The organism is Rhizobium sp. P38BS-XIX (assembly GCF_012641435.1).
Classification (GTDB): Bacteria; Pseudomonadota; Alphaproteobacteria; order Rhizobiales; family Rhizobiaceae; genus Rhizobium.
The window spans coordinates 57,529-110,754 of sequence record NZ_JABAIJ010000009.1; the positions used below are offsets into that span (position 1 = coordinate 57,529).

Sequence of the window (53,226 nt, forward strand, 5' to 3'; positions counted from 1 at the left end):
TCTTCAGTCTGCAGCTCGGTTGGCAGGGGATCGCTTGCTGGAGGATCGCTCGGCGGCGGCTCCTCGGCGGGCGGTTCCGCTTCCACAAGGTCGAGATCGCGAAGGCGGCGACGCACGAACAGGGTGTCCGGCGCATCCATGCCTTCGGCCGGCCACGGCTGGCCGTCCTGTTGGAACATCGTCCGGCCTTCGCCGGGTTTGAGAAACGGCATGGTCTACTCCTCGGCCGTGGGGATGTTTTGGGGAAGTTCGGGGCTGCCTTCGACGCCATCGGCAACAGCCCAGGTGATGTTGAGGCCCTTGAAATCCTCGATCGTCTTCAGCTTGTAGGGTGCTGGCGAGGTCTGGAAGTCGATCTCGAAATCCACCTGGGCAAGCACAACGCCTTCGTCGAGGATGCCTTCAGCCGTAATGGCGTGGGCCGCTGTCACGCTCGACAAGCCGATGCCATCGAACGGGATACCGTGAAGAAGCGCGGCGCTGACATCGATCATCGCGTCCAGGCCGAGGCCGTGCGCATCACCTTTGAAGCGGGTTTCAAGGCTGCCTGATGCTTTGAAGATCAGATAAACACGCCACAGCATCTTCCCTTTGAGCTGCCGTCCGCTGTTCGGGTCGGGTTTCATGCCCATCCAAGCGAGGCCGACGAAGGGCGAGATGCGGATCACACGTTCAAACTCGCGCAGCGTCATGGTCGGCGGCACGCGCTCGATGCCGAAAATCTTCTCCGGAAAGGCGATGCGGAGGCGCTCGACGATCGCCGGCTCCATCATGCGGACAGGCTGAAACTGAAGGTCCATCGCGATCACCAGAGATTTTCGCGGGTCATGAGACGCTCGCGATCGGAGATGCGCGGACCAGTGCCGACAGCATCGGTGCCGGTCGGCTCGGCAAGCGGAAGATCCAGATGAATGGTTTCGGTCGCCACGCCCTTCAGCCAGGCGGTCACGTCGTCGCGGGCCTTGGTCATTTCGGTGGTCGGCGTCGTATGCTCGCCATCGGCCAGGTCGTAGCGCGCGAGGATGCAAGCGGCGCGAATGATCTCTGCAGGCGGTACGGCGATCGGCGCGAAGTACCGCCCACGGACGTAGCCGTCGATCAGTGCCGTCGCGTCGGACAATGCTCTGTTGATCACGTCTGCATTAACCGTCTCCGCGGTGCGGTCTTCCGGCCGGGAGAGGCGGATCATCTGCGTCTCGCCAAAGCGGGAGATCATGTCGGCGACGGTTGCGTACAAAGTCTTTCTCCTGGTGGTGTGACGGCGGGGCCGCATTGCCCCGCCGTCGCGGTCTTGCTCTCGGGAGTTATTTCTTGGGCGCGGTCTTGCCGGTTCCGTCGCCCTGGGCGGCGGTCGCGGCTTCGAGCTGCTTTTGAAGGTCGGCGATCGTGCCGTTGGCGGCGTCAAGCTTCTTGCCGAGATCGTCGATGGTATTGTCCGAGGCGGCCGTGATGGTTGCCAGCTTTTCGGCGACTGCGTTCGCGACGGCGGTGTTGAAGCCGGCCTGCAGCTCGTCAGCCTTCAGCGCGACAAGCCGCGCCACTTCGGCCGCGATCGCTTCGTTGGACGCCTTCAGGCCATCGCCTGTCACTTGCTGAACGATGAAGGCCTTGTCTTCACGGAAGGCCTTAAGCTGCTGTTCGGTCCAGTGGCCGTCGTCATAGATCGCGGTGGCGGGGTGTGTCACACCGTTGCGACGAATGCCCGGCTGCGTGCAGATAATCTGGATTTTCGGCATTTACGTTTCCTTCTTCGGGTTTCGGGAAAGCGGCCTCGGTGCCGATTTCCGAAAACCCGCCAGCAACGGGAGAGGACGTTGCTGGCGGTCACGCTTCAGCGGTCGCCGCGACCGCTTGGCGATCAGGCAAGATGCGGGATGACCATCACCTTGGCGGTCTTGGCCCAGACGTTGGTTTCGCCGCCGTTGATGAGCGCTGCTTCAAGCAGGGAGCGTCCCTGGTCTTCCAGCTCCGGCGGCACAAGCAGGGTTGCGGCGCGGATCGGCATAACTTCGCCGCTGCGTTTCCGAATTGTCTGCATGGCCGTGCGCGCCGCTTTATAATTGTCCTTGTTAAGCTCGGCCTTCGATTTGTAGGCGAGCTGCCAGAGACCGAAGCCGGCATTTCCGCGCGTGTCAGCGCCCCAGACATATTCGTTGCGCCAGAAGACGTTCGGATCGGTGTCTGAAAACATCTGCGTCAACTTGATCGGATCACGCGTCTGCCAGATCATCGGCTTAACGATCTTGGTATCGTCGATGATGTACCAGGCAGGACCCGTTCCGGGCATGTAATTCGAAACCGAAATCAGATTGCCCTGTTCATTATAACCGGGATGATCAGTGTCGAAGTAATACTGACCGTCATAGCAGGCAGTGGCTTCACCCTTTTTGAAGAGCGGCCAGACAAGCGTGTCGGGGAATTGCGCCCCATCCTGACCGTATTGGGCCGCCAATGGCGTGAAGATCCCGATCTGATCATCGCGGATCTTGTCGCGGTTGATTTTCAGGGTCTTTTCAAAGCGGCGATTTCTGATCGAATAAAGATCAGCGCCGACATCGAACGCGACACGGTCACCAATCCATTCACGCCAGCCTGGCAAATCGTCCAGGCGCGGGTATTCGTTGACTGCCGTGGTGGAAGGAACCGTCATCGCGACGGAATTATAGAAGGTCTCGGTCGCACCGAGGGACTGATTGAAGATGGTCGAAAGCGACGTGTAAATGCCGCGCAGGTTGGCAACAGTGATATCCATCGTACCCTCTAAAGCGTCTTGAGCCAGACGCCATCTGCGTCGATTGCGTGGAGCGTGCCGGCCTGCAGCAAAGCACCGGCCGTCAGCGTGAAAGTGTCGTCGGCCGAGGCATAGACGGGCTTGCCGATATCGGCCGGCGTTGCACCGGACAGCGGGATCAGCGTAACGCCTTTCTTGGCGACGACCGTCCAGTCGCCAGTTGCACCGTTACGGTTGTCGATGCTCTCCTCGGCGAAACCGATCAGGGCGACGGCGCTGGGGTGGGCTGCCGGCACGGCGGCAAGAGCGGCCGTCACGCCGACCATGGTACCCCCGAAGATCCGGACGCCGGCCAATGCCTGATAGCCGTAGCTATCGCCCGAACGCCATCTACGGCGAATGTCTGCCGTTGCGGCCATGTCAGAGATCCTTTCCGAACAGCACCTTGTGCTGCGTTTTGAAAGCTTCGGGATCGACGCCCATCATTGCGGCGATGGCCAGCTCTTCCGAAGTCGCGGTTTCGCCGGCACGCGGCAGCTCGCGTCCACCAAGGCCACCGGAATTGATCGACGGCATCAGCTTGATCTCGGCCTCGACCTCGGCCGGGTTCTTGATGTGGCGCGCGATCATGTGATCCTTCAGCGCCGGGATGATCTTCCCCTCTTTGATGGCATCGCCAACGACAGTTTCCGCGCGCTCCTGGGCATTGTGCGTGGTGACCGTGTTGAGCTGGGTCGTAAGCGTCGAAACCTGCGACTGCAGCGAGACGAGCTGATCCTTGAGGCTGGCGTTTTCCGCATCCGTGGCGGACGGCTTGCCCTTCGACTGGACGGCAGTCACGAGGGCATCGGGAGCGGTGTCGGCGGCAACGCCGGCAGCCTCGGCCACGCGGGCCATCAGGGCGGCACCTGCCGTCCGTGCTGCGTTTGCCGCCTTGACGGCTGCCATGACGGCAGTTTCGTCGGCGGTCTCCGGAAGGCCGAGCGCCTTCCGCAGTTCTTCAAGCATGGTGTTGTCCTCTTGTGCGTGAAGTGATTTCAGGGAAGTCAGGTTCGGGTCGTTCGTCAGCGCCACGCGCAGCATCTTCGCGACCTTGTAGGGCTTGCTCTGGCCGTGCAGAAAAACCGGAGACAGGAAGCCATAGGCTTTGCCGGCCACGAGGCTCTTGCCTTCGTCGGTCCATTGGACGCGACCCCAAAGGCCATCTTCGCGCGCCTGCAGCTCGACGATCCAGCCGCGAGCCGGCGACGGATGGCCTTGCTTGCCGGCCAGATCGATGGAGTGATTTTCATCGACAGGAAGGCGCATGCCGTCCTTGTCGAATTGAGCGATCAACGCGGCCATGTCCGGCTTGGCATAAGGGCCGCGCCCATCAGCGCCGGTAAACTCGGCAGCCGGCAGGATGTGCAGCCAATCCGGCACGTCCGCGCCGGTCTGCATCAGGGCAATAAAGAGAGAGTTGATCGCTGTTTTCATGGCACGAGAAATGCCACGGCCGCGAACGCGATATCATGCCCGACAGGGCGGGCGGCAAGATTAGCGAGAAATCAGAAGGGGGATTTAGTGGCGAGTGCTATAGCGCTCGACGAACTCGAAGACGATTTCCGCGATCGAGGTTTGATCGTCACTGGATATACCGAGGAACGGGCGAGCGGGCAAGGTCACCTTTTTCGCAACGACCAATTCGCCACCCATCCGGAAGAACAGATGCGAGGCAGACTTCGGCTCGATCACCGCGCCGAACTGGTGAGGCGCGGCATAGATGACATTGGTGCCGACGAGCACCTGGTCGTTGCCAGGACGGGAATTGATGCTGTCGCGAAGCCGGCCACTCTCGGTCAGGATACGCGTGTTGCGCTTGCCTTCAGCATAGGTCGGGTTGAGGATATGCCATGGCTGGCCGTCCGGATCTTGCTGCGTGACGAAACGCATATGGGTGGAGGCAACCAACTCCGTCCCGATCGCGGCCATGACAGGCCGGGTGTTCGTCATCAGCCGGGTCAGCTGCTCGAAGCCACGTACAACGGCCTGGTCGTTGATTGTGACCGAGATCGATGCACCAGCCATTCATTTGCCTTTCCGCCCGATCGGGCTTATATTCTATGGGACGCGCCGACCAGGACGGCCAGCCTTCAGGCTGTTGGGATCAGCATTTCCGGCTCCCCGGCGCGTCGTTTCCCTCACAAGCCTTGGATATCGAAGTTCCGTCGAAGCGCCTTCTCGTTGGTGCGACGGAGCGAGACCATGTAGATTTCCTGACGGCCGTCTTTTTTCACGACCTTCAAAGCTGCGTGATACAGCTCGCCCTCATAGCGCCCAACCAAAGCCGGCCGGCCGTTGGCGTCGCGCACCAGGCGGCCGTTTTTGGCGAGCCATTTCGGCAGGACGGCATAAACTTCGGGCGTGGCTTCGGAATGGTGAAGGTGGCTTCGGATGGTGTCGGCCGATAGACGGACTTCGACGCCTGGCTTGACCTCCATGAATTTCGCCATGGGCTTGTCAGCGACTGCCACCGGGGTCCAGCTTCCATCGGGCCACTTTCCCCGAAGGGCTGACCGTACGAAAGCCGCCGCCGTCGCATCGTCGGCTGAGACAGCTTTTGGCCCAGGAGCGGTTTGCGCCAACCAGGCTTGACCGGGATTATAGGCGAACGAGCCATCCACGCCGAGCGGCTGATCCGTGCCGAGCTGGTCGAGATCGGGAGCGCGATCGGGACCGGCCTTGCCCATCCGGCGAAGACCGCCACGCGAAACCGGTGTGACGAAGCAGCCGCAGCCATAGCCGTTCGGCGGATAGGCAACCGACCAGAACGTATCGTTGGCCGGATACACCTGGCCGTCCCAGGCTTTGTGCTGAAGCCGGGGATGGACAGCGCCCGAATGATGATACTGCCAGTAGGGAAAGGTCGCGAGCGTATCCGGCTCGGTCATCTGCGCATAGCGGCCAGCGGCATAAGCGGTGCGCAGATTGGTTTCGAAAATCGTCCTGGTGCGCCATCCCCGATCGCCGTTGTAGGACCAGCCGTGGCGCTTCACGATATTGTCAAAGCCGGCGCGGAACTCCTCGAGCGTTGTTCCCTTTTCGAGGGCCTTCAGGATCTCCGACTTGAAATCGTCAACGATTGCCTTCTTATTGGCACCCGCGACCATGAACATCTTGCTGTGTGCGCCGTCCCAAACGTCGCGGAAGCTTGTTGTGGTGACAGCGACCTTCTGTTTCAGAAAGTCGATCGCCTCATCAAACGGCAAGGAAACGGCGCTGAGCGTCGAAGCCATCAGGGCAACGCCCATCACCATCGATTTCGAAGCACTTTCAAAGGCCGCTGACGCGCTTTTGAACATTTTCGCGATCATCGGGCGGGGACGCGTGTCCTTGCGCGTCTGTGAGCCTCTATTCATGACCTGCCTGCAATGTCGTCGAGCAACGATGCCTGGCCTGCAAGGTGCGCAAGCGCCATGCCCCTGGCCATCGCTTCCGTGAGTTCGTCGGATGAGAGATCGAGCGCAGCCAGGCGCTCGGCCGCATCGCGCAAATCTGTCGCCGACATGAGGACCGCTTTTACCTCGTCGATCATGCCGCCCATCGCGCCGGCCGCATCACGCTCCAGGCGCTCCGTCATCGCATCGACGATTTCGTCCGGCGTCTGGCGGGCATGGGTGCCGTCAAAGAGGCGATCGAACATTGCCTGCAGCGCCTTCTTGTTTTGGCGGGCGCTCGGTTGCTCTGGCAGTGCGGGTGCGATCACTCGGCCGCCGACCAGCTCGGCGTCGGGCTTCGGCGCGGGAATGCCGAGGCGATCCCGCATGAAGCTGGCCTCGGCCGTCAGGCCGTGCTTGGCAAGCTTGTCAAAAGCGTTCGCGAAGATCTCCAGCGGCACTTCGTCCGGACGGCCAATATGGATCGTCGGGTACTTGTCTTGTGGCCCGAAGTTAAACGCGATCATGTTCGGGACAAGCTGCATGTTGAGCGTGTCGGAAGCATCGAGTGCGTCGGAGCGTTCAATGTCTTCCTGCACCAGGCGGTGCTCCTGGGCGACGGCATGGCCACCGGACACAGCATCCGTCGTGGTCGTTTGGCCGAGGACCAGCTTAGACACCTGTCGATCCAGCCAGTCGGCGCGACGCTCGTACATGTCGGTGGACGTGCCCTTCGACGCGACCTCCTGGAACTCGATCAACATCTCGCGCGGGATGATGGCGGCGCAGTCGCCGGCAATGCTGCTGACCGCGCGCCACAAGACATCCTTTTCCGCCTGGGTGGCACCACGCCCATACTTGCCGATACGGATCGGCTGACCGTAGTTCTGGCAGAAGACCGCCCAATCCTTGACGGTGAAGCTCTTGAACATCCAGCACCACACTGCCACGCGGGCGATATTGGAGCGGACGGTCAGGCCAGACTTTGCCTTCGAGCGGTGGACGATGAACTTGTGCGAAGCGAGAGGCAGGTTGCCGACGTTATCGCGAATGAGCAAAGTCTCGCCGTCCGTGCGGTCAAAGGTGAACCAGCGCTGCGTCCGCCATGTCAACGCTGCTGGGCAGGTATGACCGTTGTGATACTGCCAATCGATCTCCAGCACGGAGACGCCCTTGCCGATCGCGTCGAGCATATCGAACAGGTTTGATCGAAGCACGCCTTGCTCGATCCAATCTCGCAGAAACTGTGCGTGCTTCTGGTGCTCGGGACTATCAGACGCTGCCTTGACCGATATCGGCAACTGGGCAACAGAGCGCTTCCGCGTAGCGAGCTGGGCGAGGTAGTGCGGATCTCGCTCTTCGATATCTTCCGCCAGCTCAAAGAAGGCTTCCGGCTCGCCCTGGTCGGCGGCGCGAAGGATCGAGCCGAGGCGCAGGGGCGTCATGCCATCGGCCGGATGACCGGAAAAGGGTTGGCGTACGCCGCCGACTGTCGGGCCACCCTGTTCCTCGGTAAGGTCTGTCCCGTTGATCACGCGGCCGAGCCAGTCGATGACGGAAGCGATGGTGGGCATCAGAGCGAACCTCTTAGATAGATGTCTGTGGTGGAGCGGCGATCGTCGTCATCGAGCGGAGGGCCACCGTTGTGGCCGCTCATGTCGTTGCCTGGCTGCGTTTTGGTTCCGTACTCGTAGGCGATGGCATCCTGATTGGAGGCGAACCAGGCGAGCGCGCCGGCCGGCGCGGTGTCACCATGGCGGTCGTATCCATCAGCGCCCTTGCTCGAATGTTCGTCCGGCACCTTGATAATGCCGTTGACGTAGGCGAGCGCCTGGTGGTCAGCCAGGATGTCCGCATCGTTGGGAAACAGAAGGCTCTTGTCGCCAAATGCTTCGATGTAAGCGGGCATGTTCGCGGCATACCATTTGGCTGACAGCATCACTTCGTGGATGCATTCGCCCCAGCGCTGGCGGGCCTTTTCTGCAAGATACTGTCCGTTGCCACGCGCATCGAGCGCGCCGCCGACCATACGCGGCAAGGCATCGCCGACATAGAAAAGGATATCGCGCTGTTGATCGAACGGAATGTTCTTCAGCTCGACGACCAGGCGCGCGCGTCGAATGAGGTCCGGACCGATCTCGAAGACGACGATTGCGGTCTTGTCACCGGACCGCGCAAAGTCTTCACCGAAGCTATGCTCACGATCCGGATTAAGCGCCTTTAAAAGGGGCCTCAAAATGCCTTCACAGAACTCGTCGGCTTGTTCCTTTCGCTCATCGTCGTCGAGGTTCTTGAAGTCGTCGGGCCGATCCCAGCGCACCACGGCGGGCAGGTCGGCACTCATGCATCGCTCGATCAGGACGCGTGTCAGCGCCGCGCCCTCGGCCTCGGCCGGGATGGCGTCCAGCTCCTGTTTCATCTTGGCGGTGCGCGTGCCATAGGCCGAGCGGATCTTTGCTTCCCACTCGTCTTCTTTTTCCTGGCTCCATTCCTCGCCCTTGATCAGGCAGACGCGTTTGAACAGGCCGTTCTTGACGGCATCGCCGAAGGAATAGGTATGGACGGTGAAGCCGTTCTTTTTGGCGAGCGCTTCCTTGATCAGTTCGTTGAATGGGTTGCTGACGCCATTGTGGGACGAGATGACGCGAACCTTACCGCCCCAGATCAGGAGCGCTGCGACGGCGTCGATAACTTCGCGCACGTCGCGATGGAACGCCGCCTCGTCGATGCAGACAGTACCCTGCAGGCCGCGAATGTTTTCCGGCCGCGAGGAAAGCGCCTCGATACGAAAGCCAGACTTGAACCGGATGATATAGCTCGCGATCGCGTTCGTGGTGCCGTCTTCGCGCTGGTCGAAGAAGATGCCATCCTCGATCGTTAGCATTTCCTTGGCGACGGTCTTTGCGAAGTGCGCGGCATAGCCGATGAACTCGCGTCCCTTCGGCTTGGTGTCTGGAATGTAGAAGTAGTTCTGTCCACCTGCAGAGCGCTGGGCGGCGGCAATGAGGGTCGCGTCGAGCGCCTCGGCAAAAGTGATGCCGGTACGACGACCTTTGGCGCAGGCCTTCAAGAGACTGTCGTCTGCAATCCAATCCTTCTGGTGTTCCATGAGAACGCCATCGGCCAACGGGTCCAGCTCGTCGGGAATATCGCCGCCGCGTGGCAGCTCGTCAGCCAATGCTTGCGGATCGCGGGTGAGGACAGGCGGGTCAGTCCACTTGCCCTTCGGCAGTTCAACCATCGCTGCCTTCGTCCTTTTTCTTCATAGGACGGACGCCGAGGAATTCGCGACGGGCGCGGGCAATGGCTTCCTTCGTGATGCCGGGTTCGTTCGACAGGACATCAAGCGCCTTCTCGGCCTTTTCTTTCATATCGGCTTCGATCTTGCGCGCCCGCTCCTCGGCCTCGATCTTCATGCGGCGGTTCGCACTCGTGGCCTGGGCTGCCGCAAGGTTCTTCAATGCCGTGGCGAACTCGGCGGCTGCCTTCGAACCAAGGCTGCCGCCACCCGCCGTCATCATGGCCGCTTCCAGAACCAGCGATTTCAGCGCCTCGGCCGCGACGATCGTCAAATCATCTGAGCCAGCGGCATCGAAGCGATCGGCAAGGGTGCTGGCGATCTGGCGAGCCTGTTCAACGGTTTTCGACAACGCGGCAAGGCGAACCGAATAGCGGCTGAAGCTGCGGAAATGAGGGATATCGAAGTCGAGCCCCTGTTCTCCTTGCAGCGCGATCAGCTTGTCTCTGAAGTCGCGGTAAACATCGACCTGTGTGCGGTCCATGTTCGCGAGTTCTTTTGCCGCCCAGCTAACGATCGGCTGGCACTCTTCCGGTAGCTTGTCGATCGACGACAGCCAGCCGCGTCCCTTTACCGCCGTCATTGATCAACCTCTTGCCGTGGGGCACAAGACGCCGGGAATGCTGATGAGGTTTTGCAGGTGCATCGATCCGCGCTGGGAAAGGCGAGCGATCTTCACAGTGTCCGCCTGGACGATGGTGACGGCGCCCATGTCCTTGAGGAAGGTGTATTGGGCTTCGACCCACTCTCGCGGCTTGTCGATCAACAACTGCGTCAGCAAATAGATCTGCATCCGCGCCGAGGAGATCGCGTTGTTGTCCTCTTTGGCCAACTCCTTCAGGATTGCCAGACGAGCCTCTTCTTCCATCAGCGTGGCCATGCTCATTTCTCCGATTGCTCCAAAAGGTAGTCCTGCAGCCGCAGGTTCGTTGCGGAGATCGGCTTTAGCCGCTCGTCCATGGTGTCCAGCCGGCCGGCCATCCGCTCAAGGGTGATTTCGAGGCGGTGTGTGGTGGCCGCATCCGGCATGTGCGTCAGATCGTTTTCCATCTTCTGGACGCGGCGATCGTGGTTGATGAGCGTGCTTTCCGCCTTCGTCAGACGCTCGTTGAGCTTCTTCTCACCTTCCGAAAGCAGGTTGCGGATCGCGGCGACGAGGTTGAGCGCGGAAAGGGCGAGCGCGATCATGGCCGTCAGCAATGAAAGATCGAAATTCATTTGAGGCTTTGATCCCGTTCAAAATCTGTTTGGCATTCCGCACAACGGCTGGCGGAAGGATGGACGCGAAGGCGGGCGAGAGCGATGCTGCAGCCGCAACCGCGACACTCTGTTGTGCCGGCTGCCTGCAGGGCACGAGAGGCCGCAGCAATCTGGGCCTCCCGTTCCTGTTCGCTTCGCCGGTCGGCGAGTTCGAAATCCCTTTCAGACATCATCAAGCCCGAGAGCTTGCGACGCCGGGGGCGGTGACATTGAGGACTGTCGGCACCGCTAGCGCAGCTGACATCAAGGACGGCAGCTTCGATAGGATGATGTGCTCCAACGCTTGATCATCGACACCAAGGGCTGCGACAGTGTCGGGGTTCTTGGATTTCACGTAGGCGATTGCATCCGCGATGACGCTTGCCGATGCTGCGAGCGATGGCGGTGCGCCGAGTTTCGCGAAGGCATATTTCAAGCCGTTCTCGGCCGCGAAATGGAGGGCGTCTCGTAGCTGCCCTGCGACCTTCAGGCGCGTGGCTTGGTCAGTGATACCGAGGAGCTGGATAACCTTGGTGATCGCCCATGTTACCAGGACGCTGAGAACCGCTTCCACGAGCGGCACGCCGTAAGACACGAGCACATTGATCAGCGTCGAGTTATCGGCCGGTGCTGCCGCATCGGCGGCAAACGCGAAGCGTACGGCAAGGCATACGAATAGGATTGCCGACGCGACGAAGAGGAAGCCGCGAAGCGGGAAATGCCGCTCCACCGTAACAAAGAACTTGTTCATCTGAGTTCCCGAAGTTGGAAGGTTAGTTGGAGCCGCCCGCCTTGGTGCGGGCGGAGTTGATCGCGTTCAGTGCGTCCAGCACCTTCTGCGGCGCGCTCTGAAGCGTGACCGAGGAGGGATCGGCGCAGAACTCCTGGGCGGCTTTGAAGGCCTTCTCTTCCGCATCCACGACGGATTGCGGGATCTTGAAAACGATCTTCAGGAAGCTGAAAGCCAAGTCCGCGTTGGCGACCTTCGGGCAGTATTCGGCAAGGCCGCTCTGAATTTTCCCGTTGGCCTGGTCGATCTTGCTGGGGAGCTTGTCGAGCGTGCCGCAGCTCGTGAGCGACATACCGGCAAGAGAGAGAGCGGCGATCGCCGCAAAGGATGCGATGCGCAATGGAGCCTCCTAGGCTTCGTTTTTGGAAAGTTCACCATCGATCGTGAGCCAGACCCGCCCACCGATCGGAGCTTCGCCGGTAATCGGCCAGCGCATATCCTGCAGCCGGGCTTTCTCGACCCATGAGAGCGAAACGCTGTTTCCCTGGTTGCCACCAAGCACGCGGAAGGCCTTTGCATTCTCGCCCGCATACAAGCCGACGTGGCCGCCGCCAGTTCGCTTGAACGTCAGGATGGCCCCTAACACCGGCACGGTCAGGCGCTTGCCGAACGTAGACCAGTTCAGCGCGCCAAGCGGGTTTGAGGGCAAGTTTTCGGAAGGAAGGGTCGCGCCGATGCAGTGCGCCATGAACAGGCCGCACCAGGGAATGTCGTCATTGGTGTAATAGCCCTTCATCCAGCCGCCGAGCTTCTGCGCCCAGGTGATGATGGTCGGGTTAGACCTCGGGCCGGGAATTTCCTTCAGCCCCATGAAGCGGCGCGCCTCGCGCATCCATGCCGGCTCATCGTTGGCAGGGACGGGCGGCACGACGAGATTGCCAGCCGGGGGAACCACGCGCAGCGCATTGATGGTCTCGGTGGTGGCCGTACCAGTTATCGTGATCTTGCTCGCGGCCTGGAATGCGGTCAGCGCCGTGCTGATGGCGCGTGCCGTCGAGACGTTCGGATTGCTCTTGTAAAAGCGCCAGGCCGTCAATCGTGCGATCAGCCAGTCATCAAAAGTTTGCATGAAAAAGCCCCATCAAAGCCGGTTTGATGGGGCGAAACTACTTGCGCGCGCGCGTCGATATCATGCCTGCCTAGTCGGGCGGGTGGTCGAACATGTCGATCTGGCGGGGGTCTTTCTTTCGCCGAGGGCCGAGCGGCTTGCTCTTTCGCGCGCGCTTCAAGAGGCGTTCAACGCCGCTTTCCGTCAGGCCGAGCCGTCGGGCGATATCCCGGTTGCTCATCTCGTCACGAACATAACGACGTGCGCGAAACTCGCGGGCAAGCGGAACCCGTATATAGCCGCCCGGATAGGATTTGGCTAGCCGGGAGGCAGCATCATTGCCGATCGTCGATGAAAGGTCGCTTCGCGCCGGATCGGCCGGCACGTAGAGCCGCACGCCGGCATGTGCCTCGACGAGGGCAAAGAAACCGTCCTCGCCAAGCAAGACCACGAGGTCATTCGAAAGATCTTCAGACATCGGAGATCCTGTTCGAAAGGACGAGCTGCTGTTGTGTCAACGCTCTGAGGCGCACTTCCAACTCGATACGTTTATGGGAAAAGCGCGGGAGCTTGGCGATACGCTTCGCCAGCTCGTCGCGCCGTGCCTGCAGAGCGTCCACTTCCCGTTGCTCCGGCCAGCCGAAGAGCGGCATGACAGCAGTGGAAGGAACGCTCTTGGTCATCATGATCCAGCCTTTCCGGCACGGATGCGCTCGCCGAGAGCGTTCATCACGATCTGCCATTCGCCGGGTTTCAGATGGTCGAGGATGATGGCTTTGATCTGGAGAAGCTTGGCGACTTCCTCGTCAAAGCCCTTGCGCACGATCAAGCTCGCGCTGGGATGCAGGAGCATCCATTGCGCCCAGGCGATCTTCGCGCCGTCCTTGGCAAGCCACTCGTAACCGCCGGTGTTGCCGAAGCCGACGCCAGCTTCTCGCTTCAGCCAGCCCTTGAGACCGTCGATCGCCTTGGCTGCGTCGTCGGCGTAAACTAGGAAGCGGGTATGGTCGATACCAGTCTGGCGTTTCACGAAAGCCAGCATGGCCTTGTCGTCGCGATCTCGGACGATACCGAGGTTCCAGGCGGCTATCCAAAGCGCCTGGAGCTTCTTTGCAAACTTGCCCGTCAGCTTCTGCCGGCCGTTGGCGCGGCGCTCGGCCGGCTTGAAACCGAGGCGGCGCAACTCCGTCACCACGGCTTTCTGTTCGTCCGGCTTCATCAGCGTAAGGCCGGCTTTGCCGGTGATTCGTGCGTAGAGCGCGCGCCGATCGGCGTCGTCGGAAATGCCGAGCTGCTTGAAACCGGCATGGATTGCGGCGATTGACGACGTCATGAATCACCTCATCCTTGAGTTTTTGCTCGCGCCGTGGTTGCTAGGCACAACATCGAAAGGGTGAACATGTTCGGATATAAGTTTCGTCGTAAAAGCGCCGAGGTGGGTCACACGGCCGGAAAAATACTTTTCGCAATCTTTGTGTTGATGGCGACCTTGTTGTTTCTCGTCGTGATAATTAAGGCCTTTCCGAACAACCATCCGATCCCGGCCTTTGAGAGATTGGCTGATCTCATAGACTATGATGGCAGTCTCACTGTTGCTCTGAAGAGCAATACGGCGGTTGTCCTTAGTACTATCGCTCTTCTGATGTCGGTAGGCAGTGTCATCAATACGATGAACTCCAAGGCGTCGTTCAATGTACGCGACGTTGCGGCGGCAGATCGATTTACCGATTGGTGTACGCCCTGGGCTTTGAGATGTGTTGCGCTGACGAGGGTTGCGGGGGAACAAGCGCGAGCCTTCAGAACGACTGGCAATTATGCCAACTTTAGGTTGGCCATAGGTCATACGCTGTCTGTTGCACACGAGATTTCTTTGAAGTTGGGTGACGGTAAGGCGGTTGGAAGTGATTTTCGCTATCTTGAAGCGAGGCCGCTCTTCGACTCCGAAGCTCTTGATGCTTTCCTGGCCGCAGTGGACAAAACCAATGAGTTTTCTGATCGCTACAGAGAGTTGCTTGAGTCCTCCTCGGTTAATCATATCGATCGCATAGAATTCATTCGAGACGTGGAGGCCATTGCAGAGGCGCTCGCGCAAATGTTGAAGCAACTGCGACGCTTCTCTGAAGGAAGATGGAAGGATCAAGTCGCGCATTGAAACGGCGATTTGTAGAGAAGGTTCTGTGATTTGCGTGGTGAATTTGCGAAAGTCAGAGGAGGATCTGAGCGCATGCAGAATTACCACATTCGGCGGCTTGTTTGGCTGGTAATAATCGTGACGATGGTGGCGCTCCTTCCGCCCGTGATTTTTGGAGAACCACGTAAAGCTGACGGAACCGGTGGCGATCCCTGGCGGAACACGATCTATGATTTTCAGACTCTGATTACTGGTTTGCTCGCGCTGACGGGAGCGGGTGCTACAGTCTTCGCAGCTCTCGCAACTATCAAGCAAATGCGCGACGACGACCATCAACAGGATCTTCGACATCGACGCCAGATGTACCTCGACCGACGCAGAGAGATGATTGCCGCCAAGAGATTTCTTGATCGCATCACCCCAATCTTGGTTAATGTGAACGAGCACGCATCGACCATTCTCAATAGATTGGAAGGTGATGCGTATGGCTATGATCAACTCGAACAGGAGCCGACACGTTCCTGGAGCCATTGGGAGAGAGTGGCTTATTTTGCTTGTCTGACTCAATTTGGAGTGCTCCGCCGCATGCTTGAGGCTACGCCCGGGACGGAGCTCGAACTTTTGATGGCGCAGCCCGAAAGGATGCTGGAGCGCTTGAAGGATGGTGTTAGTGGGGCGTGTCAGTATGGGCTTGTTCCTGATGACATTGCGATGTGGTCCGACGATTCGACTGCGGCGCCGATGGCCTACAGTGGGCAAGCTGCCGTGGCGGTGGCGGAGGCGATACACGCCGCCCAAGAGCTGAAACCTGTGCTTGAGACTTGGTATGCGGAGCTTGAGCATGATTTCGGGGTTGAGAAGCATTAGGTTACCTCACGCGTCTGCAATATTGAGCGAGATGCGAACCCATTCAGCTTCGTGGTTCTCGCGGAAACTGAAATGCAGGTATTCCTTCGAGCCGATCACCCGGACGGCTGCGTTGATCGCCTCCATCGCGCTCAGCCAGCGTGTGTCGTCGCTTTCGATCTTGAACAGCTCGAACACCGCATCCTTGCTGATCTTGCCAGCCTGATCGACATTGAAGGCGCGAGTGACGAGGCCACGGATCTCGGCGCGACCGTCTTCGGTCCACTCATTCAAGCATTCGTCAATGAGACCTTTGGCAACCTGCAACTGAGGGCCAAATTCGATCAGCTTGTTCACGCGGGTTTCAACGGTCAACAGTCCATCGATCGTGCGATACTTCTGGTTTCCAGCACCGGCACGCCCGCGTTTCACGAGACCGTACTTGGCTTCGAGCAACCGATCGAACTCCGCAATATCCGCTCTGGTATGTGCTTTGAAGCGGGCAAGTTCAGCCGAAAGTGGCTTTGCGAAGCCGATGATCTTCCGGACCATCTGATCCTCAAGGAAGTCCTCCGTCTTCACGAGAACGAGTGGTGTGAGACCGCCATCGGAATTGGTGACATATTCCTTGCCGTTGACGACGGTGATGCCCGCTGCCTGCTTTTCTTCGAGAATAACTGCGTCCATGGTTTCAGCCTTTGCTCTTTTGGGTGTGTGGTGTGGCGTTTGCCGCAAGTCGGAGCTTGCGAGCGGCTTTTTCGAGCGCGGTGCGTGCAGCGCGCTCGTCTCTGGAGTGGTGCGCTCTTTCCAGCCGGTCATATGCTTTGATGACGTCGCTGATCGCCTGGGTGACAGACGGCTTCGCAATGGCAGGAGCGGCGCTCGCATTGAGCTTGGGAGCCTTGACGAGATAGAATTGCTCGGCCTCGGCCCGCTCACCCTCGCCACCAATGTTCAAGGTCAATAATCCGGAGTGCTTCATGGTTGCTCTCCGGTAGGCTTGTCCTGAAGCGCACGGGTGCGAGATAGGAACGAAATGATATTGCCGCCCTCTGCGGGAACATCGGCCGAAACATCTCCGCCCAATCGCCTTTCCATCTGTTCGCATTCGGCTGCGATCTCAGTGAGAAGCTCGCAGATATCCGCCGTGGCATTCTCCGGTATCGGGCCTACGACGACGGCATGATTGCGCATGGCATCGCGGAGTGCAGACAACATCTGAGAGGAGCGCATTATTTCTTCCTCCCGAAATTGAGATGCACAACGTTGCCGTCGATCGCTGGCAGAAGATCAGCGAGATGCACGGTGGCTTCCTCTTCGAGGAACGTTCGGCCGTCGCGGCTGGCTTCCATGTCTCGAAGGCAACGCACCTCGATTTCAAGGTTGGTTGCCATCGACTGCATGAGGGAGATCATCTTGATCAGCATCTGCAGTTGGTCGCGCTCGATGGTAATGCCCGGTGCATCCTCAACGGCTAAAAAGCCGTCGAGAAGCGCCTGCAGGCCGCTGCTGAGTGGGATATCGTTTCCACTCATGCGATGTCTCCCATGTCGCGGTTGCGCCATGCGGCGACCAGATAGTTGAGAGACAAGTCTTCACCGTTCCCCAGAGCAGCCATCATGGCGGCTTTGATCGTGCGATCGATGTTTCGGAGCGCGCCTGGCTTGGTTGCGATGTTGTGGAGGAACTTGACGCAATCATCGTCGTCGATCTTCCAGGCATTGATCAGGACGGCGGCGTCGTGAACCGGATCGCGTTCTCGCTTCAGCCGCCTGTCGAAGCGGGTGGCGACCTGGGCGCGACTTGCCACCGAACCCTTATCCTTGATGAAGGAGACGGCGGTATCCTCGTTGCCGAGGAGCGCGACACCGCACTTATGAATGTCCACAAAGTGTCGGATCTGGTTGACCGCATCGGGCACAAGGTTTTGCGCCTCGTCGATAACCAGCAACGTGCCGTCGCCGATGCGCTGCAGCTTTCGACCGATCGCGCGAACAAGACGCGTCGGATTATGCTCTTGGATGTCCAGCTCTGCGGCTAGCTCGACGAGCATCCCATGGACGGTTTTGGTGTTGGGGCTGATCGTGGCAAGCCACGCATGCGGGCGGGTATCGCAGAAGTGACGGGCTGTGGTCGTCTTGCCGGAACCCGAGGGCAAGGTGACGGCGGTAAAGCCTGCCGTCATCTGTGTGAACAATAGAACGTTGTAAACGTCCGCACCGACGTAGGTTTTGACGAACGGCGGCGATACAGGGATGCTTGCGGCAATGCTTGCGCTCTCTTCCAGCGCTTCCAGCCAATTGCCAACCTGCTCGCTGATGTTGCCGAGAACGCCCGGATAGTTACCGTTCGACCACTGCGAGAATGTGCCATCCTTGATGTTGGCTCGACGGGCCACCTCGGCTTTCGTCCAGCCGTTGGCATTCGCGGCGTCGATGACGCGGGTGAGAAGCTTGCGCCACTGCTCGATTTCGTCCTGCGAATGACGCTGCAGGAAGTCAGGAGCAGGTGTCGGGAACGTCCAGCTCGGGGTTGTGCTCTTTGCCTTAATCATTTATTGGTTCCTTAGTTTCTGACTGTCGGGCGGGCCTTCAAACCCGCCCTATTTTTTTGTTGGAACCGTACTCACTACATGCCGGCTCTAGGTTGGCGCCCGTACGCACTACTTCTTCGGGCGATCCCCTTTCGGGAATTTGATGATGGCGGCGTCGCCACCTGCCAGGCGCGCAAGCCCCCGGCTGAAACTGTCTTCGAACTGCTGATCATCGATCGCCGTGGCGATGTCTTGGGCGGGCTGCGTTGCAACCGGCGTGCGCGTGATGAGACGCGTTACGGTCGGCCGCGCCGGCTTTACCGGGGCAGGTTTCGCGCCACGGCCCATGAGTTCGTTCAGCTCCAGATCCGAAAGGCGGCGTGCACTCTTGAGCGCGGCAGCATCATTCTTCTTTTTGGCGCTACGAGCGCGGCTGATTTCGCGGGCGGCGACGGCACAATCGAAGCCGGTCTTTTCGATACAGTCGGCATCACAAAGGAAACGGCCCTGCGGATCGTAGATCTTGACCGATCCGTGAAGATCGGAAGGATCAAAGCGAACCGTCAGTTTCTTGCCGATCCACTGGTTGAGAGACTGGTGCCAGTAGCGGTTCTCGAAGAGATGGACCGCGCCGTTTGGCTTGCGAGCCGTCACAGTCTCAGCCGTCAGCATCCAGAGGGAACGCTGGGCGGGGCTGGCAAACCGGACATACTCATTTGCAGGATCTGCAATGCTCGCGGCAAACACCTGCTCGAAACTCATGCCCTTGGCAGTCTCGGTTTTGCGTCCCAGGCGGGTGTTGTGCTCCTCGACGCACATGGCAACGTGCTTTTCCAGTTCGTCGATCGACACGGCGTCCTTGCCGTAATTTTCCGGCTTATGCTGTGTGCTGCGGCCGGTGTAGCAACCCGCCATCGCCGGATGTTTGGAGATATTCTCGGCCAGATCGCCCCAACCACGCTCGATCGGCTTGGACTGACCGGAATAAGGATTGACGAAGCGCGGATCGATGCCGAGCGTCTTCAGAAGGCCGGCAACTTCGTCTTCAGAGATCTTAAATCGGTTGCGACGCTTTGCGCCGCCCGAAATTTTCGTGGAGGCAAAGGCGCGGCCGTTGTCCATGTAGAGGCGACCCGGTATCCCGTGGGTCTCGACCATGTTGCCGACGATCGTGCGGACGGCCTCCCATGTCTCGGCTTCGCACAACACCCATGACAGGATCTTGCGGGAATAGATGTCCTGCGTTGCCATAAGGAAAACGCGGCCCCATTTTTCGCGACCGGGGAAACGTACATGCAGATCGAGCTTGTGACCGTCCGTGTTAACCATTTGCATGGCCTGAAGATGAGCCACCGACCTCTGTTGTGCCGGAAACAGCTTTTTCGCCTCTTCCTTGCCTTTGCGGGCGAGGATCTGCACAGCGCGAGGGACAAGAATATCCATGCGGCGGCGCAGGGTGCGCTCGTGCGGGATCGGTGCCCAACCCTTCTTCTTGGCAACTTCCTCCATGCGGCGATAGCAGGCGGAAAAAGCTGGACCTTCCGAACGCAGGAAGTCCGACGCCAGCACGTCCCAGGCGTCGGGATGGCATTCGGAAAGCTCGGCAACAAGGCCTTCAGCTATTGGGGATGTGGACGGAGCAAGCGCGGCAAGCCAGTCTTGACGTGCATGGCCCTCCACCATCTTTCGCCACTCGTAATAGGTGGCAGCGGCGATGTCGGCGCGATGTGTTGCGTGTTTGATCGCATGTTCGGCGCTGATACCGGACGCCCGCATGCCATCCACATCGACGAGGACATCAAGCCGCTTTTGGCAAACCGCCTTCTGCTGTGTCGTGAGGGCGTCGTATTTGCGCCAGAGCAGCTTCGCGACGTCAGACTTTTGGGCCGGAAGTTCAGTGTTGAGGAATGCGAGCTTCTGGCGGGCAACTGTCGGAAGCAAACGATAATGGTATTCGAAGCCACCGCCCTGACCACCGCGCTGACGTGCAAGTCCCGTCGAGCGTGCGCCGCTTTTCTCGATAAAGAGGTTGATGCCGCGCTGCGAATGCGGCAGGCCGGGAAGCTTCGCCTCGGCCAGTTCTGCAGGTGTAAACCACTCCTTCATGGGCGTCCTCCCTTGCGGCGGATCGTGACCGGCGTGGCGGTGAGGAGCTTCAGCTCGGCAGCAAGCGCCTTTTGCTCTTGCTGGACACGGGCAATTTCAGCCAGGCGGGCTTCGTCGCCTTCGAGCAGCAACAGCCCGTCGTCGGAAACGATGACATCCCAGAGCCAGACGGCTCCGGTTGCCCTCACAAAGGCTTTGAACCTGACGAGGCTGATATCGTGGGTCACCTTGCTTTCGGCCGTGTACGCATCGAGCGCAGCCTTGGAGATGGTTTCCAGCCGCAAATACTGCGCCATGCGGGCCGCGATGACGGAGCGATCATAGGGGCACTCGCGGATCGCGCGGGCCATCTCACGCTTCAGGCGAGAGCGGAACCGGTCGAGATCGAGCTTTTCAGCAGCGGTGCGGACCGGAAAGATGGCCGTCGAAAACAAATCGAATTGAGCGGGATCGCGCTTCATCATGCAGCCTCAAGAAATGAGAAATCTGCCAAGCTGCCGATGTGATCCGCCACGCGCCGCAACGTGTCGCTGTCGGCCTTCGCCAAGAGCGCACTGACTTTCGTGAAGATGTCTTCTTGCAGATTGGGGGTTGCTTTTGGGCCTTTGAGCCAGCCTAAAACCGGCTTCAAATCCCTATTTTCCTTCAAAGCAGCGGCGACCTTGACCTGATCGTCGGCGGGCAATTTTGCCAGCTTCAGCAGCTTGGATTGATCGTTTTCGGCATCTGTTCCTCGAACGGCCTGGCGAAGCGCGGGGTGTAGGTTTTGGCCGATACGGGTGGCACGCTTGTAGGTGTCAGCTCCGATGCCGAGGCGCTCTTGGACCTGTTGAGAAAGCTCTCGTCCTGGCGCGAATGCAAAAGGTGCATCGTGCCCCTTTTGTTGATCGTACCGCCCGCGCTCGATCTTGCCGTGCTTCTCTTCCCATAGTTCGCGATACTTCATCACGAAGATGGCTCGATCGAGCGGGTTCAGCTCGTTACGGAAGAGGTTTTCGGAGATCTCCAGCAGTTGCGCTTCAGCCTGATCAGCCGCGACTATGATGGCGTCGATCTCCGTCCATCCGAGCAGCTTGGCGGCGGTGGTCCGGTAGCCGCCAGCAACGAGCGTAAAGGGCGTAGAACCCTTGTTTTTGGCCGGTGTGCGGCGGATCGTTATCGGGTTGATCTGGCCGCGTTCGGCCATTGAAGCGGCGATCGCTTCGGCATAGCCCATCTCGATCGGGCGAAGGCGATCGCCGATATGGATTTCGGCAACGGTGGCGCGGATGAACTCAGCCATTACGCGGCCTCCTCGTCGCGGGCGGCATCGTTCAATGCCTCCATGAAAAGGTCGTGAGCGCGGGCAGATATGCGAGCATAGGCTCGCTCGAACACCGGCTCGTAGCGGCGCTCGTCGACCGTGTAGACCGCGCCATAAATCGTGGTGCGGGCCAGCGCCAGGACAGCCATCAGGCGTCGGCGCGGAATGGCAAATTCTGCCGTCAGGATATGGATGGCCACCTGTCGCGCCAACTTGGCGTCGAACATCTCCCGAGGCGGATCGATGATGTGCTGCATTGGCAGGTGGTTGAAGTGTGACCGGCTGGCGCGATAGCAAGCCGATACCATGGCCTGCAGGCGCTCTTCTTCGGAGTATGGGTTAATCATGTCGTGTCTCACAGATGAGCAATGATGGCCGCAACGGCTGCCGCAAGGCCGGCCAGGGCTACGCTGAACATGAGCGCAAGGTCGGCCAAGCGGCAGGTGGGGGAGAACGAAGGAATGAAGGGGTTCCGACCGTCAATTTCGGCACGTTTTTTCGTCATTGGCGAAGGTCCGGAAATGGGAGATTGTTGGGTTGTGGCGCTGGCCGATCGGGACTGACAGCCGGGAACAAGGTTCCTGCGACGATGGTCGCGGCAGGCTAGAGCAGCGGTTTGGCCAGCGTCACGCATCAGGCAGCCGCCTGCGCGTCTGCAGTGTTTCGACGCTGCCAGCGATAGTTGCCATCCGGCTGAGGAGTAATGCGCTGACCATCTGCATGATAACGGGTGCGCCACAACAAATGCGGCCGGGTTTTAAGGGCGGCTGCAATGGCGCGCTCGCCGGCAAGATGGGGCTCGTGTACGGCATTGCCGGCCGTGCCTGCAGGAAGGGAGTAATCCTTGTCGATTTGGGCGAGGGTGATTTTTGCGACGATCAAGCGGCCCTTGATCCGTGCAACCTCTTCGAGGCGACGGCGTTCGGCACGGCCGATCTTGTCGGTTGGGGTGTCGAGATGCATAAGTAAATCCTTGATCCAGATGGGGAGGCCCTGGCCGGCCTCCTTTTTTGGGAAATTGAAGTCTGCGAACACAGAAAGGGGTAACCCAAAATGGGTGGCAAGTAAACACCCATTTTGGGTGTAGTGAATGGCGACAGATAAAGAGCTTTGGAAAGCGGCTGGTAAACGCCTCGCCGCCGCTAGATCGCGTGCAGGCTACCCATCGCAAAAGGCGTTCTCGGTTGCCGTGGATCTCGCTGAGCCGACCATTGCGAAATATGAGCAAGGCGTCCGTGAAATACCCATGACCTTGTTGCATTGGTTGGCCGAACAGCATGGCATTGATGTCAACTGGATTGTGACCGGCCAGGGCAATATGCTCGGTGAAAGGCATGTTCCGTTATCAGACAGCAATCTGCCGCCTAGAACTGAGATGCTTATTGAGCTGATGAACCCGCTCGGTCGGCTCATAAACGAGATCTACCGAGAGATGGGTGTTAAGGTCACTGATGATCAGCGGATGGGTTTGTTAGCCCGATGGTATGCCAATCTGGCGGCAAGGATCGGCCCTCAAGATGATTGGGACCAAATGCAGATGCGGCTCGCAACGATTGGCGAGGACATACGAGCCGAGTTAAAACTTAAGGCCGAAAACCTCTCGTCGAGCAAACGCTCGGCCTTATGATCGTCGAGATAAACGACGAGCAGCGGAAAAAGCACACAGGATCGACCGCACCCGGAAACGCGCACCAGGTATTGCTGTCAAAGATGTTGTTTGACCCTGATAGAGGAACCCCGATCCCTCGGCCCCAGGACGGCCGCCCCCAAAAACTCTAAATCAAACGCAACCCCTAAGAATTACCGGTATTTCCTAACAAACCCAACGGTTGAATTGATAGCGCACAACCGATCTAGGTCGCAATCCGACGGATGGAATATACAGGTCTAGCTGTGACGGTGACGGCTCGTGCCGACGCCGGGGGTTGAACACGCGCTTCACAGACACGCCGATGCGCTTTTAGCCGGAGCTTGGACATGGCACATCGCCCCCGGCCAAAAGCCACGGCGAATGCGCCAGCCGCCAAGCTGCGCATGTGTTCGGCAACCGCTATGGCGGCATGCCTATGTGAAGTCAGGGTGTTCAAGCCCGCTACGGTTATAAATGCGCGCGGAAGCGGTGCAACCGTCAAATTCGCGATGGCTAAAGCGTGCGACGGACTTCCAACTTCCCAAAAAGTTGAAATTCCACTTATCGCAATGAAAAATATGGATAATTTGGCCGTTAACTGTAAAGAAGGAACGGACTTCCATCTTCAAATTGGATTTTTGAGGTCTTCAAAGCTCGCGAGTTGAGCAGCCTTCGAAGCGCGCCGCGACCATCGATCGTTATTTTTCAAAGGTTTGAAGACGCCTCAAAGGCAATTCGGGGCTTTTTAAGCTTCGTCTTGAAGGTCGCACAGGTTTCACGGCTTCCGCCAACAGCATAAGCGTTAAGGGGCTTTCCTCGTGTCAAACTCGACGAACGTCGTCGTCCGCAACCGTCGTCCTATGCCGCTGTTTTTAAACGTTTTGTCACCCAATGACGGCCTGTGACAGGAAATGACGGGTATTCCGGTTACTGGTGGCAGACAACACTGAGGCAGCCTACTCTTATTTTTTGTCTAGTGGCTTCTTGTCCACATGCCCGGGCGAAATCGGATCGCTTGCCGGAAAAGTCTCTTCCAGCGCTTCTTCCAGATAGTCGTCCTGTTCCTTGCGTTCTTTTTCGCTCGGCTTCTGCTGCTTCTTGTCACTCATCGTGCTTACTCCCTGGCTTCTCCTTAAAATACTAGGCCGTGGCTGTGCATTGTCCAGCGGGGAGGGAGCATCGCCGATCAGCGGCTCCAATAAGGTCGTGGCATCGCCCGCTCAAACAACGCTTTCGCATTTATCTTGGAACCGTGCCGGCTCCGCATCGTTTTGTCCATGTGACCAACGAGACGAAAGGGGCAGGCCATGTCCGTACCAAACGAGCCCATGCCCGACCAACCCCCGATCCCGGGCCCGGATTGGATACCGCAGCCGCCGATCGAGGAGCCGGATCCTGATCGGCTTCCGGACGAAGCTCCGCTTCCCAATCCCGATGAGAACGAGGAGCCGCCGAAGCATGCCTCGGAGGCAGCGCTTCCACATCCGCCATGCTGGTGGAATAGCCTGATGCCGTGAGACGCGGGCTCTAGAGAAACATTCGCCGTTCTTCGTTTACCAGCTCCTGCAGGAAGTCCACGACAGTGCGTACGCGAACGAGGTCGCGCGCGCTTTCGTGATAGGTCGTCCAATAGGCGCGCTTGATGGAGACATCCGGCAGGATGCGTGTCAGCTCCGGGAATTGTCTGGCGATATAATCATGCAAAATGCCGATGCCTGCGCCGGAGCGCACCGCCTCCGTCTGGCCGATCGCCGTGGATATCTCGAATGAGGCATCCCAGCTGCGCATGATCTCGCCGGAAAAATTCAGCGACGCGGTAAAGATAAGGTCTTCGACATAGCCGACGCGCGGATGCAGCTTCAGCGCCTCGACACTGTCTGGTAGTCCGGCCTGCTCCAGATAGGTTTGGGAGGCATAGAGCCCAAGCGTATAATCCGTCAGCTTCGATGAGACCAGGCGACCCTGCTCCGGTCGCTCGAGTGTAATTGCGATATCGGCCTCGCGCTGCGACAGCGAAAAGGAACGGGGCACGGGCACGAGCTGGATGCGCAGCTCCGGATACCGGGCGATCAAGCGCCCCAGCCTGGGAGCAAGGAAGGACACGCCGAACCCGTCGGGTGCTCCGATCCGTACGGTGCCCGTGATCGCGCTATCCAGATGCCCGACACTGGCCTGCGCGCGCAGCATCTCCGTCTCCATCCGCTCGGCCGCGTGGAGAAAGATCTCGCCCTCGGCGGTCAGGTCGCAGCCGTTGGTGCGCCGCACCAGCAGCCGCGTCTTCAACCGTTCCTCCAGCGTCGTCACGCGGCGGGAGAGGGTGGCGTGGTTGACACCAAGCCGTTTCGAAGCGGCGAGAATCTGCCCCGTGCGCGCCACGGCGAGAAACATGCGGACGTCATCCCAATCCATCGGCACTTCCTCTTTTCGCTTGGTCTCGCGCATCTCGTTATCGCAAAAACCGCCACACACTTTGGTGCGGCAAGCCTTTGGACTTTAATTTTTGCACAACGGTTGCTTATAGCAGCTCATTGATTTGTGCAAATTGAAGTGCCATCCTGTGGCCATCCAAGAAAACGAGGAGGCACACCCATGCGTGAGATCGGTCATTTCATCGGCGGCAAGCACGTCGCCGGCACCAGCGGACGCACCAGCAACGTCTATAATCCGGCAACCGGTGAAGTGCAGGCGACCGTCGCGCTCGCCAGCGTCGAGGAGCTTCGCGCTGCCGTCGAAAACGCCAAGGCCGCACAGCCGAAATGGGCCGCCACCAATCCGCAGCGCCGCGCCCGCGTCTTCTTCAAGTTCGTCGAACTGCTGAACCAGAACATGGATGAGCTTGCCACCTTGCTCTCCAAGGAACACGGCAAGACGGTCGAAGACTCCAAGGGCGATCTCATTCGCGGCCTCGAAGTCTGCGAGTTCGTCTGCGGTATTCCGCACCTGCAGAAGGGCGAGTTCACCGAAGGCGCCGGCCCGGCAATCGACATGTATTCCATCCGCCAGGCTGTGGGTGTTGGCGCGGGCATCACGCCGTTCAACTTCCCGGCCATGATCCCGATGTGGATGTTTGCGCCGGCAATCGCCTGCGGCAACGCCTTCATCCTGAAGCCGTCCGAGCGTGATCCGTCCGTGCCGCTCCGCCTGGCCGAACTGATGATCGAAGCCGGCCTGCCTGCCGGCATTCTCAACGTCGTCAACGGTGACAAGGCCGCTGTCGACGCCATCCTGACCGATCCGGATATCGCTGCAGTTTCCTTCGTCGGCTCCACGCCGATCGCCCGCTACGTCTACGGCACGGCCGCCATGAACGGCAAGCGCGCCCAGTGCTTCGGCGGCGCCAAGAACCACATGATCATCATGCCGGACGCCGACATGGACCAGGCCGTCAACGCCCTGATGGGCGCTGGTTACGGCTCTGCCGGCGAGCGCTGCATGGCCGTATCGGTCGCAGTTCCGGTTGGCGAAGAGACGGCAAATCGTCTCGTCGAAAAGCTGGTTCCGAAGATCGAATCCCTGCGCATCGGCCCTTACACCGACGACAAGGCCGATCTGGGTCCGCTCGTGACCAAGGACGCTTATAGCCGCGTAAACGGCCTGATCGATCGCGGCGTCGAAGAAGGCGCAAAGCTGGTTGTCGACGGCCGCGGCTTCAAGCTGCAGGGCTACGAAGACGGTTATTTCGTCGGCGGCACGCTGTTCGACCACGTCAAGCCGGACATGGATATCTACAAGACCGAAATCTTCGGACCGGTTCTCTCTGTTGTCCGCGCCAAGAACTATGAAGAAGCCCTCGAACTGCCGATGAAGCATGAATATGGCAACGGCGTCGCCATCTACACCCGCGATGGCGATGCTGCCCGCGATTTCGCTTCGCGCATCAACATCGGCATGATCGGCGTCAACGTTCCGATCCCGGTTCCGCTTGCCTACCACTCTTTCGGCGGCTGGAAGGCTTCGAGCTTCGGTGACCTCAACCAGCACGGCACGGACTCGATCAAGTTCTGGACGCGCACCAAGACGATCACCGCCCGCTGGCCTTCCGGCATCAAGGACGGTGCCGAATTCGTCATGCCGACGATGAAGTAAGCATCGCATTCGCCGCCAATATCGACCGTCGCCCGACAATTGTCGTGCGGCGGTTTTTTGTTGCGTTTGTTTTCGATAGAGTCATCTTGCTTGGGCCGCCGTTTTCATTTAGAACAAAAAGAGAACAACGGGAGGGCCGCGCGATGGCCGTGACCTATCAGATCGACTATCTCGAATTCCCGTCGAAAGACGGGCTTAAGACCCGCCGCTTCTTTGAAGAAGCCTTTGAGTGGAGCTTTGTCAGCTATGGCCCGGCCTACCATGTCATCGAGGCGGCCGGCATAGATGCCGGTATCGATGGGGACGCAGGGGAGGCGGCCGGAGCGCCGCTGCCTGTGGTGAGGACCACCGATCTTGAAGCTGCGCAGCGCGCTGTCGAGTTTGCCGGCGGCATCATCACGCGCCCGGCCTTCGATTTTCCCGGCGGCCGTCGCTTTCATTTTCGCGAGCCTGGCGGCTGCGAAATGGCGGTCTGGGTATCCTCGCCGTAAATGCGTTCTTTCGATCGAGGCGCCGCTGCCTTGTGGCGCTCTTTGGATCAATCAATCCTTGATTGTGTCGTCCGGCTAGGGCAGGAAAGGGGCCTGTGGCTTTCCACGCCTTTGAATAACGTGAATATGAATTTCATATTTTGGAATTGTTCAAAACTGAGAAAGCCACTATATACGGTCCAGCCCCTTAAGCAGCCTTGATTCCAGGAGATCGGCATGCGCTTGACGAAACAGACCAATTACGCAGTGCGCATGTTGATGTATTGCGGTGCCAATGACGGCCATTTGAGCCGCATTCCCGAAATCGCGAGGGCCTACAGCGTTTCAGAGCTGTTTCTCTTCAAGATCTTGCAGCCGCTGACCAAGGCCGGCCTCGTCGAAACCGTGCGCGGCCGCAACGGCGGCGTGCGCCTCGCCAAACCGGCGGCAAACATCACGCTGTTCGACGTTGTGCGCGTCACAGAAGACAGCTTTGCCATGGCGGAATGCTTCGAAGACGGCGTCGTGGAATGCCCGCTGGTCGATAGCTGCGGTCTGAACTCCGCATTGCGCAAGGCCCTGAATGCCTTCTTCGACGTTCTAACCGAATATTCCATCGACGATCTCGTCAAGGCGCGCCCGCAGATCAACTTCCTGCTCGGTCTCACGGATGCCGACCATAAGGCGATTGCCAAGAAGCCGGCGATCTCGGCTCCGGCCGCCTGATCTTCACACCCGGAATTCGCAGAGATTTTTCATCCGCAGTTACCCTTGGTAGCTGCGGATTTTCATTGGAATTGCCTTCTATGCGGGCAATGCAGGGTTAGCAATTTGCTGAAAGAAAACGTTAAATCGTTCCGAATCTGATAAATTCGTGCAATTTTTTGCCAGAATATTACCAATTCAGAGGTCTTTTCGTCCAAAAATTTCCAAACTCTATAAATTGGAAAAATTTTAGGCGGCGCTTGTTGCTTTCAAACTTAAAATAAAGTTCCATCGGCGCGATCCGAATAGGAACCTCTGGTGGTGTCCACGGCTTCAAAAGAATAACAAATCTGGGAAACGATATCATGAAAAAGATTTCTGTCCTGCTGGCAGTGACAGCCCTGGCTTCGGTCATGGCGACGTCCGCCTGGTCAAAAACACTTGTATATTGCTCGGAAAGCTCGCCGGAAGGTTTCGATCCCGGCCTGTACACCGGCGGCAATACTTTCGATGCCTCTTCGCGTACGGTTTACAGCCGCCTCGTCGAATTCAAGCATGGCAGCACCGAGATCGAGCCTGGTCTCGCCGAGAGCTGGACTGTTTCCCCCGATGGCAAGGAATACACCTTCAAGCTCCGCAAGGGCGTGAAGTTCCAGACCACCGACTTCTTCACGCCGACGCGTGATCTCAACGCTGATGACGTCATCTTTTCCATCACCCGTCAGCTGGGCACGGACAATCCGTGGGCAAAGTATGTCGCCGGTGGTTCCTATGAATACGCTGATGGCATGGGCTTCCCGAAGCTCATCAAGTCGATCGACAAGGTTGATGACCTGACGGTCAAGTTCGTCCTGAACCGTCCGGAAGCTCCGTTCCTCGCCGACCTCGCCATGGACTTCGCTTCGATCCTGTCGAAGGAATATGCCGACAAGCTTCAGGCCGACGGCAAGATGGAGCAGATGAACCAGCAGCCGCTCGGCACTGGCGCATTCACCTTCGTCGCCTATCAGCCGGATGCCGTCATCCGCTACAAGGCCAACGAGACCTACTTCAAGGGCAAGGAAAAGATCGACGATCTCGTCTTCGCCATCACGCCGGACGCCTCCGTTCGCGCGCAGAAGCTGAAGTCCGGCGAATGCAACATCATGCCGTACCCGAACGCGGCTGACATCAAGGACCTGAAGGCTGACAAGAACCTCAAGGTTCTCGAGCAGGCCGGCCTGAACGTTTCCTACCTCGCCTACAACACGCTGGTTGCACCGTTCGACAAGGCTGAAGTCCGTCGCGCCATCAACATGGCGGTCAACAAGCAGGCCATCGTCGACGCCGTCTTCCAGGGTTCGGCAACGGTTGCGACCAACCCGATCCCGCCGACCATGTGGTCCTACAACAAGGACGTGAAGGACGACGCCTACAAGCCGGAAGAAGCCAAGAAGATGCTTGAAAAGGCTGGCGTCAAGGATCTCAGCATGAAGATCTGGGCGATGCCGGTTTCGCGTCCCTACATGCTGAACGCTCGCCGCGCTGCCGAGCTGATGCAGGCAGACCTCGCCAAGATCGGCGTCAAGGTCGAGATCGTCACCTATGACTGGGCTCAGTACCTGAAGCTCTCCGCTGCCAAGGACCGCGACGGTGCGGCCATCCTCGGCTGGACGGGTGACAACGGCGATCCGGACAACTTCCTTGACACGCTGCTCGGCTGCGATGCCGTCGGCGGCAACAACCGCGCACAGTGGTGCAACAAGGAATTCGACGATCTCGTGAAGAAGGCCAAGCAGACCTCTGATATCAAGGAGCGCACCAAGCTCTACGAAGAGGCTCAGGTTGTCTTCAAGCGCGAAGCTCCCTGGATGACCATCGACCATTCGGAAGAGTTCATCCCGATGACGAAGAATGTCTCCGGCTACCATCAGGATCCGGTTGGCGTTCACCGCTTCGACGGCGTCGATATCGCCGAATAACGAAAAATCTGTAAGAATGCCCGGCCAGGACCGGGCGACCCGGCGGTCAGACACCCTGTCTGACCGCCGGAAAAATTTGGACAACTGTCATGTTGCGATTTTTTTTCAGCCGCCTTGCGGTGCTGATCCCGACATTCCTCGGCGTATCGATCGTCGCCTTTTCGCTCATTCGCCTGCTTCCCGGCGATCCTGTCATGCTGATGTCTGGCGAACGCGTCATGTCGCCCGAACGCCATGCACAGATCTCGCACGATCTCGGCTACGACCAGCCGATGGTCGTCCAGTACGGCAAATATCTCTGGAACGTCCTGCACGGCGATTTCGGCGCCTCGATCACGACAAAGCGTGACGTGTTGACCGACTTCTTCACTTTCTTTCCGGCAACGCTGGAGCTGTCGCTCTGCGCCATGATCCTCGCGGCCTGTCTTGGGATCCCGGCCGGCGTTTTCGCCGCCGTCAAGCGAGGCACCTGGTTCGACCAGAGCGTCATGGGCGTGGCCCTCGTCGGCTTCTCCATGCCGATCTTCTGGTGGGGTCTGTTGCTGATCATCCTGTTCAGCGGCTATCTGCACTGGACGCCGGTTTCCGGCCGCATCGGCCTCATCTATTTCTTCAAGCCGATCACCGGCTTCATGCTGATCGACAGCCTGCTCTCCGGACAGAAGGGTGCCTTCTGGTCGGCCCTGAATTCGCTGATCCTGCCGACCATCGTGCTCGGCACCATCCCGCTGGCCGTCATCGCCCGCCAGACCCGCTCCGCCATGCTGGAAGTGCTCGGCGAGGACTATGTGCGTACCGCTCGCTCCAAGGGCCTGTCGCCGGTGCGCGTCGTTTCCGTGCATGCGCTGCGCAACGCCATGATCCCCGTCATCACCACCATCGGCCTGCAGACCGGCGTGTTGCTCGGTGGCGCTATCCTGACGGAAAGCATCTTCTCGTGGCCTGGTATCGGCAAGTGGATGATCGATGCGGTCACCAAGCGCGATTACCCCGTGGTCCAGGGCGGCCTGTTGCTGATCGCCGCAATCGTCATGTCCGTCAATCTCGCCGTCGACCTGCTTTACGGCTTTATCAATCCACGTATTCGTCACTAGGAGCGGTCCATGAGCACGGTAAGCGTCAAAACCGACCGTCCTTCCGCTCTCGCGGAGTTCTGGTATTATTTTTCCCGAAACAAGGGCGCCGTGATCGGACTTGCGATCTTCGTCTTCGTTCTTCTGCTGGCGGTCTTCGCCGCCATCGTCGCACCTCACAATCCCGACGCCGCCTATGGCAGCACCATGCAGCGCCTGCCGCCGGTCTGGGCGGAGGGCGGCAACAGCAGCTTCCTGCTCGGCACGGACGCCATCGGTCGCGATTTGCTGTCCCGCCTCATCTACGGCACGCGGTATTCGCTGTTCATCGGTCTCGTGGTCGCTTCGGTTTCCGCGGCTGCCGGCGTCCTGATCGGCCTTGTTGCCGGCTATGTTCGTGGCTACACGGACACGATCATCATGCGCGTCATGGATATCATCCTCGCCGTTCCCTCGCTGCTGCTCGCCTTGGTGCTGGTCGCGATCCTCGGGGCCGGGCTGACGAATGCGATGATCGCCATCGCCATCACCTACCAGCCGCATTTCGTTCGCCTGACCCGCGCCTCCGTCATGGCCGAGCGCGACAAGGAATATGTCGTCGCCTCGCGCGTCGCCGGTGCCGGTTCGCTGCGGCTGATGTTCAAGACGATCCTGCCAAACTGTCTTGGGCCGCTGATCGTCCAGACGACGCTCTCCTTCTCGTCGGCCATTCTGGATGCAGCCGCTCTTGGCTTCCTCGGTCAGGGCGCCCAGCCGCCGACGGCGGAATGGGGAACGATGCTCGCGGACTCGCGTGAATTCTTCCTGAGCAACCCTTGGCTCGTCACTTTCCCCGGTCTCTGTATCCTGATTACGGTTCTCGCCATCAATCTGATGGGCGACGGCCTGCGCGATGCCTTCGACCCGAAGCTGAAGAGGTCGTAATGGCACTCCTCGATATTGAAAACCTATCCGTCGAATTCCAGACATCGTCCGGCCTGTTCCGGGCGGTCGATGGTGTCTCGCTGAAATGCGACAAGGGCGAAATCCTGTCGATCGTCGGCGAGTCTGGCTCCGGCAAATCCGTCTCAATGCTCGCCTTGATGGGGCTTTTGCCCTGGACGGCGAAGATCACCGCCGATCGCATGCTGTTCGACGGCAAGGATCTGCGTGGCATCTCCTCGCGTCAGCGCCGCAAAATCATCGGCAAGGACATGGCGATGATCTTCCAGGAGCCGATGTCGAGCCTCAATCCGTGCTTCACGGTCGGCTTCCAGCTTGGCGAGACGCTCCGCATCCACATGGGCCTCGACCGCAAGGCGCGCCGCGAGCGTTCCATCGAGCTCCTGAAGCTCGTCGGCATTCCGGCACCGGAGGATCGCCTGTCGAACTTCCCGCACCAGATGTCGGGCGGCATGAGCCAGCGCGTCATGATCGCCATGGCGCTCGCCTGCAATCCGAAGCTCCTGATCGCCGACGAGCCGACCACTGCGCTCGACGTGACGATCCAGGCGCAGATCCTCGATCTGCTCGCGCGTCTGCAGCAGGAGCAGGGCATGGCGCTCGTGCTTATCACCCACGACATGGGTGTCGTCGCCGAAACGGCCGAGCGCGTACAGGTGCAATATGCCGGCCAGAAGGTCGAGGAGCAACCCGTCAAGGAGCTGTTCCGTGATCCGCATCATCCCTATACGGCAGCACTTCTCTCCGCACTGCCGGAGCGCGCCGTGGTCGGCGAGCGCTTGCCGTCGATTGCCGGCGTCGTGCCCGGCCAACATGATCGTCCGACGGGCTGTCTGTTCGCGCCACGCTGTTCCTTCGCAACGCCGGAGTGCGACAAGGGCGTCAAGCGCCAGGGTAGCGAACTCGGCCTGACCCTTTGCAACTATCCGCTGGAACATGGCAAGCCGCTCGGTCATCCCGGCATTGCCGCCACGCAATCTGCAGGAGGTGCCGCATGACCGGCGCTGTTCTCGAAGGGCGCGATCTCGCCCGCTTCTACACCGTCAAGCGCGGCAGCTTCAAACCGGAAGCGACCGTCAAGGCATTGAACGGCGTCAGCTTCAGCCTGCAATCGGGCCGCACGCTCGCTGTTGTCGGCGAATCCGGCTGCGGCAAGTCGACACTCGCCCGCCTGGTGACGATGATCGAAAATCCGACATCAGGCGAACTGCTGATCGACGGCAAGCCTGCCAAGCTCGGTGACCGCAGCCTGCGCAGCGCCGTGCAGATCGTGTTTCAGAATCCCTATGGCTCGCTCAACCCGCGCCAGAAGGTCGGCTCCATTCTGGAGGAGCCGCTGAAGATCAATACCGATGACGATGCCGCCACGCGCCGCAGCAAGGCTGAGGCGATGATGGCGCGCGTCGGCCTGCGCCCCGAGCATTACGATCGTTACCCGCATATGTTCTCCGGCGGCCAGCGCCAGCGCATCGCTATTGCCCGCGCGTTGATGCTGAGGCCGAAAGTGCTAGTTCTCGATGAGCCGGTGTCCGCGCTCGATCTGTCGATCCAGGCGCAGGTGCTGAACCTTCTGATGGACCTGCAGAAGGAGATGGGGCTTGCCTATCTGTTCATCTCGCATGGCCTTTCTGTTGTGCGCCATATCGCCGACGACGTAATGGTCATGTATCTCGGTCGCCCGGTTGAAGCAGGCACTGCCGAAGAGGTCTTCACTCGGCCGCGCCATCCCTATACGGCCGCCCTTCTGTCGGCGACGCCGATCGCCGATCCCGAGCGCGAGAAGAACCGTATCCGCCTGCAGGGTGAGCTGCCTTCGCCGCTCAATCCGCCGAAGGGATGTCACTTCAATCCGCGTTGCTGGCGCGCTGAGGACAAATGCCGTCAGGTCGAACCGGAACTGGCGGGCGAAGATACACATAAATTTTCCTGTTTCTTTCCGCTGGATTGATCCAAGTTGCGAATCGGGCATGGCAGGTGAACCCCGCTTTGCCCGATTCAAATCAATCATTCCGGACGGGCCTGATGCGCGACAATCAAGACACTCCCCTTGCCATCATCATCATGGGCGTAAGCGGCAGTGGCAAATCCTCGATCGGCGAGGGTGTCGCCGAAAAGCTCGGCATTCACTTCATCGAGGGCGACGCCCTGCATCCGGCAGCCAATGTCGAGAAGATGAGCAAGGGTATTCCGCTGACGGACGAGGATCGCTGGCCCTGGCTGGAAACGATCGGCCGGGAAATCGCGGCAAGCCTCGCCAAGGGTGAAGGCATTGCCGTTTCCTGCTCGGCGCTGAAGCGTGTTTATCGCGAGCGCTTGCGAGCCTCTGCAGGCGGACATCTCTATTTCATCTATCTCGACGGTTCCAAGGAACTGCTGACCAAGCGCATGGGCGAGCGCAAGGGGCACTTCATGCCGGCCTCGCTACTCGAAAGCCAGCTTCAGACGCTGGAAATCCCGACGGGTGAGCCGGGTGTCGTTACGGTCGATATCGATACCACGATCGATGCCATCGTCGACGCTTCCGTCAAAAGCCTCAAGGCCATTCTCTGAAACAGCGGTTCAGGGCGCGAAGCGACCGGGCGAATAAGGCGAGATATCGATGAAGGGCGTCTCGCCAGTGATAAGCTCGGCGAGAACGCGGCCCGTCACCGGTCCGAGTGTCAGGCCATGATGCGCATGGCCGAAGGCGAACCATAGTCCCTCATGACGCGGCGCCTTTCCGATGATCGGCATCATGTCGGGCGTGCAGGGGCGCGCGCCCATCCATGGTTCCGGGTCAAGCCGCTCGCCAAGCGGGAAGGCCGAGCGGGCAAGCGCTTCGGCACGATCCAGCTGCACCGGTGTCTTCGGCGCATCGCGGCGCGCGAATTCAGCCCCAGTCGTCAGTCGAATGCCACGGCTCATTGGCGCCAGCAGATAGCCGCGTTCGGCATCCAGCATCGGATTGTTGAGGACGGCATTCCCTTCGGCAGCGTAGTGCATGTGATAGCCGCGCTTGACGCCAAGCGGAAAGGCATAGCCGAACCGTTTCGTGACCAGATCGGCCCAAGGCCCCAACGCCACGACGACATCTTCTGCCTCGATCGATCCTTCCGCCGTGACCATTTTCCAGGATTTGCCGGACATGCCGAGCGAGAGGGCATCACCTGTCGTGACGCGGCCGCCGATGCTCTCGAAGTAGCGGCGATAAGCCGACGTCAGCCCATGCGGATCCATGACCGACCACGGATCGCGCCAGCGCAGCGCTCCGGCAAAGCTGTCCTTGAGGTGCGGCTCGGCCGCAGCAATCTCCGAGCTGCTCAAGGCGTCATAACCAATGCCGAATTCCCGGTTGAGGCGCTCGGCCTCGGCAAACTCAGCATCCCGCTTTTCGTTCGAGCGGAACAATTCCACCCAGCCGTTTTTCCGGATCAGCTCTTCGGCGTGTGAGGCTTGGATAAGGTCGCTGTGCTCGCTGACCGAATGCGCAATCAGTGGCGCATAGGCGCGGGAGATCATCTCGTGGCGCTTGGTATTGGAGTTCCACCAATAACGGGCGAGAAACGCGATTTGCGAGGGCAGGGCGCGCAGGTGATAGTGCACGTCGACGCGATTGTTGAGGGCATAGCGCAGCAACAGGCGGAATTGCTGCGGAAAGCCGTAGGGCACCACTCCCTCACGCTGGATCAACCCGGCATTGCCAAAGGATGTTTCCCGTCCGGGCTCCCTCTTGTCGACAAGGGTGACCTGACGCCCCCGTCGCTGCAGATGGATTGCCGTCGAAACGCCGACGATGCCGGCACCGAGAACGATTGCGTCCTTTATCATCTTATCCTGCTATCCGCATGCCAATTGCCGTGCTGCGCGATCCCGGCAAAGGCTGCCGCCTCGCATGGACCGCGCTCTAAGCATCGAAAATGCCTGCCAAATTTCGCCGGCGCAATTGAAAAATGCGGTCAGGTGAAAGCCTGTTTGAGGCAGGCGTTTTCGGCGCGGATTCGGATGATGAGAATGACCGCGTTCAGGACCGAAAAGATTGCAGCATAGATCGGCATGCCGAAGGCAAGAGGCAGAGTGGCGATCTCACCGACGACAACGGCATAGTTCGGGTGACTGAGCAGGCGATACGGGCCCTTGGTGACGAGAGGCGCGCCGGGCAGGATGATGATGCGTGTCGTCCAGCGATCCCCCAGCGTTGCCAACACCCAGAGGCGCAGCGCCTGCAATATCATGAACAACGACAGCCAGACGGGTTCGATCGGCCGGCCGATGGCAAAGACCCACAGTCCGATGAGCCAAGTTGCATGCATCGCCACCATCAGCGGATAGTGCGCGGCAGCATATTCTCGAGCGCCACGAGCGAGGAGAGCCTTCGTATTGTGCCTGGCATAGACGAGTTCCGCCAGCCGTTGCAATGTCACGAAGATCAGAAGAGCAATGGACGGCCACAGCATCAGGCGACCCTCTTCAACGTTATGCAGCTTGCCGAGAAGCCGGGGCCCATGGCGAGCAGGGCAGAGCGTTCGGGCAAGCCGGCAATGATTGCCCTTTCCAGCACGAACAGCACGGTCGGCGACGACATGTTGCCGTAGTCGCCGATCACTTCACGTTCGATATCCAGCGCGCCCTCTTCAAGACCAAGGGATTTCTCCAGTGCCGTCAGCACCTTGGCGCCGCCAGGATGGCATATGAAGCGATCGATGTCCGAGAGCGAGAGTTTGGATCGATCGAGAATGCCGGCAACCGCGCTCCTGAGGTGAGTCTCGGCAAAGACCGGCAGGGATTGCTCGAGAATGATGCCGAAACCCGTATCGTCGATTTTCCAGCCCATGATGCCCAGGCTGTCGGGAAAGAGATGTTCACCCGTTGATTCGATCTCGGCAATACCGCCGGCTCCCGCCCTGAGAACACAAGCCGCCGCGCCATCGCCGAACAGCGCAGTGGCGATGATGTTGGGTCGCGTCAGCTCGTCTAGGCGAAATGCCAACGAGCAGAGTTCGATCGCAACGAAGAGAACAACCGCCCCCGGGCGGCTTCTCGCCATTTTCGTCGCGACGGCAAGGCCTGAAACGCCTGCCGCGCAACCAAGTCCGAAAATCGGCACGCGCTCGATATCGCAGCGGAACCCCATTTCGCCCGCAAGCCGCGCTTCGAGGCTTGGCGTGGCAAGCCCGGTCGAGGAAGCCGTGACGATGCAATCCACCTGATGTGCTTCCAGGCCGGCGCGCTGCAGGGCGTTGGTTGCGGCTTCTCGGAAGAGATCGCTTGCGACTTCGGTGTAGGCGCCCATGCGATCCTGCCAGCCATGCGGTTCCTCGAACCACGAAAGCGGCCGCGCTGCATGTCGCTTGCGGATGCCGGCGCTTTCGAACACGCGCGCCAGATATTTGAAATCGCGGAAGCGCTCAGAGAACAGCCGACCGGCCGTTTCTGCTGCGTCCGATTGGAGGATGATATTGTCTGGTGTTGCAACGGCGAGACTAAGAAGTTTGACGGTATCGATCACGAGTTTCTCCTGGTGCCCCTGGAGGGCCTGACGGCTGAAACACGCAATGGCGGGCATCTATTCGATCGAGAGACGGTCACGAAAGAGTGAGCGCGTGGCCGCTTCGAGAGAGCAGAAAAAAATTCGACGCGTCCGAATAAAAGGTGGCGCCGGTGTGTTCTCCACTCGCAACGTTCATTTTGCCAAGGAGACATTCCATGACGACCAATGCATTCCGCCTGGCTTCCATCGCTCTCGGTGCCGGCCTCGTTTTCGGTGCCTTCGCGCTGCCAGCTTTTGCCGCAGGCGATGATTCGAGCACGACGCCGACTTGCAAGAAGGGCGAGATCTACGATCAGAAGACTAAGAAGTGCGTGAAGCAGCAGGGCGCCAACGTCACCGACGAAAACCGCGCCGACTATGCCTATTCGCTCGCCAAGAAGGATCATCGTTACGCGGAGGCTTTGGCCGTTCTCGACACGATGAAAAACCCGAACACGGCGGAAGCGCTGAACTATCGCGGCTATGCCACCCGCAAGCTCGGCCGCACGGATGAGGGCATTTCCTACTACACCAAGTCCGTCGCCATGGATCCGAAGTACACGCTTGTTCGCGAGTATCTCGGCGAAGCCTATGTCATCAAGGGCCAGATGGATCTCGCCAAGGATCAGCTGAAGACGATCAAGGCACTCTGCGGCAACACGAGCTGCGAGGAATATCGCGATCTCCACGCCGCGATCGTCAATCCGTCCAGTCTCTAAGGCCGGTCGGGGATCGAAGGTGAGACATAAGCAGGGAGCTTTGCGAGGGATATGGGAGTGATGCCAGTCGCTCGTGGCGCGATTTCTGCTTATAGTCTGACAACAACGGAGCCGCCGAAAAGGTCGGCGGCTCCCGGACGTGCGAATGTCGCGGAGGAAGCCATAGCGAGCGAAGAGCATATCAGGGCAGGCCTGTCCCAGCACCTGACGCGGCTGTGGCGCTACGGCGTGGTGCTGTCGCGCCAGCGCGATGTGGCCGACGATCTCGTTCAGGCGACCTGCGTCAGGGCGCTGGAGCGGGCGGCGCAGTTTACGCCGGGCACCAGGCTCGATCGCTGGCTGTTCGCCATCCTGCATTCGATCTGGCTGAACGAGGTTCGTTCGCGCCGGGTGCGCATGGGGCAGGGCTTCGTCGATGCCGATGAGACGCTTGTGTTCGACGGCGCGCAGGAGACGGAGACGCATGTGCTTGCGGGACAGGTGCTGCAGCGCGTGCAGGCTCTGCCGGAGGCGCAGCGCACGGCAGTGTTCCTGGCATATGTCGAAGGGCTGTCCTATCGCGAAGTGGCCGAGGTTCTGGATGTGCCGATCGGAACCGTCATGAGCCGGCTGGCCGCGGCGCGAATGAAACTGGCCGATGGCATGGGGATGATGGCCGACGGAAAATCGTCTGGCGGTGGGCGATTGGGGAATGGAAATGAGTGAATTCAACAAAGGACAGACGCCGACGGACGAGCAACTGACCGCTTTCATCGATGGCGAGCTTGATGCTGCCGACCGTGAATGGATCGAGCAGCAGATCACCGACGACGAACGCGTGGCCGAACGTTTCGACTTTCTATCGCGCAGCGCCCTGCCGTTTACCGAGGCATTCCAGCCGATGCTCGCCGAGGCACCGGCGGCAAAGCTCCAGGCCATGCTTGACGCCATTCCGTCCGTGGAGCAATCCAATGTCCGGACCGCCGGTATCGGCCGTCGCGGGTTTCTGGCGGCGATCGCCGCAAGTTTCGTCGCTGCCGTCGCCATAGACCGCGCGGTCATCGGAATCGGCCATCGGCTTTCGAAGCCGGATGAGGATAGCGAGTGGCGCGCCGCCGTCGCCGAATATCTCTCACTCTACACCGTCGATACACTGAGCGCGCCGGCCGGGGACCGCGCGCAGCAGCTTGCGCAATTGAACGGCGTGGGCAGCAAGCTCGGGCTGCCGCTGGCGCCGGAAACGGTCGCCATGCCAGGCATCGAGTTCAAACGTGCACAGATTTTGAATTATGACAGCAAGCCGCTCGCCCAGATCGCTTATCTCGATCCGGAAAGCGGGCCTATGGCGCTTTGCATCGTCCAGTCCGCTAAAGGTGCGGCTGCGCCCGATATGGAAAATCGCCGCGGGATGAATGTCGTCTATTGGTGTAGCGCCACGCATGCCTTCATGCTGATCGGCCACGCGCCGATCGATCGAATGCAGCAACTTGCGGCCGATGTCAGGGCGCATCTGATCGCCTGATGGCTGCCGTGGTGCGTTCCAAATTCGCGTGATTCAAAAAGAATTTGGCGAAAACTCTTCCTGCTGGTATTCTTTGTCCAACGAAAATCGAACGAGCGCCTGCAGCATGCCCCCAAGGCCTTGCGCGGCGCGGTGGAAAACATACGTGAGTGACCCCGACAGCGGCAATGCGCCGCAGGCAGACGGGGCGTCGTCAGCAGAGCGCAGGAAGGGTAAATCCTCCCGGCGCGCGAAGCGTAAGCGTGGCCATGGCCGCCCGAACGCTCATTCTGCGGAGGCCAGTCAGGCAGGCAAGTCCAGCCCGGCGGCGATACGCCCAGCAGAGGATGATACCGGTTCTCCGGCGAAGAAGCGGAAGCGTCGACGCCGTGCACGTGGCGGGGGTCATGCCAGTGGACAGCCATCCCCCTCGAATCAACAGCAGAGTGAAGAAGCAGCGGAAACTCGCGTCGCTGTAGAGCACGGCCATCCTTCATCGCACAAAACCGGCAAGAATCGGCGCAAGCATCGCAGCAAGCGAGGCCTGCAGGGCCGACCGCTTGCCCACGAGAAGACGCCGCAGATTGTCACCCCCGCGCATTCTGCCGGAGCAGGGCCGGCGCAGTCCCACGGCGATCATCGTCATGATCGGCAGGCGATGCCGCGTCGTGAGGGACAACAGCTGCATTCGTCGGCCGAGCAGGATTTTCGGCCCGCCGACCTTTATGCGGCACTCGATCTCGGCACGAACAATTGCCGGCTTTTGATTGCTCAACCGACGCGTCCGGGTCAGTTCCGGGTGATCGATGCGTTTTCGCGAATCGTCCGCCTTGGCGAAGGTCTTGGCGCGAGCGGGCGTCTTTCGAACGATGCCATGGATCGCGCCGTCGAGGCGCTCCGCGTCTGTGCCGCCAAGCTGAAGACCCGCGAGATCCGCCGCATGCGGCTGATCGCAACCGAAGCCTGCCGCGCCGCCGACAATGGCGAAGCGTTCTTGTCGCGAGTGACCGAGGAAACCGGTCTGCAACTCGAAATCATCGACCGTGAAACCGAAGCGCGGCTTGCCGTGTCTGGTTGCTCGTCGCTCGTCGGGCCGGAGGCGCGCTCGGTCGTGCTGTTCGATATCGGCGGCGGCTCGTCTGAAATCGCCGTCATTCGCATCGGTGACAACCGCTCCAGCCGGCTTGCCAACCACATCACCCACTGGACTTCACTGCCCGTCGGCGTCGTGACGCTCTCGGAACGGCATGGTGGACGCGATGTGACGCCGGAACTGTTCGAGACCATGGTCTGCGAAGTTCAGCGCATGCTAGAGCGTTTCGATTGCCCGCCGGTGCATGGTGCTGCGCGCGACAGCGCCGACTTCCATCTGATCGGAACTTCGGGCACGGTGACGACGCTTGCCGGTGTCCATCTCGATCTGCCGCGCTATGATCGGCGACGGGTCGATGGCGTCTGGCTGTCGGATGACGAAGTGAGTGCGATGCAGGCCAAGCTCCTGTCCTGGGATTTTGCCGGCCGCGCCGCCAATCCGTGCATCGGGCCGGATCGCGCCGATCTGGTGCTGGCGGGATGCGCCATTCTGGAGGCTATCCGCCGCCGTTGGCCGAGCCCGCGCATGCGTGTCGCCGATCGCGGCCTGCGTGAGGGATTGCTGACCGATATGATGGCAGACGACGGCGTCTGGCGGCGAGGCCGCTCGCGCCGGGGTCATCGACCGAGGGATATGAAGGGGCCGCAGACGTGACCAAGCCAACCATCGCCGGCAACCGCACGGGCCGCAAGCTCGGCCAGCGCGTCAAGAAAAAGAAGCTGAAGGCCTCGTCGCGCCAGTGGCTGCAGCGCCATATCAACGATCCCTATGTGCAGCGCGCCCAGCTCGAAGGCTATCGCGCTCGTGCCGCCTTCAAGCTGCTGGAGATCGATGAGAAGCATCAGATCCTGAAGGGCGCGCGCCGCATCATCGATCTGGGTGCTGCCCCCGGCAGCTGGTCGCAGATCGCCGCCAAGGTCACCGACTCGACCGAGGAAGACATCCGCGTCGCCGCGATCGACTTTCTCGAAATGGCGCCGATCCCAGGCGTCAGCATCCTGCAGCTCGATTTCCTTGATCCGGAAGCGCCGCAGCGGCTGATCGATGCCGTCGGCGGCACGCCGGATCTCGTCGTATCCGATATGGCGGCACCGACCACGGGCCACCATCGCACCGACCACTTGCGCACCATGCATCTGTGCGAAGTCGCCGCGCATTTCGCCGTCGAGGTTCTGGCCGAAGGCGGGCACTTCCTTGCCAAGACTTTCCAGGGCGGTACCGAGCGCGATCTGCTGACCTTCCTGAAGCAGAATTTCCGCCAGGTCATCCATGTGAAGCCCGGCGCATCCAGAGCCGAGTCGGTGGAAATGTTCTTGCTGGCAAAAGGCTTCAAGGGCCGGAAGCCGGAAGGCGAGACCGAAGAAGAGCATTCCGCCGTCGAGCGCTAATTCAGACGATCTCAATCGATCAGTTGACGAACTCTCGTTGCACTATGGCTATGCCGTAGCGCAACGAAGATCGTCATCATTTTGCGGCCGGCTGCTGTACCTGCGGCTGCAGAGCGGCCACGCGCTTGAGGCCGGCCTTGTGGCCTGAAACCATGGCGCCGGCACTGCGATCCATCCGGATGAAGGGGATGGTCGCAACCACGGTCAGGATCGATATGCAGAAGAAGGCGATGTGGAAGTCGCTGACCTGTAGTTCCGTGCCACTGAAGAAGGTCGAGGCTTCCAGAATCATGGCGGCGACCGCGACGCCAAGCGCAAGGCTGATCTGCTGCATGACGGAACTCATCGACGTCGCCTGGCTTGCCTGTTTGTCGCTGATATCGGCGAAGGCGAGCGCATTGATCCCGGTGAAGAAGAACGAGCGCGAGAAGCCGCCGATCAGCAAGATGGCAACGATCAGCAAATGCGGCGTCCACGGCTGGAAAAGCCCTGTGCAGATCGTGGTGACGGTCGTAACGGCAGCAGCCGAAAGCAGCGCCGTCTTGAAGCCGACTGCGGTGAAGACGCGGCGCGCGATGAACTTCGTCGAGATCGCGCCGATCGCGCCGGCAAAGGTGATGAGGCCGGACTGGAACGGATTGAGGCCGAAGCCCAGCTGCAGCATCAGCGGCGTCAGGAAGGGCATGGCGCCGATGCAGATGCGAAACAGCGTGCCGCCGGTGACGGAGGCGCGGAAGGTGGCGTTCTTCAACAGCGTGAGGTCGAGGATAGGTGCCGGGTGGCGGCGTGCATGACCGATATAGAGGAAGCCGCAGACGAAGCCGATGACGACGGCCGAGATGCCGATATAGGGCGGCAGCGCCGGCAGGCTGATGACGGACATGCCGAAGACGACGCCGGAGGCCGCGAATGACGTCAGCAGAAATCCGATGAAATCGAGCTTCGGCGGCATGGTTGCTTCAACGTCTGGCAGGAAAATCGATGACAGGATGACACCGAGAATGCCGACGGGCACGTTGATGAGGAAGATCCAGTGCCAGGAGGCATAGGTGGTAATGAAACCGCCGAGCGGCGGACCGGCCAGCGGGCCGACAAGCGCCGGGATCGACAGTAGCGCCATGGCCGAAACCAGATCGCTTTTCTGTGTGGTGCGCACCAGCACGAGGCGCCCGACCGGCGTCATCATCGAGCCGCCGACACCCTGGAGGAAGCGGGCGAAGACGAACTCCAGCAGGCCGCCCGAAAAGGCGCACATGATGGAGCCAATGACGAAGACGCAGATGGCGATGCGGAAAATGTTCTTTGCGCCGAAGCGATCCGCCATCCAGCCGCTGATCGGGATGAACACCGCCAGCGACACCATATAGGAAGTCAGTGCCAGCTTGAGCGTGATCGGGCCGACATGGAGATCGTTGGCGATGGCCGGCAGCGCCGTCGCGATGACGGTGGAATCCATCTGCTCCATGAAAAGGGCAACGGCGAGGATCAACGGAACGATGCGATTCATAGGCATCTGCCTTGATAGGTCTGTCTTCGGGAAGGCTGCCGCCCACTGCATAATTCCTTAAATCGGGATCGATTTAAGGAATTATGCAGCAGACTGAAAGTGCTACAGCGACCTTTGCGCGTCACATGAGACGCGCGGCGCTGTAGGGCGATCAGCCGCTCTGTAGTCCTATGCGAGGCCGCTGCCAATCCCGGATTTTGCTCGCTGATCGCTTGGGGATCACGTCTTCGTGATGTCCGCCGCTGCGGAGCGTGGAAAGCAGGATTTGACATATGCTAAGAGCATGGAAATGCTAAACGCATAAAACGTCGTCGGTGTATTAGCGGAAATGGATTGTCTTGTCATGGCCAAATTATCGGGCCTTGCAAGATCCCGCCCCCATCCTGCTGCTGCCGGCGATGATGATAGGCACAGCTTACGCTGGCCCAGTAGAAGGAAATGACATTATGACCGCTGTTCTGCCCCCGGACACGCACCAATTCAAATTGGGATCCTGCACCGTCACCGTCGTCAAGGACGGCGCCAACGTCATGGAAAACCCTTGGGAAACTTTCGGTTCGAACCAGGCGCCCGATACGGTTCGCAAGCTGCTGGAGCAGAATTTCCTGCCGACGGAAAAGCTCCTCAACAGCTATGCGCCTGCCATCATCGAGACCGGCTCCGACCTCATCGTCGTAGATACCGGCTTTGGAGCCGCTGGTCGTGCCCGTGGCCTCGGCCGTCTTCGTGAGGGTCTGCAGGCCGTCGGCTACAAGCCGGAGCAGGTTACCATCGTTGCCCTGACCCACCTGCATGGTGACCATATCGGTGGCTTGCTCGAGGACGGCGCGCCGGCCTTCCCGAATGCGCGCTATGTAACGGGCGAAATCGAGTATGACTTCTGGACGGACAAGGCGCGCGAGGGCACGCCGGCCGAAGGCGGCCACAAGGCGGTGCTCGCCAATGTCGTGCCTTTCTCCGAAAAGATGACGTTCCTCAAGGATGGCGATCAGATCGTCAGCGGCATGACAGCCATGCTAGCCCCTGGTCACACCCCGGGCCATCTCGTTTTCCATCTCGAATCGGATGGCAAGCAATTGGTCATGACCGGCGATACCGCCAATCACTATATCCTCTCGATCGGTCGTCCGGATTGGGAAGTGCGCTTCGACGTGGACAAAGCTCTTGCCGCCAAGACGCGCCGCCGCATCTTCGACATGATCGCCGCCGACCGCATCCCCTTCCTCGGCTTCCACATGCCATTCCCCGCCGTGGGCTTTGTCGAAAAGCAGGCTGAAGGCTTCCGTTATATTCCGAAGAGCTACCAGTTCGACGTCTGAGCTATTCGAGGCAACAGGGGATCGCGGATTCTAAGCGCGCGATCCCGCCGTCAATTCTTGATCAACGCGCTTTGCCCGACTCGTGGCTCGGTTCCCGCCAATAGTCGCCGTATGTTTGCGCGGTGGCGCAGGATCACGTAAATGCCGCCTGCAATCACCAGCAGCCGATAAGGTAGTGGTTGCTCCAAGCAGCAAATGAGGGCAATGGCGGCCATCGCAGCCAGGATCGATCCCAGCGAAACAATCCGGAACGTGGCCAGTACAACCCCAAAAACCACCACGGCACCCAAGCCCACCGGCCACGCTATCGCCAGCAAAAGGCCTAGTCCTGTCGCGACGGACTTACCGCCCCGAAAATTCAGCCAAATGGGGCGGCTGTGCCCTAGCAATACAGCGAGTCCGGCCAAGCAAACCGCCCAAGGTACCCAGGCCTTTTGATTTTGTGGATCAATCATCGATAGCAGCGATGTGGATGCCAATGTGTCAAGCGAAGGATAGAACCAACGGGAAAAGATAATCGCTGCAACGCCCTTCAACACGTCAATGACCAGTACCGCCAGCGCGGGCCATTTCCCGAGAATCCTCAACACATTTGTTGCGCCGGTCGACTTGGAACCATGCTCTCGAAGATCGATGCCTTTGAGCAGTCTTCCCGCCATATAGCCTGTGGGAATGGAGCCAAAGAGATAGGCAGTTGCCAATCCAATTATGCTCGCTATCCAGAAAGCCATAAGTGCCCCTCGTTTGTACCGCCAACAGCCGCGGTCTAGATGTCGCCGAATGCCTGATTGGTGCGGAATTTCCACACCGGCTTTATGCGTCGTCAGGAAGCTAGATTTTCTAGCCTGTCGCTTTTTACGACACCTCGTATGAAATTGCTGCAGCAGTCGGATTGGATTCAGCGTTGACGCTGAGCCCTGGCATATCTGCCCACCGCTTTTTGCTATTCCCTTCCTGTCATGAACGTGTTACCAGCCCTCGCCAACTTCCAAGCAACACTTGCAAGATCGCCCGGTAGACGATTCGTTCCGGGCTTTCCTGTTTTTCACAGACGAAGGAATTGGCCATGGCACGCATTATTGAAACGCCAACCGGGTTGGATGCTCTCACATTCGACGACGTGCTCCTGCAGCCGGGACACTCCGAGGTCATGCCCGGCCAGACGAATGTCGCCACCCGGATCGCCCAGGATATCGATCTCAACCTGCCGATCATTTCGGCGGCGATGGATACGGTGACCGAAAGCCGCTTGGCGATCGCCATGGCCCAGGCCGGCGGTATCGGTGTTATCCACCGCAACCTGACGCCAGTGCAGCAGGCCGAAGAGGTTCGCCAGGTCAAGAAGTTCGAAAGCGGCATGGTGGTCAATCCGGTCACCATCGGTCCGGATGCGACGCTTGCCGAGGCGCTCGCCTTGATGAAGGCGCACGGCATTTCCGGTATTCCGGTCGTCGAGAAGTCGCATCGCCTCGTCGGCATCCTGACCAATCGCGACGTGCGTTTCGCCTCCGATCCCCAGCAGAAGATCTACGAGCTGATGACCCGCGAAAATCTCGTGACGGTCAAGGATGGCGTTCAGCAGCAGGAAGCCAAGCGCCTGCTCCACACGCATCGCATCGAAAAATTGCTCGTCGTCGACGGCGATGGCCGTCTGGTCGGCCTGATCACCGTCAAGGACATCGAAAAGTCGCAGCTTAATCCGAACGCATCCAAGGATGCGCAGGGCCGCCTTCGCGCCGCTGCGGCCATCAATGTCGGCGACGATGGCTTCGAGCGCGCCGAACGCCTGATCGAGGCTGGCGTCGACCTTCTGGTTGTCGACACTGCTCACGGCCATTCGCAGCGCGTTCTCGATGCTGTCGCTCGCGTCAAGAAGCTTTCCAATTCCGTCCGTATCATGGCTGGCAACGTCGCCACCTATGACGGCACGCGCGCGCTGATCGATGCCGGTGCCGACGCCGTCAAGGTCGGGATTGGTCCCGGCTCCATCTGCACGACCCGCATCGTCGCCGGTGTCGGCGTGCCGCAGCTTGCTGCCATCATGTCGGCGGTTGAAGCGGCGCGCGAACAGAACATCCCTGTCATCGCCGATGGCGGCATCAAATTCTCTGGCGATCTTGCCAAGGCGATTGCCGCCGGAGCATCGGCTGTCATGATCGGCTCGCTACTTGCCGGCACGGACGAAAGCCCGGGCGAAGTGTTTCTTTACCAGGGTCGCTCCTTCAAGGCCTATCGCGGCATGGGCTCCGTCGGCGCCATGGCCCGCGGCTCGGCTGACCGCTACTTCCAGGCAGAGGTTCGCGACACGCTGAAGCTCGTTCCGGAAGGCATCGAAGGCCAGGTTCCTTACAAGGGTCCGGTTGCCGGCGTGCTGCATCAGCTCGCAGGCGGCCTCAAGGCGGCCATGGGTTATGTCGGCGGTGCCGATCTCAAGCAGTTCCAGGAGCGTGCGACCTTCGTGCGCATCTCCGGCGCCGGGCTGCGCGAAAGCCACGCCCATGACGTCACCATCACCCGCGAAAGCCCGAACTATCCGGGCGCAGGCGGCTGATCAATGACAGATCGCGCTTCGGGCAACGCCAGGTCCTTGCAGGGCCTGGCGGCGATCCTCGCAGCTCTTTCCCTGGCGCTTTTTGCCTGGATCCAGGCCGGATTCGTCAGAGCATTCAGTGATGCGGCAGCCGGTCAGTCGATGCTCGATGTGCGCATCGCCGGCTATGAGAGCGAAGATGTCCTCGCCATGCTGCGCTATCTCAGGGAGCATCCCGATCCGGCGTCCATCCTGCGCTCGATGTATCTCGGGCCGGAACTCATCTTCCCGCTGGTGTTGGGTGGCTTGCTGTTTTGCCTGATGCGGTTGGTCGGCCCGAGCGGCTTTTTCTTCGGCCGGCCCATCCCGCCCGGCGCGAAGACCGTTATTTTTTGCCTGCCGATCGTCTACACCCTTGTCGATTATGCCGAGAATATCGCCGGCCTGATGCTCTATCCGCCGGCGACGCCCTCTGACGCCACGGTATCGCTGCTTGCGAGCCTGCTGCCCATCATCGTGCGGCTGAAATTTCTGACTCTGGTCGTGACGGTGATTCTGCTGGCCCGTTTCGCGATTTTTCGCTACCTCTCGCCGGACGGTTCCAGACCGTCCTGATCTGCCATATCGGCGTTCGGAAATTCCAAAGGAGTTGGCGGCGTGACAGGCTATGAAATGTTCTGGCCCATGGTGGCGCATGCGGTGCTTGTTTACATGCTCTATGCCCTTTTGGGGTGGCGCCGAAGCCGTCTGGTGAAGGCCGGTCGGATCAAGATCGCTCAATTTCGCGAAAACCACGCTGCCGACGAGCCGGCGGAAAGTCTGGTGGTGCGAAACAGCATCGCCAACCAGTTCGAACTTCCCTTGCTGTTTCATGCTTGCTGCATCGTGCTTTATACGGCGCAGGCGGACAATCTGCCCGCCGTGATCCTCGCCTGGATCTTCGTTGCCACCCGCTACGCCCATGCCTTCGTGCACGTGACCAGCAACAACCTGCGCTACCGCAGCCCCTTGTTTGCGCTTGGCTTTATCGTACTCGGCGGCATGTGGGCATGGCTCGGCCTCTGGCTCGCCTTCTCCTGATGAGCGCGTGCGTTTCCGTGGCGACAACCTGCGGTAACGTCTTTGTGTTTTTCCTTTACCGTCGCACGATCGCCCGCTGATCTATCTTCTCAGCGGGCGGCTGGCCGTTACCTGCTGCCGGGGAAACAGGGAGAACAGGACCATGAGCACGGAAAAGCCCGTTGTCACGCAGGCGATGATCAACGCCTACGACGAATATACCCACCTGACGCTCGATCGTCGGGGTTTCATGGAAAAGCTGACCAAGCTTGCAGGCTCCGCCGGTGCGGCAGCCGCGATCGCGCCGCTGCTTTCAGCCAACAAGGCAAGCGCGGAGGTCATTGCTTCGGATGACAAGCGACTGGAGGCCAAGGACGTAACCTATGCCGGCAGCAAGGGGGAGATGAAAGGCTATCTCGTTCGGCCAAAGGACGCGGCCGGCAAGCTCGGCAGCGTCATCGTCATTCACGAAAACCGCGGCCTTAATCCGCATATCCGCGATATTGCCCGCCGTGTCGCGCTTGAGGGTTTTGTGGCGTTGGCGCCCGATTTCCTCTCTCCGTTGGGCGGGACACCTGCCGACGAGGACAAGGCGCGCGACATGTTCACCAATCTCGACTCGGCGCTGACAGCAGCCAATGCCGAAGCGAGCCTGGCCTATGTCGCGAAGACGGATGGAGCCAACGGCAAGGTCGGTGCCGTCGGCTTCTGCTGGGGCGGCGGCCTCGTCAATCGTTTCGCGACCATCTCGTCGGAGCTGAAGGCGGGCGTTGCCTATTACGGTGTGCAACCGCCGGCGGCCGACGTTCCGAAGATCAAGGCCGCCCTGCTGTTGCACTATGCCGGTTTGGACGATCGCATAAACGCCGGCATCGATGCCTATCGCAAGGAGTTGCAGGCTGGCGGCAAGAGCTTCGAAATCTTCGTCTATGACGGTGTCAATCACGCCTTCAACAATGACACGTCGGCCGCCCGATATGACAAGAAGGCCGCCGATCTTGCCTGGGGCAGAACAGTTGAATTCCTGAAGAAATACCTGTCCTGAAGTGATGCAGGTTTCCAGGTGATGTGAGCCGATTATCGGGGCCGAAACCATATTGCGGCCTCGGTTTCGAGCCCTGTCGCTGACGCCTATCTGATTATTAAAATTAGACTTTCCCCGTTTACGCGCATTGAACGCGTCGAATGTCATAGCGTCTGCGCGCATGAGCGCCGTTCAATATGATGATGAAACGGGTAAAGAATGAGTCCGCCTAAACCTGACCGCGTCACGTTCCGCAAGAAACCCCAGCAGGAACGAAGTATCCAGCGTGTCGATGCCATTCTCTCGGTCGCTGCCAAGTTGATCGCTGAAAAGGGTGTCAGCGCTACCAAAATGACCGAGCTTGCGAGCATCGCGGGAATCCCCATTGGCTCCGTCTATCAATATTTTCCCGACAAATCGGCGATCGTCCGCGCCTTGCTCGATCGCCACTCGAACAGGATCCAGCAAAAGGTCGAGCAAGGCTTCGCGGCGGTGACGTCACTCCATCACGCCGTCGAATTGGCCTGTGGCATGATCGATTGGTACTATAGCGAGTTCCGCAACGATCCAGCCTATCTCGGCGTCTGGCTGGGAACCGAGATCGACAGGGATATCCTGCAGCTCAACATGCAGCACAGCAACCGCGTCGCGGACATGTTCATCGCGAGCATTCAGCAGTTTCTGCCGAAAGACAGCCGCATCGACCTGAAGGCCCGCGCTCAGCTATTCAGCCATCTGATCGGCGCCTCCGTTCGCTTCGCTATCATGAGCGATGACGAGATGGCGAAGCGCATGCTGCACGAATGGAAGCAGGTAATTCGCGTCACCCTGCTGGCGGAACCCACGCCATAACAACGAGCGAACGCGCCGGGTTGCGAGCTTCGCGCTTACCAACCCGGCAGGATCTGCCCTGCGCGCTGTCGCGGATAGAAGCGCGCATAGGTCTTCACATCACCATCCAGGTCGTCGTCGACAACAGCCGGCGTGATGTTGTCGAGACAGGCGGAGATGTGGGCGGTGATGGCATTCATCAGCGATACGGAAAGACCGGGCCGCTTCATGATGCCGATCTGGACCGGGGGCAGGGGCGGGAAGCCATCGGCCTGCGTCAGCACCTTCATGCCGGTTCTGAGCGCTGATTCCGGCATGACCGAAACCGCCATGCCTGCAAGCACAGCCGCTGCAACCACCGTGCAGGACCAGCTGGTAAACAGGATCTGATATTCGCGACCGCCTGCATCGAGCGCCGAGCATGCGAGCTGACGCCATTGGCAATCGCGACGGCCGACGGCAAGCGGAATGGGTGCATCGTCACGCAACGGGTGGTTGGCCGACCCGACCCAGCAGAGCGGTTCGGTGCGCACCACATCCGACATGCGTTCGCGCGGATTGTGGGTCACGAGCGCGATGTCGAGTTCGCCGCGATGCATGCGTTCTGCCAGATCCACCGAAGGCTCGCAGACGATATAGAGCTCGACATTCGGATGCGTCTTGGCGAACCGGCCGATGATCTCGGGCATGTAGCGATCCGCATAATCGTCCGGTGTGCCGATGCGCAGCGTGCCTTCGAGACGGTTGTCGTCGAAGGCGGCGATTGCCTCGTTGTTCAGGCGAATGATGCGGCGGGCGTAGTTCAAAAGCTTTTCGCCCTCGGCCGTCAGGCGATTGCCGCGGCCGTCCTTGATGAAAAGCTGCTTGCCAACGCGCTCTTCCAGCCGGCGCATCTGCATCGACACGGCCGATTGCGTCTTGAACACCCGGTCTGCCGCCTTGGTGAAGCTGCCGGAATCCACGATTGCGATGAAGGTCTGCAACTGATCGATATCAAGCGGCGCGGACATAGGCTCACCTATAAAGGAGTTTGATAGTTATCATTAGAAACATTCGTTGGACTGATCAATAGGGCTTTGGCATCTTCTGGATGCAATTCAGCATACCAATCGAACAGAGACTTTCATCGAACTCCTCCCGGCCTGCGCCCTTTTCCGGATCACTGGAAAGGGGCTTGGCTGGCGTGTGCCCCAAGGAAAGGATTTTGGAAATGCGCACGACAGATCGAACCCTTGCCATCGGCCTTGCAACGCCATCGCTGTCTTTGACGGCGCGCATGATGCTTGCCCTGGGTAATGTCATGTCGATCTGGCGCGCAGTCCGAAATCGCCAGGAAATCGAGTACCTGAGTGAGCTGAACGACAGTCAGCTGCGGGATATCGGCCTCAGCAGGCAGGATCTCAGCGCTGCGCTGACCACCTCGACCTTTTTCGAGGATCCGTCCAGCTATCTGACCAATTCCGCGCGTCGCCGCACGCGCCTCTCTGCCTTCAGCAGCTCCAGAGGCTGATGTCGGACACTAGTTTCCCCGCAGGGTGATAGCCAATAAGCCCTGCCTCTTTCCCGGTGTTCGGCCCAAGGGCCAACACCGGGTTTTTTCTTTTCTGGAGACAGCGTTCGGGCGGCGATCATGCGCGGGAAAGTTGCCTCACACGCTAACTGTCTTATCTAACCTCCAAGGGCTTGATCCGAACGATAGGGAAGCGACGATGGCAACCGTGATCTTCTTCCATTCCGTCTATGGCTTGCGTCCGCTCGAGCACGAGGCGGTCGAGCGCGCGCAGGCCGCCGGGCACAAGGCTTTTGCGCCCGATCTCTATGAAGGGCTGATCGCACGATCGATCGAAGAGGGCTTCGAATTCAAGGACGAGATCGGCTGGCCGACTATTTGCGAGCGGGCGGAATGGGCGCTGGCGGGTTTGCCGGCCTCAACCGTACTGGCAGGCTTTTCGATGGGAGCCGGCGTGGCTTCCAGCCTTTGGCCGAAGCGGGAGAAGACAGCAGGCATTCTTCTGCTGCACGGCCTTGCCACCATTGCCAAGAACGCCCGCAAGGGCCTGCCTCTTCAGCTTCATCTTGCCGACCCCGATCCGTTCGAACCGGCGGAGGATGTCGCCGCCTGGCGGCAGGCGGCCGATCGGTCCGGAATCTCGGCGGAGGTGTTCACCTATAAGGGCGGTGGCCACCTTTATACCGATGCCAGCCTGCCTGACTACGATGCAAAGGCGGCCGATCTCACCTGGAAACGTGTCATCGATTTCCTCGATGCCATCGACGCCAAGGGTTGAACTTCGCCGCGACTTTGCGCGCGGGACTTGAACGGAAGCCGCTCGTCCCCTAGTTTAGGGCCGTCAGCAATACCAACAGGATGTGTGCAACATGGATTCCAACTCGACTGCAATGCCGTTCAGCCTTGCCATCGGGGAAATTCATGCTCATGCCCATATCCATCGTTCTATCCA

68 protein-coding genes (2 of these 68 cut by a window edge) are annotated in these 53,226 nt (G+C 59.8%); 28 read left to right on the forward strand and 40 right to left on the reverse strand.

The annotated features are described in order from the left end of the window. From HGP17_RS25430 to HGP17_RS25530, 21 genes are all read right to left on the reverse strand, one after another. Window positions 1–212, reverse strand: the 5' portion of a protein-coding gene (locus HGP17_RS25430; RefSeq protein ID WP_168813261.1) for a DUF2635 domain-containing protein. The gene continues 34 nt to the left of window position 1, outside the view; only the first 212 of its 246 coding nucleotides appear in the window; it begins with the start codon at window positions 210–212; the stop codon falls past the left edge of the window. A 3-nt stretch (window positions 213–215) separates the two neighbouring features. Then, a complete protein-coding gene (locus tag HGP17_RS25435) occupies window positions 216–800 on the reverse strand; it encodes a hypothetical protein (RefSeq protein ID WP_168813262.1) in 585 nt (194 codons plus the stop codon). A 5-nt stretch (window positions 801–805) separates the two neighbouring features. Next, window positions 806–1,237, reverse strand: coding sequence for a DUF1320 domain-containing protein (locus HGP17_RS25440; protein WP_168813263.1), 432 nt, complete (start codon window positions 1,235–1,237; stop codon window positions 806–808). Window positions 1,238–1,304: 67 nt separating this feature from the next. Next, window positions 1,305–1,736, reverse strand: coding sequence for a hypothetical protein (locus tag HGP17_RS25445; protein WP_168813264.1), 432 nt, complete (start codon window positions 1,734–1,736; stop codon window positions 1,305–1,307). Window positions 1,737–1,858: 122 nt separating this feature from the next. Further along, window positions 1,859–2,752: a Mu-like prophage major head subunit gpT family protein gene (locus HGP17_RS25450; protein ID WP_168813265.1), complete on the reverse strand. Its 894-nt coding sequence runs from the start codon at window positions 2,750–2,752 to the stop codon at window positions 1,859–1,861. Window positions 2,753–2,760: 8 nt separating this feature from the next. Continuing rightward, on the reverse strand, window positions 2,761–3,150 hold the full coding sequence (locus HGP17_RS25455) for a hypothetical protein (protein WP_168813266.1): 390 nt from the start codon (window positions 3,148–3,150) through the stop codon (window positions 2,761–2,763). A 1-nt stretch (window position 3,151) separates the two neighbouring features. Then, a complete protein-coding gene (locus tag HGP17_RS25460; protein WP_168813267.1) occupies window positions 3,152–4,207 on the reverse strand; it encodes a phage protease in 1,056 nt (351 codons plus the stop codon). Between the two features lie 84 nt (window positions 4,208–4,291). After that, entirely contained in the window at window positions 4,292–4,798 is a 507-nt protein-coding gene (locus HGP17_RS25465; protein WP_168813268.1) for a phage virion morphogenesis protein, read from the reverse strand. Between the two features lie 113 nt (window positions 4,799–4,911). Further along, on the reverse strand, window positions 4,912–6,129 hold the full coding sequence (locus tag HGP17_RS25470; RefSeq protein ID WP_246704213.1) for a phage minor head protein: 1,218 nt from the start codon (window positions 6,127–6,129) through the stop codon (window positions 4,912–4,914). After that, the gene (locus tag HGP17_RS25475) at window positions 6,126–7,721 is read right to left on the reverse strand and encodes a DUF935 domain-containing protein (RefSeq protein WP_205926129.1); all 1,596 of its coding nucleotides are present in this window, start codon (window positions 7,719–7,721) and stop codon (window positions 6,126–6,128) included. Before HGP17_RS25475 ends, HGP17_RS25470 begins: the two co-directional genes overlap by 4 nt. Then, window positions 7,721–9,388: a hypothetical protein gene (locus HGP17_RS25480; protein ID WP_168813269.1), complete on the reverse strand. Its 1,668-nt coding sequence runs from the start codon at window positions 9,386–9,388 to the stop codon at window positions 7,721–7,723. The genes HGP17_RS25475 and HGP17_RS25480 overlap by 1 nt, the downstream gene beginning before the upstream one ends. Continuing rightward, window positions 9,381–10,028, reverse strand: coding sequence for a phage protein Gp27 family protein (locus tag HGP17_RS25485; protein ID WP_168813270.1), 648 nt, complete (start codon window positions 10,026–10,028; stop codon window positions 9,381–9,383). The genes HGP17_RS25480 and HGP17_RS25485 overlap by 8 nt, the downstream gene beginning before the upstream one ends. Before the next feature lie 3 nt (window positions 10,029–10,031). Further along, window positions 10,032–10,325, reverse strand: a complete 294-nt coding sequence (locus HGP17_RS25490) for a hypothetical protein (protein WP_168813271.1) — start codon at window positions 10,323–10,325, stop codon at window positions 10,032–10,034. 2 nt (window positions 10,326–10,327) lie between these two features. Next, a complete protein-coding gene (locus HGP17_RS25495) occupies window positions 10,328–10,663 on the reverse strand; it encodes a DUF2730 family protein (RefSeq protein ID WP_246704214.1) in 336 nt (111 codons plus the stop codon). After that, window positions 10,660–10,878 carry a TraR/DksA C4-type zinc finger protein gene (locus HGP17_RS25500; protein ID WP_205926130.1) on the reverse strand — a complete coding sequence of 73 codons (219 nt, stop codon included), beginning with the start codon at window positions 10,876–10,878 and terminating at the stop codon, window positions 10,660–10,662. Before HGP17_RS25500 ends, HGP17_RS25495 begins: the two co-directional genes overlap by 4 nt. Continuing rightward, window positions 10,878–11,435, reverse strand: coding sequence for a hypothetical protein (locus HGP17_RS25505; protein ID WP_168813273.1), 558 nt, complete (start codon window positions 11,433–11,435; stop codon window positions 10,878–10,880). The genes HGP17_RS25500 and HGP17_RS25505 overlap by 1 nt, the downstream gene beginning before the upstream one ends. Before the next feature lie 22 nt (window positions 11,436–11,457). Further along, entirely contained in the window at window positions 11,458–11,814 is a 357-nt protein-coding gene (locus HGP17_RS25510) for a hypothetical protein (RefSeq protein WP_168813274.1), read from the reverse strand. Window positions 11,815–11,823: 9 nt separating this feature from the next. Further along, the gene (locus HGP17_RS25515; RefSeq protein WP_168813275.1) at window positions 11,824–12,543 is read right to left on the reverse strand and encodes a TIGR02594 family protein; all 720 of its coding nucleotides are present in this window, start codon (window positions 12,541–12,543) and stop codon (window positions 11,824–11,826) included. Window positions 12,544–12,613: 70 nt separating this feature from the next. Next, the gene (locus HGP17_RS25520) at window positions 12,614–13,000 is read right to left on the reverse strand and encodes a sigma-70 region 4 domain-containing protein (protein WP_168813276.1); all 387 of its coding nucleotides are present in this window, start codon (window positions 12,998–13,000) and stop codon (window positions 12,614–12,616) included. Further along, window positions 12,993–13,208 carry a hypothetical protein gene (locus tag HGP17_RS25525; RefSeq protein ID WP_168813277.1) on the reverse strand — a complete coding sequence of 72 codons (216 nt, stop codon included), beginning with the start codon at window positions 13,206–13,208 and terminating at the stop codon, window positions 12,993–12,995. Before HGP17_RS25525 ends, HGP17_RS25520 begins: the two co-directional genes overlap by 8 nt. Continuing rightward, window positions 13,205–13,855: a regulatory protein GemA gene (locus HGP17_RS25530; RefSeq protein WP_168813278.1), complete on the reverse strand. Its 651-nt coding sequence runs from the start codon at window positions 13,853–13,855 to the stop codon at window positions 13,205–13,207. The genes HGP17_RS25525 and HGP17_RS25530 overlap by 4 nt, the downstream gene beginning before the upstream one ends. Window positions 13,856–13,921: 66 nt before the next feature. On the opposite strand from HGP17_RS25530, the gene HGP17_RS25535 reads away from it, so the two are divergent. After that, window positions 13,922–14,674: a hypothetical protein gene (locus tag HGP17_RS25535; RefSeq protein ID WP_168813279.1), complete on the forward strand. Its 753-nt coding sequence runs from the start codon at window positions 13,922–13,924 to the stop codon at window positions 14,672–14,674. A 72-nt stretch (window positions 14,675–14,746) separates the two neighbouring features. Then, the gene (locus HGP17_RS25540; RefSeq protein WP_168813280.1) at window positions 14,747–15,520 is read left to right on the forward strand and encodes a hypothetical protein; all 774 of its coding nucleotides are present in this window, start codon (window positions 14,747–14,749) and stop codon (window positions 15,518–15,520) included. Between the two features lie 6 nt (window positions 15,521–15,526). Here the strand turns inward: HGP17_RS25540 and HGP17_RS25545 are convergent, their stop codons facing one another. The 11 genes from HGP17_RS25545 to HGP17_RS25595 form a co-directional block, all read right to left on the reverse strand. Beyond that, window positions 15,527–16,186: a DUF3164 family protein gene (locus HGP17_RS25545; protein WP_168813281.1), complete on the reverse strand. Its 660-nt coding sequence runs from the start codon at window positions 16,184–16,186 to the stop codon at window positions 15,527–15,529. A gap of 4 nt (window positions 16,187–16,190) precedes the next feature. Next, window positions 16,191–16,481 (reverse strand): hypothetical protein, encoded by a 291-nt coding sequence (locus HGP17_RS25550; RefSeq protein ID WP_168813282.1) that lies wholly within the window; start codon window positions 16,479–16,481, stop codon window positions 16,191–16,193. Next, window positions 16,478–16,732 (reverse strand): hypothetical protein, encoded by a 255-nt coding sequence (locus tag HGP17_RS25555; RefSeq protein ID WP_168813283.1) that lies wholly within the window; start codon window positions 16,730–16,732, stop codon window positions 16,478–16,480. Before HGP17_RS25555 ends, HGP17_RS25550 begins: the two co-directional genes overlap by 4 nt. Beyond that, the gene (locus HGP17_RS25560; protein ID WP_168813284.1) at window positions 16,732–17,034 is read right to left on the reverse strand and encodes a hypothetical protein; all 303 of its coding nucleotides are present in this window, start codon (window positions 17,032–17,034) and stop codon (window positions 16,732–16,734) included. Before HGP17_RS25560 ends, HGP17_RS25555 begins: the two co-directional genes overlap by 1 nt. Continuing rightward, a complete protein-coding gene (locus tag HGP17_RS25565; protein WP_168813285.1) occupies window positions 17,031–18,053 on the reverse strand; it encodes an AAA family ATPase in 1,023 nt (340 codons plus the stop codon). Before HGP17_RS25565 ends, HGP17_RS25560 begins: the two co-directional genes overlap by 4 nt. Before the next feature lie 108 nt (window positions 18,054–18,161). Further along, window positions 18,162–20,138, reverse strand: coding sequence for a transposase domain-containing protein (locus HGP17_RS25570; protein ID WP_168813286.1), 1,977 nt, complete (start codon window positions 20,136–20,138; stop codon window positions 18,162–18,164). Continuing rightward, window positions 20,135–20,599 carry a hypothetical protein gene (locus HGP17_RS25575; RefSeq protein WP_205926136.1) on the reverse strand — a complete coding sequence of 155 codons (465 nt, stop codon included), beginning with the start codon at window positions 20,597–20,599 and terminating at the stop codon, window positions 20,135–20,137. The genes HGP17_RS25570 and HGP17_RS25575 overlap by 4 nt, the downstream gene beginning before the upstream one ends. After that, window positions 20,599–21,354, reverse strand: a complete 756-nt coding sequence (locus HGP17_RS25580; RefSeq protein WP_246704215.1) for a ParB N-terminal domain-containing protein — start codon at window positions 21,352–21,354, stop codon at window positions 20,599–20,601. The genes HGP17_RS25575 and HGP17_RS25580 overlap by 1 nt, the downstream gene beginning before the upstream one ends. 65 nt (window positions 21,355–21,419) lie before the next feature. Further along, a complete protein-coding gene (locus tag HGP17_RS25585) occupies window positions 21,420–21,788 on the reverse strand; it encodes a hypothetical protein (protein ID WP_168813289.1) in 369 nt (122 codons plus the stop codon). Between the two features lie 8 nt (window positions 21,789–21,796). Next, on the reverse strand, window positions 21,797–21,946 hold the full coding sequence (locus tag HGP17_RS25590) for a hypothetical protein (protein ID WP_168813290.1): 150 nt from the start codon (window positions 21,944–21,946) through the stop codon (window positions 21,797–21,799). Window positions 21,947–22,074: 128 nt separating this feature from the next. Continuing rightward, window positions 22,075–22,476, reverse strand: a complete 402-nt coding sequence (locus tag HGP17_RS25595) for a helix-turn-helix domain-containing protein (RefSeq protein ID WP_348648994.1) — start codon at window positions 22,474–22,476, stop codon at window positions 22,075–22,077. A gap of 55 nt (window positions 22,477–22,531) precedes the next feature. On the opposite strand from HGP17_RS25595, the gene HGP17_RS25600 reads away from it, so the two are divergent. Further along, window positions 22,532–23,068 carry a helix-turn-helix transcriptional regulator gene (locus HGP17_RS25600; RefSeq protein ID WP_168813291.1) on the forward strand — a complete coding sequence of 179 codons (537 nt, stop codon included), beginning with the start codon at window positions 22,532–22,534 and terminating at the stop codon, window positions 23,066–23,068. Window positions 23,069–23,418: 350 nt separating this feature from the next. Next, entirely contained in the window at window positions 23,419–23,736 is a 318-nt protein-coding gene (locus tag HGP17_RS25605) for a hypothetical protein (protein WP_168813292.1), read from the forward strand. A gap of 297 nt (window positions 23,737–24,033) precedes the next feature. Here HGP17_RS25605 and HGP17_RS25610 read toward each other — a convergent pair whose 3' ends face one another. Beyond that, a complete protein-coding gene (locus HGP17_RS25610) occupies window positions 24,034–24,180 on the reverse strand; it encodes a hypothetical protein (RefSeq protein WP_168813293.1) in 147 nt (48 codons plus the stop codon). Window positions 24,181–24,378: 198 nt separating this feature from the next. Here HGP17_RS25610 and HGP17_RS25615 point away from each other — a divergent pair, with 198 nt between their 5' ends. Next, window positions 24,379–24,588, forward strand: a complete 210-nt coding sequence (locus HGP17_RS25615; RefSeq protein ID WP_168813294.1) for a hypothetical protein — start codon at window positions 24,379–24,381, stop codon at window positions 24,586–24,588. Window positions 24,589–24,598: 10 nt separating this feature from the next. Here the strand turns inward: HGP17_RS25615 and HGP17_RS25620 are convergent, their stop codons facing one another. After that, window positions 24,599–25,480 (reverse strand): LysR family transcriptional regulator, encoded by an 882-nt coding sequence (locus tag HGP17_RS25620; RefSeq protein WP_168813436.1) that lies wholly within the window; start codon window positions 25,478–25,480, stop codon window positions 24,599–24,601. A gap of 180 nt (window positions 25,481–25,660) precedes the next feature. On the opposite strand from HGP17_RS25620, the gene HGP17_RS25625 reads away from it, so the two are divergent. The 9 genes from HGP17_RS25625 to HGP17_RS25665 all read left to right on the forward strand — a co-directional run bounded on the left by HGP17_RS25625 (window position 25,661) and on the right by HGP17_RS25665 (window position 34,858). Further along, on the forward strand, window positions 25,661–27,157 hold the full coding sequence (locus HGP17_RS25625; protein ID WP_168813295.1) for a CoA-acylating methylmalonate-semialdehyde dehydrogenase: 1,497 nt from the start codon (window positions 25,661–25,663) through the stop codon (window positions 27,155–27,157). Window positions 27,158–27,300: 143 nt separating this feature from the next. Next, window positions 27,301–27,648: a VOC family protein gene (locus HGP17_RS25630; RefSeq protein WP_168813296.1), complete on the forward strand. Its 348-nt coding sequence runs from the start codon at window positions 27,301–27,303 to the stop codon at window positions 27,646–27,648. Window positions 27,649–27,864: 216 nt separating this feature from the next. Further along, complete coding sequence (gene rirA / locus HGP17_RS25635; RefSeq protein ID WP_168813297.1) at window positions 27,865–28,353, forward strand: iron-responsive transcriptional regulator RirA; 489 nt, start codon at window positions 27,865–27,867, stop codon at window positions 28,351–28,353. A 344-nt stretch (window positions 28,354–28,697) separates the two neighbouring features. Continuing rightward, window positions 28,698–30,293 (forward strand): ABC transporter substrate-binding protein, encoded by a 1,596-nt coding sequence (locus HGP17_RS25640; RefSeq protein WP_168813298.1) that lies wholly within the window; start codon window positions 28,698–28,700, stop codon window positions 30,291–30,293. Between the two features lie 89 nt (window positions 30,294–30,382). After that, complete coding sequence (locus tag HGP17_RS25645) at window positions 30,383–31,387, forward strand: ABC transporter permease subunit (protein ID WP_168813299.1); 1,005 nt, start codon at window positions 30,383–30,385, stop codon at window positions 31,385–31,387. Between the two features lie 9 nt (window positions 31,388–31,396). Then, complete coding sequence (locus HGP17_RS25650; RefSeq protein WP_168813300.1) at window positions 31,397–32,290, forward strand: ABC transporter permease subunit; 894 nt, start codon at window positions 31,397–31,399, stop codon at window positions 32,288–32,290. Continuing rightward, window positions 32,290–33,306 carry an ABC transporter ATP-binding protein gene (locus HGP17_RS25655; RefSeq protein ID WP_168813301.1) on the forward strand — a complete coding sequence of 339 codons (1,017 nt, stop codon included), beginning with the start codon at window positions 32,290–32,292 and terminating at the stop codon, window positions 33,304–33,306. The genes HGP17_RS25650 and HGP17_RS25655 overlap by 1 nt, the downstream gene beginning before the upstream one ends. Continuing rightward, window positions 33,303–34,256 (forward strand): peptide ABC transporter ATP-binding protein, encoded by a 954-nt coding sequence (locus tag HGP17_RS25660; protein ID WP_168813302.1) that lies wholly within the window; start codon window positions 33,303–33,305, stop codon window positions 34,254–34,256. The genes HGP17_RS25655 and HGP17_RS25660 overlap by 4 nt, the downstream gene beginning before the upstream one ends. A gap of 74 nt (window positions 34,257–34,330) precedes the next feature. After that, on the forward strand, window positions 34,331–34,858 hold the full coding sequence (locus HGP17_RS25665; protein ID WP_168813303.1) for a gluconokinase: 528 nt from the start codon (window positions 34,331–34,333) through the stop codon (window positions 34,856–34,858). A 9-nt stretch (window positions 34,859–34,867) separates the two neighbouring features. Here HGP17_RS25665 and HGP17_RS25670 read toward each other — a convergent pair whose 3' ends face one another. The 3 genes from HGP17_RS25670 to HGP17_RS25680 all read right to left on the reverse strand — a co-directional run bounded on the left by HGP17_RS25670 (window position 34,868) and on the right by HGP17_RS25680 (window position 37,793). Then, on the reverse strand, window positions 34,868–36,115 hold the full coding sequence (locus HGP17_RS25670; protein ID WP_168813304.1) for an FAD-binding oxidoreductase: 1,248 nt from the start codon (window positions 36,113–36,115) through the stop codon (window positions 34,868–34,870). A 128-nt stretch (window positions 36,116–36,243) separates the two neighbouring features. Next, complete coding sequence (locus HGP17_RS25675; RefSeq protein WP_168813305.1) at window positions 36,244–36,741, reverse strand: isoprenylcysteine carboxylmethyltransferase family protein; 498 nt, start codon at window positions 36,739–36,741, stop codon at window positions 36,244–36,246. Then, window positions 36,741–37,793 carry a 3-oxoacyl-[acyl-carrier-protein] synthase III C-terminal domain-containing protein gene (locus HGP17_RS25680; RefSeq protein ID WP_168813306.1) on the reverse strand — a complete coding sequence of 351 codons (1,053 nt, stop codon included), beginning with the start codon at window positions 37,791–37,793 and terminating at the stop codon, window positions 36,741–36,743. Before HGP17_RS25680 ends, HGP17_RS25675 begins: the two co-directional genes overlap by 1 nt. A gap of 197 nt (window positions 37,794–37,990) precedes the next feature. Here HGP17_RS25680 and HGP17_RS25685 point away from each other — a divergent pair, with 197 nt between their 5' ends. From HGP17_RS25685 to HGP17_RS25705, 5 genes are all read left to right on the forward strand, one after another. After that, window positions 37,991–38,533 (forward strand): hypothetical protein, encoded by a 543-nt coding sequence (locus tag HGP17_RS25685; protein WP_168813307.1) that lies wholly within the window; start codon window positions 37,991–37,993, stop codon window positions 38,531–38,533. A 60-nt stretch (window positions 38,534–38,593) separates the two neighbouring features. Further along, entirely contained in the window at window positions 38,594–39,238 is a 645-nt protein-coding gene (locus HGP17_RS25690; protein ID WP_246704216.1) for an RNA polymerase sigma factor, read from the forward strand. Beyond that, on the forward strand, window positions 39,231–40,034 hold the full coding sequence (locus tag HGP17_RS25695; protein ID WP_168813308.1) for an anti-sigma factor: 804 nt from the start codon (window positions 39,231–39,233) through the stop codon (window positions 40,032–40,034). Before HGP17_RS25690 ends, HGP17_RS25695 begins: the two co-directional genes overlap by 8 nt. Before the next feature lie 145 nt (window positions 40,035–40,179). Next, window positions 40,180–41,760, forward strand: a complete 1,581-nt coding sequence (locus HGP17_RS25700) for a Ppx/GppA phosphatase family protein (RefSeq protein WP_168813309.1) — start codon at window positions 40,180–40,182, stop codon at window positions 41,758–41,760. Then, complete coding sequence (locus HGP17_RS25705) at window positions 41,757–42,494, forward strand: RlmE family RNA methyltransferase (RefSeq protein ID WP_168813310.1); 738 nt, start codon at window positions 41,757–41,759, stop codon at window positions 42,492–42,494. Before HGP17_RS25700 ends, HGP17_RS25705 begins: the two co-directional genes overlap by 4 nt. Before the next feature lie 76 nt (window positions 42,495–42,570). Here HGP17_RS25705 and HGP17_RS25710 read toward each other — a convergent pair whose 3' ends face one another. Continuing rightward, complete coding sequence (locus HGP17_RS25710) at window positions 42,571–44,001, reverse strand: MFS transporter (RefSeq protein WP_168813311.1); 1,431 nt, start codon at window positions 43,999–44,001, stop codon at window positions 42,571–42,573. Window positions 44,002–44,447: 446 nt separating this feature from the next. On the opposite strand from HGP17_RS25710, the gene HGP17_RS25715 reads away from it, so the two are divergent. Then, complete coding sequence (locus HGP17_RS25715; RefSeq protein ID WP_168813312.1) at window positions 44,448–45,320, forward strand: MBL fold metallo-hydrolase; 873 nt, start codon at window positions 44,448–44,450, stop codon at window positions 45,318–45,320. A gap of 50 nt (window positions 45,321–45,370) precedes the next feature. Here HGP17_RS25715 and plsY read toward each other — a convergent pair whose 3' ends face one another. Further along, window positions 45,371–46,051, reverse strand: coding sequence for a glycerol-3-phosphate 1-O-acyltransferase PlsY (plsY, locus tag HGP17_RS25720; RefSeq protein WP_168813313.1), 681 nt, complete (start codon window positions 46,049–46,051; stop codon window positions 45,371–45,373). Window positions 46,052–46,386: 335 nt separating this feature from the next. On the opposite strand from plsY, the gene guaB reads away from it, so the two are divergent. The 5 genes from guaB to HGP17_RS25745 all read left to right on the forward strand — a co-directional run bounded on the left by guaB (window position 46,387) and on the right by HGP17_RS25745 (window position 50,785). After that, window positions 46,387–47,871 carry an IMP dehydrogenase gene (gene guaB, locus HGP17_RS25725; protein WP_168813314.1) on the forward strand — a complete coding sequence of 495 codons (1,485 nt, stop codon included), beginning with the start codon at window positions 46,387–46,389 and terminating at the stop codon, window positions 47,869–47,871. A gap of 3 nt (window positions 47,872–47,874) precedes the next feature. Beyond that, entirely contained in the window at window positions 47,875–48,465 is a 591-nt protein-coding gene (locus HGP17_RS25730) for a hypothetical protein (protein WP_168813315.1), read from the forward strand. Window positions 48,466–48,507: 42 nt separating this feature from the next. After that, on the forward strand, window positions 48,508–48,930 hold the full coding sequence (locus HGP17_RS25735) for an MAPEG family protein (RefSeq protein ID WP_168813316.1): 423 nt from the start codon (window positions 48,508–48,510) through the stop codon (window positions 48,928–48,930). Window positions 48,931–49,072: 142 nt separating this feature from the next. Continuing rightward, window positions 49,073–49,954 (forward strand): dienelactone hydrolase family protein, encoded by an 882-nt coding sequence (locus HGP17_RS25740; protein WP_168813317.1) that lies wholly within the window; start codon window positions 49,073–49,075, stop codon window positions 49,952–49,954. 198 nt (window positions 49,955–50,152) lie between these two features. Then, window positions 50,153–50,785, forward strand: coding sequence for a TetR/AcrR family transcriptional regulator (locus tag HGP17_RS25745; RefSeq protein ID WP_168813318.1), 633 nt, complete (start codon window positions 50,153–50,155; stop codon window positions 50,783–50,785). A 35-nt stretch (window positions 50,786–50,820) separates the two neighbouring features. Here the strand turns inward: HGP17_RS25745 and HGP17_RS25750 are convergent, their stop codons facing one another. After that, window positions 50,821–51,774: a LysR substrate-binding domain-containing protein gene (locus HGP17_RS25750; RefSeq protein ID WP_168813319.1), complete on the reverse strand. Its 954-nt coding sequence runs from the start codon at window positions 51,772–51,774 to the stop codon at window positions 50,821–50,823. 200 nt (window positions 51,775–51,974) lie between these two features. On the opposite strand from HGP17_RS25750, the gene HGP17_RS25755 reads away from it, so the two are divergent. The 3 genes from HGP17_RS25755 to HGP17_RS25765 form a co-directional block, all read left to right on the forward strand. Continuing rightward, entirely contained in the window at window positions 51,975–52,274 is a 300-nt protein-coding gene (locus HGP17_RS25755; protein ID WP_168813320.1) for a DUF1127 domain-containing protein, read from the forward strand. Between the two features lie 199 nt (window positions 52,275–52,473). Beyond that, window positions 52,474–53,052, forward strand: coding sequence for a dienelactone hydrolase family protein (locus HGP17_RS25760; RefSeq protein ID WP_168813321.1), 579 nt, complete (start codon window positions 52,474–52,476; stop codon window positions 53,050–53,052). Window positions 53,053–53,201: 149 nt separating this feature from the next. Next, on the forward strand, window positions 53,202–53,226 hold the 5' end (the start) of the coding sequence (locus HGP17_RS25765) for an ABC-F family ATP-binding cassette domain-containing protein (protein WP_168813322.1). Its footprint extends 1,574 nt past the window's final position; the window shows 25 of its 1,599 coding nt (coding positions 1–25); its start codon is at window positions 53,202–53,204; its stop codon lies off the right edge, out of view.

Excerpts from the sequence above, each read along its gene's own strand:
- HGP17_RS25435 (WP_168813262.1), bottom strand. The coding sequence starts at position 800 with ATGGACCTTCAGTTTCAGCCTGTCCGCATGATGGAGCCGGCGATCGTC.
- HGP17_RS25445 (WP_168813264.1), bottom strand. The coding sequence starts at position 1,736 with ATGCCGAAAATCCAGATTATCTGCACGCAGCCGGGCATTCGTCGCAAC.
- HGP17_RS25450 (WP_168813265.1), bottom strand. The coding sequence starts at position 2,752 with ATGGATATCACTGTTGCCAACCTGCGCGGCATTTACACGTCGCTTTCG.
- HGP17_RS25455 (WP_168813266.1), bottom strand. The coding sequence starts at position 3,150 with ATGGCCGCAACGGCAGACATTCGCCGTAGATGGCGTTCGGGCGATAGC.
- HGP17_RS25460 (WP_168813267.1), bottom strand. The coding sequence starts at position 4,207 with ATGAAAACAGCGATCAACTCTCTCTTTATTGCCCTGATGCAGACCGGC.
- HGP17_RS25465 (WP_168813268.1), bottom strand. The coding sequence starts at position 4,798 with ATGGCTGGTGCATCGATCTCGGTCACAATCAACGACCAGGCCGTTGTA.
- HGP17_RS25470 (WP_246704213.1), bottom strand. The coding sequence starts at position 6,129 with ATGAATAGAGGCTCACAGACGCGCAAGGACACGCGTCCCCGCCCGATG.
- HGP17_RS25475 (WP_205926129.1), bottom strand. The coding sequence starts at position 7,721 with ATGCCCACCATCGCTTCCGTCATCGACTGGCTCGGCCGCGTGATCAAC.
- HGP17_RS25480 (WP_168813269.1), bottom strand. The coding sequence starts at position 9,388 with ATGGTTGAACTGCCGAAGGGCAAGTGGACTGACCCGCCTGTCCTCACC.
- HGP17_RS25485 (WP_168813270.1), bottom strand. The coding sequence starts at position 10,028 with ATGACGGCGGTAAAGGGACGCGGCTGGCTGTCGTCGATCGACAAGCTA.
- HGP17_RS25490 (WP_168813271.1), bottom strand. The coding sequence starts at position 10,325 with ATGGCCACGCTGATGGAAGAAGAGGCTCGTCTGGCAATCCTGAAGGAG.
- HGP17_RS25495 (WP_246704214.1), bottom strand. The coding sequence starts at position 10,663 with ATGAATTTCGATCTTTCATTGCTGACGGCCATGATCGCGCTCGCCCTT.
- HGP17_RS25500 (WP_205926130.1), bottom strand. The coding sequence starts at position 10,878 with ATGATGTCTGAAAGGGATTTCGAACTCGCCGACCGGCGAAGCGAACAG.
- HGP17_RS25505 (WP_168813273.1), bottom strand. The coding sequence starts at position 11,435 with ATGAACAAGTTCTTTGTTACGGTGGAGCGGCATTTCCCGCTTCGCGGC.
- HGP17_RS25515 (WP_168813275.1), bottom strand. The coding sequence starts at position 12,543 with ATGCAAACTTTTGATGACTGGCTGATCGCACGATTGACGGCCTGGCGC.
- HGP17_RS25520 (WP_168813276.1), bottom strand. The coding sequence starts at position 13,000 with ATGTCTGAAGATCTTTCGAATGACCTCGTGGTCTTGCTTGGCGAGGAC.
- HGP17_RS25525 (WP_168813277.1), bottom strand. The coding sequence starts at position 13,208 with ATGATGACCAAGAGCGTTCCTTCCACTGCTGTCATGCCGCTCTTCGGC.
- HGP17_RS25530 (WP_168813278.1), bottom strand. The coding sequence starts at position 13,855 with ATGACGTCGTCAATCGCCGCAATCCATGCCGGTTTCAAGCAGCTCGGC.
- HGP17_RS25535 (WP_168813279.1), top strand. The coding sequence starts at position 13,922 with ATGTTCGGATATAAGTTTCGTCGTAAAAGCGCCGAGGTGGGTCACACG.
- HGP17_RS25540 (WP_168813280.1), top strand. The coding sequence starts at position 14,747 with ATGCAGAATTACCACATTCGGCGGCTTGTTTGGCTGGTAATAATCGTG.
- HGP17_RS25545 (WP_168813281.1), bottom strand. The coding sequence starts at position 16,186 with ATGGACGCAGTTATTCTCGAAGAAAAGCAGGCAGCGGGCATCACCGTC.
- HGP17_RS25550 (WP_168813282.1), bottom strand. The coding sequence starts at position 16,481 with ATGAAGCACTCCGGATTATTGACCTTGAACATTGGTGGCGAGGGTGAG.
- HGP17_RS25555 (WP_168813283.1), bottom strand. The coding sequence starts at position 16,732 with ATGCGCTCCTCTCAGATGTTGTCTGCACTCCGCGATGCCATGCGCAAT.
- HGP17_RS25560 (WP_168813284.1), bottom strand. The coding sequence starts at position 17,034 with ATGAGTGGAAACGATATCCCACTCAGCAGCGGCCTGCAGGCGCTTCTC.
- HGP17_RS25565 (WP_168813285.1), bottom strand. The coding sequence starts at position 18,053 with ATGATTAAGGCAAAGAGCACAACCCCGAGCTGGACGTTCCCGACACCT.
- HGP17_RS25570 (WP_168813286.1), bottom strand. The coding sequence starts at position 20,138 with ATGAAGGAGTGGTTTACACCTGCAGAACTGGCCGAGGCGAAGCTTCCC.
- HGP17_RS25575 (WP_205926136.1), bottom strand. The coding sequence starts at position 20,599 with ATGAAGCGCGATCCCGCTCAATTCGATTTGTTTTCGACGGCCATCTTT.
- HGP17_RS25580 (WP_246704215.1), bottom strand. The coding sequence starts at position 21,354 with ATGGGCTATGCCGAAGCGATCGCCGCTTCAATGGCCGAACGCGGCCAG.
- HGP17_RS25585 (WP_168813289.1), bottom strand. The coding sequence starts at position 21,788 with ATGATTAACCCATACTCCGAAGAAGAGCGCCTGCAGGCCATGGTATCG.
- HGP17_RS25590 (WP_168813290.1), bottom strand. The coding sequence starts at position 21,946 with ATGACGAAAAAACGTGCCGAAATTGACGGTCGGAACCCCTTCATTCCT.
- HGP17_RS25600 (WP_168813291.1), top strand. The coding sequence starts at position 22,532 with ATGGCGACAGATAAAGAGCTTTGGAAAGCGGCTGGTAAACGCCTCGCC.
- HGP17_RS25605 (WP_168813292.1), top strand. The coding sequence starts at position 23,419 with ATGGCACATCGCCCCCGGCCAAAAGCCACGGCGAATGCGCCAGCCGCC.
- HGP17_RS25610 (WP_168813293.1), bottom strand. The coding sequence starts at position 24,180 with ATGAGTGACAAGAAGCAGCAGAAGCCGAGCGAAAAAGAACGCAAGGAA.
- HGP17_RS25615 (WP_168813294.1), top strand. The coding sequence starts at position 24,379 with ATGTCCGTACCAAACGAGCCCATGCCCGACCAACCCCCGATCCCGGGC.
- HGP17_RS25620 (WP_168813436.1), bottom strand. The coding sequence starts at position 25,480 with ATGGATTGGGATGACGTCCGCATGTTTCTCGCCGTGGCGCGCACGGGG.
- HGP17_RS25625 (WP_168813295.1), top strand. The coding sequence starts at position 25,661 with ATGCGTGAGATCGGTCATTTCATCGGCGGCAAGCACGTCGCCGGCACC.
- HGP17_RS25630 (WP_168813296.1), top strand. The coding sequence starts at position 27,301 with ATGGCCGTGACCTATCAGATCGACTATCTCGAATTCCCGTCGAAAGAC.
- rirA (WP_168813297.1), top strand. The coding sequence starts at position 27,865 with ATGCGCTTGACGAAACAGACCAATTACGCAGTGCGCATGTTGATGTAT.
- HGP17_RS25640 (WP_168813298.1), top strand. The coding sequence starts at position 28,698 with ATGAAAAAGATTTCTGTCCTGCTGGCAGTGACAGCCCTGGCTTCGGTC.
- HGP17_RS25645 (WP_168813299.1), top strand. The coding sequence starts at position 30,383 with ATGTTGCGATTTTTTTTCAGCCGCCTTGCGGTGCTGATCCCGACATTC.
- HGP17_RS25650 (WP_168813300.1), top strand. The coding sequence starts at position 31,397 with ATGAGCACGGTAAGCGTCAAAACCGACCGTCCTTCCGCTCTCGCGGAG.
- HGP17_RS25655 (WP_168813301.1), top strand. The coding sequence starts at position 32,290 with ATGGCACTCCTCGATATTGAAAACCTATCCGTCGAATTCCAGACATCG.
- HGP17_RS25660 (WP_168813302.1), top strand. The coding sequence starts at position 33,303 with ATGACCGGCGCTGTTCTCGAAGGGCGCGATCTCGCCCGCTTCTACACC.
- HGP17_RS25665 (WP_168813303.1), top strand. The coding sequence starts at position 34,331 with ATGCGCGACAATCAAGACACTCCCCTTGCCATCATCATCATGGGCGTA.
- HGP17_RS25670 (WP_168813304.1), bottom strand. The coding sequence starts at position 36,115 with ATGATAAAGGACGCAATCGTTCTCGGTGCCGGCATCGTCGGCGTTTCG.
- HGP17_RS25675 (WP_168813305.1), bottom strand. The coding sequence starts at position 36,741 with ATGCTGTGGCCGTCCATTGCTCTTCTGATCTTCGTGACATTGCAACGG.
- HGP17_RS25685 (WP_168813307.1), top strand. The coding sequence starts at position 37,991 with ATGACGACCAATGCATTCCGCCTGGCTTCCATCGCTCTCGGTGCCGGC.
- HGP17_RS25690 (WP_246704216.1), top strand. The coding sequence starts at position 38,594 with ATGCCAGTCGCTCGTGGCGCGATTTCTGCTTATAGTCTGACAACAACG.
- HGP17_RS25695 (WP_168813308.1), top strand. The coding sequence starts at position 39,231 with ATGAGTGAATTCAACAAAGGACAGACGCCGACGGACGAGCAACTGACC.
- HGP17_RS25710 (WP_168813311.1), bottom strand. The coding sequence starts at position 44,001 with ATGAATCGCATCGTTCCGTTGATCCTCGCCGTTGCCCTTTTCATGGAG.
- HGP17_RS25715 (WP_168813312.1), top strand. The coding sequence starts at position 44,448 with ATGACCGCTGTTCTGCCCCCGGACACGCACCAATTCAAATTGGGATCC.
- plsY (WP_168813313.1), bottom strand. The coding sequence starts at position 46,051 with ATGGCTTTCTGGATAGCGAGCATAATTGGATTGGCAACTGCCTATCTC.
- guaB (WP_168813314.1), top strand. The coding sequence starts at position 46,387 with ATGGCACGCATTATTGAAACGCCAACCGGGTTGGATGCTCTCACATTC.
- HGP17_RS25730 (WP_168813315.1), top strand. The coding sequence starts at position 47,875 with ATGACAGATCGCGCTTCGGGCAACGCCAGGTCCTTGCAGGGCCTGGCG.
- HGP17_RS25740 (WP_168813317.1), top strand. The coding sequence starts at position 49,073 with ATGAGCACGGAAAAGCCCGTTGTCACGCAGGCGATGATCAACGCCTAC.
- HGP17_RS25745 (WP_168813318.1), top strand. The coding sequence starts at position 50,153 with ATGAGTCCGCCTAAACCTGACCGCGTCACGTTCCGCAAGAAACCCCAG.
- HGP17_RS25750 (WP_168813319.1), bottom strand. The coding sequence starts at position 51,774 with ATGTCCGCGCCGCTTGATATCGATCAGTTGCAGACCTTCATCGCAATC.
- HGP17_RS25755 (WP_168813320.1), top strand. The coding sequence starts at position 51,975 with ATGCGCACGACAGATCGAACCCTTGCCATCGGCCTTGCAACGCCATCG.
- HGP17_RS25760 (WP_168813321.1), top strand. The coding sequence starts at position 52,474 with ATGGCAACCGTGATCTTCTTCCATTCCGTCTATGGCTTGCGTCCGCTC.